Here is a 57,552-nt window from a genome sequence, read left to right on the forward strand (position 1 = left end):
CGGGGCGGGCGGCGGGCATTCCTGCTCCCGCCGCCTCGGCTCCGGCGGCGTTTCCACCGTGTCGTTTGCGCCGGCCAGTTCATACGACTGCGGGAGCGCCGCCCCAAAGCCGGCCTGTGCCAGGCTTTGCCGGGTCAGCGTGCGGCGCAGGTACAGGCCGCCGCCCTCCGGCTCGAGCACGCCGAGCAGCAAAGGGGGCGCCGCCCCGACTGCCACCCCATAGCAGCGCAGCACTTCAAGCGTATAATATTTGGGGCAGCGCACCTCAAACGTCACGGCGCGCGCATTTTCCGTAACTGCGACCGTACCGACCGCCTCCCCTTTCCGGCGCACCGTAAATTCCATGCCGCATGCCTCCAAACCACAAAAAATAAGCGTATCCTTACTTAAGGATACGCTTATACGGGTCTTATTATGACTTAAGGCGTTTCCGCCCCAGGCTGTTGCCCGGCGCCCGCGGCAACCGTTTCCGGCGTTTTGGGCATGAGCACCTTCATGCGGTATTCTTCTGTAATGCGCGGCGGCTCCTGCGCATGGTAAACCGCATCCGCCGCCGCATAACCGGTGGCCAGCATCACCAACATCAGGAATGCGCCCGTTGAGATGATAAACTTGCGTTTGTTCACCGCTCTTTTGCTCCTCAAATGCTCCCCTATTGCATCGGCTGTTCCAGTCCGAAGCTTACCGCAAGCGCCTCGTCGACCTGGTTCATATGGTTCTCATCCAGGCATCCCATGCGTTCACGCAGGCGTTTTTTGTCCAGTGTACGGATTTGCTCCATTAATATGACGGAGTCTTTGGTCAGGCCGAAGCTCCGCGCGCCCAGTTCGATATGCGTCGGCATTTTTGCCTTGTTGATCTGGGAGGTGATCGCCGCGGCGATCACGGTCGGACTGTGGCGGTTCCCGACATTATTCTGCACGATAAGTACGGGACGCACGCCGCCCTGCTCACTGCCGACAACCGGGCTTAAATCGGCATAGTAAATCTCTCCCCGTTTAACATTGTGATCCACAGTTTCTCACTCCGATGGAAAAGTTATTTGCGGCATATTTTGTACCGCAACCTTATTTTTCCCACAAAGCCGGCGATTATAATCCGGATCGGCAAATTTTTTTGCCAAACGGCGGGACGCTTTCCGCGTCCCCTGTTTATCCTATGTCAAAACGGGGGCATTTGTTTCAACCGATATAAATACGCGGCACGCGGCTCGACACCGCGCACAGCACCTCATAGGTAATCGTGTCGACCGATTCGGCCACGTCTTCCGCCGTGACGCCCTCCGGCCCGAAAATGATGGCTTCGTCGCCGCGGCGCACCGCAAGGCCGTCCGGCAATTCCGCCATACACATATCCATGCAGATACGGCCGACGACCGGCACCACCCGCCCGCCGAGCAGCACGCTGGCATGTCCCGGACGGCCGCGCAGGTACCCGTCCGCATAGCCGATGGACAGTACCGCCAGGCGCGTGTCCCGCGCGGCCTCGTACGTGCGGCCATAACTGACCGTACTGCCCGCATCCACCGTGTGCACCTGCACGATGCGCGCCTTGAGCGTCATCGCCGGGCGCAGGCCAAGCGTGCGCGGGATCGCCCTGTCCGGGTAATACCCATACAAAATAATCCCGGCGCGCACCATGTTCATATAGCTGCCGGGATGCTGCAGCACCGCGCCGCTGTTGGCGCAGTGGCGCACCGCAAGGTGCAGGCCTCGCGCCTCCAGCATCTCGCAGACCGCCTCAAACCGCGCCTGCTGCATAGCGGTAAACGCCGCGCCGTCCACCTCGTCGGAGACGGCGAAGTGCGTGAATATCCCATCCGGCCGCAAGCCCGGTAGCTTAGAGATGCGCAGGATTTCGCCCGCCGTCTCCTCCAGGTGGTGCGCCGGGAAACCAAGGCGGGACATGCCCGTGTCCAGCTTGAAATGGACACGGATTTCCTCGCCCTCCTCCATGGCGGCGGCGGACAGCATTTCCGCCGTCTCAAAGTCGTACACCGCCGCGGTGATGCGGTACCGCGCGACCAGGGCGGCGTCCGCTTCGTCCACGTAGCCGAGGATCAGGATCGGCAGCGTCACGCCCTGCTCGCGCAGCTCGACGGCTTCGGGTACTGTGGCCACGCCGAAATACGCCGCGCCCGCCTTTTGCAGCCGCTTAGCCACGGGCACGCTGCCGTGACCGTAGGCGTTCGCCTTAATGACGCACAGCACGCCGCAATCGCCGACCTGCCTCTGGATGTTTTGAAAATTCCGCTCTATTGTATTTAAATCAATCTCCGCCCACGCGCGGTGTGTGTTTTTCTTCATATTCTCCCCACCGATGGAATCCGTCATGATTGCCCCTGGAACCCGCTGAAAACGCAGCGCAAAACCCGCTGCCCGTCGATATACAGCTCGGCGCACACCGGCGCCCATGTCTTTTCCGCAAGCCAGACCTGCTTTTCCGTGCCCTCGCGCACATAGCGCAGCACCGTCGCGGGCTCGCCGTTTACCTGTTCGCCCCAAACCTCGTCCGGGCTGGAAGCCCGCAGGTCGTAAAGCAGGTACGGCACCGCATCCGCCGGGGAAAAGCCCGGGGTCTCAGGCGCGGGCGCATCCAGCGCCGTGCCGTCGTATTCCAGGGTCATTTGCAGCCGGTTGTCGCCCGATATCGTTTCGCTGACGCCGCTCAAATCCTCAGGGGCGGTCAGCGTCAGGCGGTCGCTGCTTGTTTTATTATACTCATAATCGGCCTCATATTCCAGTGTTGATTGTCCCAAATCAGAAAGAATTTTGACATGGAATTCCGCCGCCTGCAGCCCGTCGTAATACGCCCGCGCCGCTTCCTCGCCGGACGCGCCCCCGCCGCCTGCGCCGCAGCCTGCCAGCGCCGCAAACAGNGCGGTGGCTTTTCAGCAGGACGACCGCGCCGGTCTGCCCTGCGAACCGGCGGGCTTCCCGTTCCCCCGCGTCCGCCTGCCCGCACAGCCGGGAAAACTCGCCCGCGTGCGGCGTCAGGATGACCGGTGCGCTGGTGCTGCGCAATACATCTATATGTCCGGCAAGGGCGTTTATGCCGTCCGCATCGACGATTACCGGGCACTTCGCGCCCTGGATCAGCAGGGCGACCGCGTCCGCCGTCCCCGCCCCGCGCCCGAGGCCGCAGCCGACCAGGATCGCCTTGGCCTTGCCCGCATACGCCAGCGCTTGGCGCGCGCCTTCCGCGTTGATCCGCCCTTCGCCGCCGCACGCCACGGGATAGACGACCGGTTCGTTCAGCTTTGCCGCGAGGACCGGATAGACCGCCTCAGGCGTGCACAGCGTCACCACGCCGCTCCCCGTCCTTACCGCAGCCTGCGCGGCGAAAAAGGCCGCGCCGGTATAGCCCCGGCTGCCGCATACCGCGAGCACACGGCCATAATGGTCCTTATGCGTTTCCGACTTGCGCGGCGGGATCACGGCGTCCAGATACCGCTGGTCGATCAGGGTCTCATGCATGGCCGCCCTCCTGGATCAGCGCCGTCGCCGTGGCGTAATCCCTGCAATGCGAAATGGAAACCAGGATTTGCAGCCCTTCGCGCCCACGTACATGCGCCTGCGGCGCGCCGGCCGCCGTATGCAAAATCTCGATATCGGTAAACGCCACCCCCTGCGCCAATCCCGTGCCCAGCGCCTTGGCGACCGCTTCCTTCGCGCAGAACAGGCCTGCCGCGCTCTGCGCCGCCAGATCCCCCGCATCCCGCAGGTACGCCTGCTCGTCCTCCGTGTAAACGCGCTGCACAAAACGCGCCTTCCGGATCGCCTCTGCAATCCGGCTGATTTCGATGATATCCGTGCCCAACCCGCGCATATGCCCTCCTCCCAGCCAGACCAACCGGCTGTAATCGCTGTTATGTAAAATTAGGGTATCACGTTTTATGTTTCCCCGCAACCGGCCTGTTGCCCCTGGGTAAATTTTTTTCAGAAAAGGCTTGACGCTTCGGCGGCGGCATGGTATTATAAGCACAAGTTAGCAGTAGCTAACCAATCCAAAAGCCGCAAGGCTTTTCTTTCGCCCGTCCGGTTAGCATACGCTAACCAACTATGATTCCGAGGTGACACCTGTGCCTTCTTATTTTGAAAACGCACTTGTTAACTATTGCGCCCCAACGCTTGCGGGGCTCAAGCCTGCGAGCCTGATGGCTTGCGAAAAGGCGGAATACCCAAACCTTGGCGCGCTTGCCGCGCAGTATACCGCCGCGCTGCGCGCCCAAGGGCTGCGCTTTGAAGTGGTCTGCCGCTGCGCGCACAGCAGCCTGCTGCTGGTATACCGCGAGGATATGCTGCGCCGCCGCCTTGCGGAGCCGGCTGCCGCGGCACTGTTGCAGGCCGCCGGCTACCCGGCTGGCGGGGCGCTTGCCGAAATGCTGGCGCGACTCAAACGGCGGATCGCACAGAATGCGGATTTCCCGCACGAAATCGGCGTTTTCCTCGGCTACCCGCTCGAAGATGTGCGCGGTTTCCAGCGGCACAAGGGGCAAAACTTCAAGCTTTGCGGCTACTGGAAGGTTTATTCCGACGTGGAACGCGCCAAGCGCTGTTTTGCCCAATACGACCATTGCCGCGCATGCTTTGCCGGCAAGCTGGCGCAAGGCATGTCCATCACACAGCTGCTCCGTGCAGCGTGATATTGAACCAATTTAAATTCATTTGGAGGTACGAATATTATGAGTAAGATGGCTGTAATCTACTGGTCCCAGGGCGGCAACACCGAGGCGATGGCCGGCGCAATTGCCGGCGGCGCCCGGGACGCCGGCGCGGACGTTTCCCTTCTGCATGTTTCTGAAATCGACGCCGCCAAGGCCGCCATGTTTGACTCCCTCGCGCTGGGCTGCCCGGCTATGGGCGCGGAAGTGCTTGAAGAGGCCGAGTTTGAGCCGTTTTTCACCGAACTGGAGCGCAAGCTGACCGGCAAGCCCGTCGCGTTGTTCGGCTCCTACGGCTGGGGTGACGGACAGTGGATGCGCGACTGGCAGGAACGTACCGAAGCGGCCGGCGCGCGCCTTTATCACGGCGAAGGGCTTATCGTCCACGAAACCCCGGACGAAGCCGCGCTGGCACAGTGCCGCGCATTCGGCGCAGGCTTTGCCAACCCCTAATCCCCGAAGCTATCATGCTCCTGCCGATTAAAACCAGTCTTCCCTTGCGTATCACTTAACTTCTCTTTATCACAACCATATTCCCCGCGCCTTCTCATGGATCAAGAAGGCCGTATCACATTTTTCTCCCGATATACAAACCAATACAAGCAAAGGCAGGCCCCGGGCATGTAGTGAAACCGGCCGGACGAAGAAACGTCCGGCCGGTACTTTTTGCCTTATGCCCCGCTTTCGCGCCGGGGTTCCGTGGCCAGCACCGCGCCGGCCGCCATGACGGCAAGCGCCGCCAGGAAAAGGGGGCTTGGCCGCTGCCGGAACACCAGGAAGGAAACCGCCGCGCCGATGAACGGCGATACGGCGTAATATGCGCTCGTCCTGGCCGCGCCCAGCCCACGCTGCGCCGCGACATAAAAGAAGATACTCAGCCCGTAGGCGACAAACCCCAGCACAAGCGCGGCCAGGGTCAGCCGCAGCGCCGCCAGCCGCTCCCCGGCCGCTAACGCAATGGCGAGCGAACCGGCGCCCGAACCAAAGCCCTTGACCACGACGACCTGAAGCGGATCCTTTTCGGACAGCTTGCGCGTGCAGTTGTTTTCAAAGCCCCAGCAGACACAGGCAAGGAGCACGAACAGGGAGCCCGGCGAAAAGGCAAAGCTGGCCGCGTCTTCCACGGACAGCAGCATGCATGAAAAAGTAATGCAGGCGACGCCCGCCCACAGCCTCCCGCTGACCGGTTCGTGAAAAACCGCCAGCGCGACCGCGGTGGTCGCGACGATCTCAAAATTATTGAGCAGCGAAGCGTTAGCCGCCGTGGTCATGGACAGGCCGAGCATCAGGAAAATGGGCGCGGCAATATCAAGCGCGACCATGCCGACGGTATAGGGCAGCTCCCTGCGCGTCAAGCGGCCTTCTTTGCCGCCGCGTCCCGCCTTGCCGCGTATCACGCCGAAAAGCAGCATCCCGCCGCCCGCGCCGAGGTACAGGAGCGCCGCCATCATCATTGGCGGCACATCCGCCAGCAGCACCTTGGAAAAGGGCGTGCTGACCGCATAGAGCGCCGCCGCCAGGATCGCCCGTCCCACATCCTTTTTCACGCTATCGCCCGCTTTTCCTATTTTACAAATTGTTCGATCGCCGACGTCAGGTCGTCCAGCATCTTCTGGTCGCCGGACTCGACCGCATGTACGATGCAGTGGTTGATGTGGTCCTGCAGGATAATTTTCCCGACGCTGTTGACCGCGGCGCGCACCGCAGCGATCTGCACCAGCACCTCGCTGCAGTCCCGGTCGTCCTCGACCATCCGCTTGACCGCTTCCATATGTCCGATTACGCGCGCCATCCGGTTGAGTACGGCCTGTTTATTGGGGTGCGCGTGGTGATGCTCATGGTGTTCCATCTTGTCCCTCCTCATCCCCCCCAGGGGGATATTGTTGTCTTTAGCATACCCCTTATTTTATATCCCGTCAAGGGATATGGCAAGACCCGGCACAATTGTGCCGGGTCTTGCCCGTTAAAAAGGCGTTGCCACCCCGATCTTTACTTTCCGCAGTTCCGGCAGAGGACGCGCACCACTTCGTCGCCGACCTCATCCGTATGCGCGGTGCCGCCCATGTCCGGCGTGAGCGCCTTGGCTTCGACCATGACCTGCTCGATCACGCCGATCAGCTTTGCGCCCCAGGCCTCATGGCCGAAGAAATCGAGCATCTGGCTTGCCGACCAGACGGAGGCAAGCGGGTTGGAAATCTTCTTGCCGGCAATATCCGGCGCGGAACCGTGGATCGGCTCAAACATGGACGGGAACGTGCGCTCGGGGTTGAGGTTCGCGCCCGCCGCAAGGCCCATGCCGCCCGAAATCGCGGCGCCCAGGTCGGTGATGATGTCGCCGAAAAGGTTGGACGTGACAACGACCTGGAAACGCTGCGGGTCCTTGACGAAGAACATGCTTGCCGCGTCCACCAGCAGGGAATATGTCTCGACATCCGGGTATTCCTTGCCGACCTCCGCAAACACCTCGTCCCAGAAGACCATGGAGTAATTGAGGGCGTTGCCCTTGCTGATGCTGGTCAGCGTCTTGCGCTCCTTGCGCGCAAGCTCATAGGCATAACGGATAATGCGCTCCGTGCCCTTGCGGGAGAACACGCCGGTTTGCAGCACGACCTCGTTCGGCTGCCCCTTGAAGAGCCAGTCGCCCGCGCCTGCATATTCGCCCTCGCTGTTTTCGCGGATGACGATCATATCGATATCGCCCTTCTTGCAGCCGGCCAGCGGGCAGGGCGCGCCGTCCAGCAGCTTGACGGGGCGCACGTTGACATACTCGTCAAAGTCGTGGCGGATGCGCAGCAACAAGTCCCACAGGGAGATATGGTCGGGCACGCCGGGCGCGCCGACCGCGCCGAGATAGATCGCGTCGAACTGCTTCAGCTTTTCGATCCCGTCGTCATCCATCATTTTCCCGGTCTTGAGGTAATATTCGCAGCCCCACGGGAAATGTGTAAATTCAAAGCGGAAGGAGCCGTCCAGCTCGGCCACCTTGTCCAGCACCTTAATCCCTTCGGCCAGCACCTCTGGGCCTACGCCATCGCCTGCGATAACTGCAATTTTATACGTCTTCATACCCTTTTCATACCTTTCGTCGTTTCAGTCCAGCGGGAACGCCTGCGCCGCGTGGCGCAGCGCGCGCACGACCGGCAGCTCTTCCCCGGTCAGGAAGCGGATCAGCGCGCCGCCGCCCGTACAGATATAGCCCATCTTGTCCGCAAGGCCGTATTTGTTCGTCGCGGTGACGCTGTCGCCGCCGCCGACCACGGTATACCCGTCGGTATCTGCCAGCGCCTGCCAAATGGCCTTTGTGCCGAATTCGGTCTCCGGCTTTTCAAAAATACCCATCGGGCCGTTCACGAAAGCCGTTTTCGCCCCCATGATGATATCCGCATACTGCGCCGCCGTCCCGCGGCCAATATCGACCAGCATTTGGCCGCCCGGCAACGCCGTGCACGGCGCTTCGGCACGCTTCCCATCCACAGTATACGCCAAATCGACCGGCAGTACAATCTGGTTGCGGTATTTTTCCAGGATTGGCTTCGCGCTTTCCAGGAAGGACGCATAGCCTTGCTTTTCAATAAAGCCGCGCGACGCGGCGCCGATGTCGACGCCGCCGGCTGCGAGCAGGATGTTCGCCACCAGGCCGCCGGTCAGTACCTTGTCGGCAATGCCGCGGCCGAGCACGGTTTCCATCATCATGAACGCGTCGGCGATTTTGGCGCCGCCGAGCACAAAGACGCACGGGCGTGCCGGCGCTTCCATCAGCGACGAGATGACGCTGTACTCCTTTTCAAACAGGCGCCCCATAGCGGACGGCAACAGCTGTTCAAAGCCGCACAGCGTAGGCTGGTCGCGGTGCGCCGCGGCAAAAGCGTCGCAGACGAAGCAATCCGCGAGCGGCGCGAGCGTGCGGACGACCAGCGTCTGCGCCTGCTGCGCGTGCGTGAGTTTGAGCGAGCGCTCAAAAAGCGTCTGTTCCTCCGACATAAAACGCACATTGTCGAGCAGGAGCACTTCCCCGTTTTGCAGCCCCCGGATGGCGCTTTGCGCCGCGGGGCCGCAGACGTCCGAAATAAAACGCACCTCGCTCCCCAGCAGCGCCGAAAGCACCTTGACGTGCGGCCGCAGCGTGTAGAAGTTCTTATATTCGATATCGCTGCCCTGGTGCGCCAGGACGACGACCTTTGCGCCGCGGTCGCGCAGCTCCCGCAGGGTCGGCACGCAGCCGCGGATGCGGGTATCGTCGGTCACCGCGTCTTTTTCACGGTCGATCGGCTCGTTGATATCGACGCGCACCAGCACGGTCTTGCCTGTGACATCCAGCGCGTCCAGCGTGTAGATTCCAAACTTTTTCATTCGGCACCCCCGCCGCTTACTTGATGCCCAGGAAGCGGTTGGTCATCGCCGTGCCCTCTTCGCGGGTCATCTGCATCTCCATCGCCGCGCGGATACCGTCCATGTTCTCCGGGATGACGACGGATTCCTGCGGGATGTTGATGGCAAACATGATCTGGTTGCCGGACATTACGATCGATTCGTCCCACATCGCGATCTCGTAATTGTCGCCGCGGAACTTGCCCATGTCGCGCGCATAACGGAACAGGGACGCATTGCCGAGGAAGCCGTCCGCGATCTTGACCGTGCGGATACGCGGATGCTGCGCCGCAAGAGACAGTAGGCCGGGCTTATCAATGCTTTTTTTCGTCGTTGCCAGCACCGTAATGATATGGCCATGCGTCACCGGCGCATGCACCAGGATGCCGGTCGCGTCTACGTGCGGCATGATGCGCATCAGGTCGAGCGCCTGGTGGCTGGGCGCGTACTCCATCTGGAGCGCGTTTGTCAGGCCGCGGTGGTAATCGCCGGGGTCGGCAACGCGGCGGATAATGGTAACCGCCACCCGTTCCACGCCGACCGCGCGGTCCAGCATATCGACAGCGCGGATCAGGCCAGTCGTGTTGCAGCTCGTCAGCTTGAGGAACTGCTGCCCCAGCCCCCGCTCGTAGTTGGCATAGCCGTGGAAGAATACGTCCGCAACGTCGTTCTTTTCGCCGCCCTGGAAGATGGCCTTTTTGCCCATACGCTTGTAAAGCTCTTTATTTTTTGCGCCAATGCCCGCGGAGGTCGCGTCGAGCATGATGTCGCACTGCTCTACCAGGTCTTCCATCGTACCCGAGATCGGCACGCCGGCTTCCCTCAGCTTGTCCTCCCCCGACGGGAGGGCGTTATAAAAATGATAGGGCATGCCGGATTCCACCAGGCCGCGCACCGCAAGGGTGGGCGCAACGTCGGCAACGCCGACCAGCTCCATATCCTCCTGCAGCGCCACACCTGTGGCCAAACGGAGGCCGATAACCCCGTAACCTGCTACACCCACTTTAACTTTACTCATAATGGTGCTCCTCCTCTTCGTGCAAATCTTGGATACTTTTTGGTTAACTCTTGTGATTTATTTATTACTCTAGCACTTATCCCTAAAGAAATCAACAGGATATTTAAAACTTTTTGATTGTCTATTTTGTGTCAATATCGTTAAATACCTAACAATCGCAACTTTTTCAGCAAATATAGCAAAAACTGTTCTTTTGTGGTCATTTTCATCCGCACACGTGTCGCTGTCCGAAATTGGCGCTTCGCCCCAATTCGGAAAATTCCAGTGGTAGACTCCACAATTCAGCCCCAGCCCTTCCAGTTGTTTCCGTCAGTTTATCCGAAAACGCGGTGTTTTATTCGCACCCGTCGCCCTGACCGTTTTTGCGCATTTCAATGTTTATTTTTTCACAATCAAGCATAAAAAAGAAGCCCACGGGAAGCTTCCCATGGGCTTTGCCTTTATAGTTTATTTCACTTTTGCGGGAGCGCCTGTAAAATCTGTTCGATCAAATCGACCCGCTTGAACGGCGTCATGAAATACCAGCCGTCGGAATAGGGCGCCACCTGGCGCGCAATCTCTACCGAGGTGCGCACCGCCAACGCACCGCACGCCTCCCTGTCCTTGCCCTCGTAAAGCGCAGCCAGTTCGTCCGCAACCGTAATGCCGGGGATCTCGCTGTTCATAAAGCAGGCGTTGCGGTAGCTGACGACCGGGATCACGCCCGCCAGGATTTTTGCGTCCAGCGTCTCATGCGCCTTTTGGAGGTTTTCCAGCGCCGTCCCGCTCAACACGGGCTGCGTCAGGAACGCTTGCACCCCGTTTTGCACCTTTTCCTGCGCCAGGCGGAGCTGCACGTCAAAATTGACCGCATTGACATTGAGCGCGCCGCAGATCAGGAAGGGGGACGCAACCTCCTCCCCGAGCGACGCGATGAATTTGGCGAGCATGCGTGAATTAAAATTAAACACGCTCTTGACCTCGTCGCGCCGCGCGCTCGGGATCGGGTCGCCGGTCACGATCAGCACATTATGTACCTGCTCCATCGCAAGGCCGAGCAGCAGCGCCTTGATCGCATTGAGGTTGCGGTCGCGGCAGGTCATATGCGGCATGGTATCCAGCCCCAATTCGCGTTTTACCTTGCAGGCCAGCAGGCTGCTGTCCATGCGCGCGCGGGCGATCGGGCAGTCCGCGACGGTCAGCAGGTCGATCCCGGCGTCCTTCAGGCGGCGCGCGCCGTCCATAAAGAACCCAGCGTCGGTGTCGAGCGGCGGGTCAAGCTCGACCGCCGTCACCCGTTCCCCGGCGCGCAGCTTGTCCGCAAACCGGTTGACCTGCGCCCGGGCGGGCGCGCGGCCCTCCCCCGNTTCCGCAAGCTGCCGGGCAAAATAACCGGCGTTGTTGCCGAAAAACGTGCGGCTGCCGATGACCGTCGGGTAGCCCGCGTTGGGCATGACCGCAAGCGGCTTTGTAAACCCTCCGAGCGTCGCAAGGTACCGGTGCAGGTGATACGGGCCGGACATGCAGTTGAGCCCCACCGCATCGACCGCATCCTCCTGCTGCGCGCGTTCCAGCAGCGCCGCGCCGGGCACGCCTTCCGCGGTGAAACCGTCCGGCGAAACCGCAAACGACACGAGGATGAACGCTTCCGGGCGCCGCGCCTTGATATACCGCGTGATACCGGGCAGCTCCCGGTCGTCCGCAAACGTTTCAAACAGGAAATGCCGTGCGCCCAGCCCCAGGAACACATCCGCAATGCGCCGGTATTCCTCGGCGATGCCGGCTTCCCGCGTGCCCGATATCGGCCCGATATCGGCAAACACATATGCGCCGTGCGGCTTTGCGGCGCCTTCCGCCAGCCGCCAGCCGGCTTCCAGCACCTCCTGCACCCGCTCAAACGGCAGGCCGAGGGCAAAGGTGTTCGCGGCAAAGGTATTCGTTTTGACCGCGCGGCACCCGGCCTCGAGGTATTCCCCATGGATGCGGCGGATGAGCGCCGGGTTTTGCAGGTTCGCAAGCTCGCAGCGCACGAGCGGGTCGTCGTTTAAGGAGGCAAAATAGGTGCCCATGCCGCCGTCAAACAGCAGCGGCCCCTGTTTGACTTCTTCCAAGATTCCCATACGTATCCCCCTTAGCCCAGGACCTTCTTCGCGATGTCCACAGATTGTTTTGCGTCTTTTGCATAATAGTCCGCGCCAATTTCCGCGGCATACTCCGGCGTGAGCACCGCGCCGCCGACAAACACCGTGCACGGGTGCCCGCTTCCGCGCAGCGCGGCGATCGTTTCCGCCATGCTGGGCAGCGTCGTCGTCATAAGGGCGGACAGGCCGACCAGGTGTACATCCTGCTGCACCGCGGCGTCCACAACCGCCTGTACCGGCACGTCGCGCCCCAGGTCGATTACCTGGTAGCCGTAATTCTCCAGGATAACCTTGACGATATTTTTGCCGATATCGTGGATGTCGCCCTTGACGGTGGCCACAATGATCTTACCCTTGGAGACCGACGGCGCGCCCTTTTGGAGGATGCTGTCCTTAATGACGTCGAACGCCTCGCAGGAAGCGCCCGCGGCGTTGATCAGCTGCGGCAGGAAGATTTCGCCCTTCTCAAAGCGGTCGCCCACGCGGTCGAGCGCCGGGATCAGCATGGTGTTGATGATCGTCAGCTCATCGTGCTCCTTCAGCAGCTCGCGCGTCAGGCGGCGCGCGTCCTCCTTAAGCCCCTTGGCGACCGCATAGCCGATATCCATGCCGCCCGCGCCCGTGCCAGTTGGCTGCGGCGCGGCGGCGGGCGCCTCCGCAAAGCGCGCAATATAGGCCTCGCTGTCGCGGTCGACGTTATAGAGTACGTTGAAGGCCGAAACCGCGTCCATCATCGCGTCGAGGTTCGGGTTCAGGATGGGCAGATCCAGCCCGTGCGCCATGGCGAGCGTCAAAAAGCTGTGGTTAATCAGTTGGCGGTTCGGCAAGCCAAAAGAAATGTTGGACACGCCGAGCACGGTGTGCAGGCCGAGCCGGTCTCGCACCATGCGGAGCGCCTTGAGCGTCTCCAGCGCACCCGCCTGCTGGGCGGATACCGTCAGCGTCAGGCAGTCGATAAAGACGTTTTCCCGCGGGATGCCGTGTGCCAGCGCGGCTTGCAGGATGCGCTCCGCAATCGCAAAGCGCGCCTCCGCGGTTTCCGGGATGCCGCCCGCGTCGAGCGCCAGCCCGACGACGCACGCGCCGTATTTTTTGACGATCGGCAAGATCCTGTCCAAAACCTCAGGCTCGCCATTGACCGAGTTGACGATTGCGCGGCCGCTGTAGGCGCGCAGCCCGGCTTCGATCGCGTCCGGGTTGGAGGAATCGATCTGCAGCGGCAGGTCGACGACGCCCTGCAGGCTTTTGACCACGCGGCGCATCATCTCCGGCTCATCCACGCCGGGCAGGCCGACGTTAACGTCCAGGATATGCGCCCCGGCTTCGGCCTGCTGCACGCCCTGGGACAGGATATAATCCAGATCCCCCTCGCGCAGCGCCTGCTGGAACCGCTTTTTGCCGGTCGGGTTGATGCGCTCGCCGATGACGCGCACGCCGTCCACCGTGACTGCCTGCGTCGGGGAGCAGACGACCGTCTTGCGCACGATGGCGGGCGCGGCCGCCCCCTTGCCTTCAAGCGCCGCGCGGATCTCCCGGATGTAATCCGGCGTTGTGCCGCAGCACCCACCGACATACCGCAGCCCGAGCGCGGCGTACTGCACCATCTGCGATGCGAAATCCGCGGGGCTGATATCGTACAGCCCGGTTTCCGGGTCGGGCAGCCCCGCGTTCGCCTTGATGATGAGCGGCAGGTTCGTGCATTCCGAAAGCTGTTTCGCAATCGGGAAAATCTCGTCCGGCCCGAGCGAACAGTTGATGCCGAGCGCGTCCACGCCCAGCCCTTCCAGCACTGCCGCCATGGATGCAACGCAGCAGCCCGTAAACGTGCGGTGGTTCGGCTCAAAGGTCATGGTGACAAAGACCGGGAGGGTGGTGTGCTCCTTTGCGGCGAGCACGCCGGCTTTGACCTCGTAAAGGTCGGTCATGGTTTCAAAGACGACGAGATCCGCGCCCGCGCGCTCGCCCGCAACCAGCATCTCCCGGAACAGCGCATACGCCTCCTCAAAGGCAAGCGTGCCCGCCGGCTCCAGCAGTTCGCCGATCGGGCCGACGTCCAGCGCGACCCTTGCCGCGCGCCCCGCGCAGGCGCGCTTCGCGGTACGCACCGCGGCGGACACGACCTCTTCGGCCGAATGTCCGGTGCCGTCGAGCTTATGCGCGTTCGCCCCGAAGGTGTTGGCATAGATGATTTCGCTGCCCGCGTCCAGGTACATCCGGTGGATGTTTTCCACCGTCTCCGGATGGGTCAGGCACAGCAGTTCTGGGCGCTCGCCGAGCTTTAAGCCGCTTTTTTGCAGCATCGTGCCCATGGCGCCGTCCAGAAAAGTAATTTTATGATTTTCCACAGGTTGTTCCATCCTTTCTGAAAGCACAGGTTGCAAACAGGCTGCAATACTCGCAGCCGCGAAAGCGCTTGGGCTGCGGCCTGCCCGCCAGCCCAATGACCGCGGTCACGGACTTGCGCGGGATCAGGATACCGCTGGCCGAGACCGTCAGGCCGATTTTGCGGCTGGTATCCATCACTTCGCAAAAGGCGCGCTGCACCGTGATCGGCATGTCGCCGTAGCCCGGCGAAAAACGGTCGGTCAGGTGCATCCCGGGATGCTGCGCGAGGATTTCCGTTTCGATGTTGTCGCACACGTTTTCAATCGCCGAGCTGGCGCATGCGTCCAGGATCACCGCGCGCGCCATATCCGTAAGCTGCGCGCGCCGCAGCAGGCTTTCGATCTCCCCGCCCAGCGTTGCGGCGAGCAGGACGCAGTGCGTACATTCCCCGAGCAGCGACGCAACTTCTTCCCCGGGCAGCGTAAACGACGTGCCCGCGAGCCGCAGTCCGTCCGCACGCTCGATCCCGAACGCCTGGAAACGGTAGCGCGGCCGCGCGGTGCGCAGCACCGTATCCATTGCCTCCTGGAGCTGCGCCTCGGTCTCCGGCGGCACTTCGCCGCCCCGGTAATGCAAATATTTTAAAACCTCGTTCCGGTTGACGGCAGTCAGTACAGGTTCCATAGTTCCCTTCCTATCATACAAATTCCTATAAAAAAAGTATAAATTTATCCTGGGTGCAAAGTAAACGGCATTTTATACAAGATTCCCGCAGAAATTGCACGCAATTTGTAAACGCCCCTGTTTTGTATGATAAACAGGGGCGTTTTTTATTCGATTTCGTAGTTTTGCAGCAGGGACGCCGGCTTCACCGCGCCCTTGCCGAATTTTTCGTTCAGGCGGTCGCGCACCTGCTCCAGCTTTTCGCGTTTGGGGTCCGCAAACAGGCAAAGCTGCTCCTCCCCCGCTTCGGCCAGGTTGATCGCCGTGACCGTAATGAGCCGGATCGGCTTTTCCGTCCCCACCGCCCAGTTCCGTTCGATGATTTGCAGCGCCGCCCGGTATATCTCCTGCGTCACGTTGGTCGGGCGTTCGAGCTGCTGCTGGCGGTCGATCACGCGGAATTGGGGGTCCTTGATCGTGACCTGCACGCCGCGGCACTTTTCCCCGGTGCGGCGCAGGCGCGCCCCCACCGATTCGCAAAGCCGCATGACGCCCGCACGCACCTCCTCCAAAGTCGTCAGGTTGTGCGCAAACGTCATGCCGTTGCCGACGGATTTCGCCTTTTCCTGCTCGTCCGGCCGACGTACCGGGCCGTCGTCCAGCCCGCGCACCGCACGGAACAGCATCGCGCCGTGCTTGCCGAATTTCGCGCGCAGCACCGGCTCTTCCAGCCTCGCAAGGTCGCCGATCGTGCGCACGCCGATCTCTTGCAGCCGCCGCGCCGTGACGCGCCCGACGGAAATCAGGTCGCCCACGGGGAGCGGGTACAGCAGCGCGCGGAAGTTTTCGCGCGTGATGACGGTCGTCGCGTCCGGTTTCTTGTAATCGCTGCCCATTTTGGCAAACAGCTTGCAAAACGACACCCCGACTGATACCGTCAGCCCCAGTTCCCCTTTTACGGCGGCGCGGATTGCATCCGCCATCTCACGGCCGCTGCCGTAAAGCGCCATACTGCCCGTCACGTCGAGGAAGGATTCGTCGATGCTGACCGGCTCCACCCGGTCGGTGAAGCGGCTGTAAATCGCGTTGGCTTTGCGGGAAAAAGCCCTGTATACGTCATGGTGCGGCGGCAGGAGCAGCAGCCTCGGGCACTTTTTCTGCGCCTGCCACACGGCTTCGCCGGTTTTGACGCCGGCGGCCTTTGCCAGCTCGTTCTTGGCGAGGATGACGCCGCGCCGCTTTTCCGCGTCCCCGCACACCGCCATCGGCCGCCCCGCCGCCTCGGGGTGGCTCAGCGTTTCGACCGAGGCGTAAAACGCATTCATATCCACATGCAAAATCGTCCTCTCGCCCACGCGCGCCACCTCCTGTCCGGCCTTATTTTATCATATCCGCAGCGCCATTTCCACCCGGGACGGGAAACAGGGTCCCCGCCATCGCGGGAACCCTGTGAAACGGCTCCGGAAATGTGTATTTACTTTACCGCAATGACTTCTACTTCCAGCTTGGCGCCCATCGGCAGGCCAGCCACCGCAAAGCAGGAACGCGCCGGCGCATCGCCCGGGAAATACTTGCCGTACACCGCGTTAAACGCCGCAAAGTCGTTCAGGTCGGCCAGGAAGCAGGTCGTCTTGACGACGCGGTCAAAGCTTACGCCGGCCTCGGCCAGCACGGCCTGCAGGTTCTTCATCACCTGCTCCGCCTGCCCCTCGATGGTGTCGGCTACGATTTTGCCCTGCGAAGGGTCGATCGGGATCTGCCCCGACGTAAAAACAAAGCCGTTTGCCTCAATGCCCTGGGAATACGGCCCGATTGCCGCGGGCGCGAGCGGGGTGGAAATCTTCTTCATGATCGTACACACTCCTTGACAAATTCGATGGTTACTTGCCGCTTTTCAGCTTCTTCAGGCGCTCGGTATTGGAAAGGATCTTCTTGCGGATACGCACGTTTTTGGGCGTGATCTCAAGCAGCTCGTCGTCGCCGAGGAACTCCAGCGCGGCCTCAATCGACATCTGGCGCGGCGGGATCAGGCGCAGCGCGTCGTCCGAGCCGGAGGCGCGGGTATTGGTCAGCTGCTTCTTCTTGCAGATGTTGACCGCCATGTCCTCGCCGCGCGGGTTTTCGCCGATGACCATGCCCTCGTATACGGGCGTGCCCGCGCCGATAAACAGCGTGCCGCGCTCCTGCGCGTTATACAGGCCGTAGGTAATGGACTCGCCGGCTTCAAACGCGATCAGCGAACCGGTCTGGCGCTTGGAAATCTCGCCCTTGTACGGCTGGTAGCTGTGGAAGACCGAGGACAGCACGCCCTCGCCCTTGGTATCGGTCAGGAACTCGGTGCGGTAGCCGAACAGGCCGCGCGCCGGGACCAGGAACTCCATGCGCATACGGTCGGCGCCCTTCGGGTTCATGGAGACCAGTTCGCCCTTGCGGGAACCCATCTTCTCCATGACCGCGCCCACCGCGTCGACCGGCACGTCGGCGATCATACGCTCAACCGGCTCGCACTTCTGCCCGTCGATCTCGCGGAACAGCGCCTTGGGCGCGCCCACCTGGAACTCATAGCCCTCGCGGCGCAGGTTCTCAATCAGGATGGAAAGGTGCATTTCGCCGCGGCCGCAGACGCGGAAGGAATCCGTCGTATCGGTCTCGTTGACGCGCAGGGATACGTCCTTCAGCAGCTCGCGGAACAGGCGCTCGCGCAGGTGGCGCGAGGTGACGAACTTGCCTTCGCGTCCGGCAAACGGCGAGTCGTTAACCGAGAAGGTCATTTCGACCGTAGGCTCTGAAATCTTGACGAACGGCAGCGCCTCAACATGCTCGGGGTCGCACAGCGTTTCGCCAATGGTGACGTTCTCAATGCCGGAGAAGCAGACGATCTCGCCCGCCTTCGCCTCGTCGACCGGCTGGCGGCCCAGCTCCTCGATGGTGTACAGGGTGACCAGCTTGGCGTTGTACGGCTGGGTGTTGCCGTGGTAATCGCACACGGTAACCTGCTGCCCGACCTTCATCGAGCCGCGCTCGATGCGGCCGATGCCGATGCGGCCGACATACTCGTTATAGTCGATGGAGGAAACCAGCATCTGCGCGGGGCCTTCGGTATCGACCTGCGGCGCCGGGATATGCTCGAGGATCTGCTCGAACAGCGGCGTCAGGTCGGTGCCCTCGACGTTCGGAGACATGGAAGCGGTGCCTGCGCGGCCGGAGCAATAGACGATCGGGCTGTCAAGCTGCTCGTCGGTCGCGTCCAGGTTGAGCAGCAGCTCGAGCACTTCGTCGCCGATCTCGTTGAGGCGCGCGTCCGGGCGGTCGATCTTGTTGACCGCAATGATAATCTTGTGGCCGAACTCCAGCGCCTTCTGCAGCACAAAACGGGTCTGGGGCATGGGGCCTTCCGCCGCGTCTACCAGCAGGACCACGCCGTCGACCATCTTGAGGATACGCTCGACCTCGCCCGAAAAATCGGCGTGCCCCGGGGTATCGACAATGTTGATTTTTACATCCTTATAGTGTACCGAGGTGTTTTTCGCGAGGATGGTGATGCCGCGCTCGCGCTCGATATCGCCGGAGTCCATAACGCGCTCCTCGACCACCTGGTTTTCGCGGAATGCGCCCGCCTGCTTCAGCATCTGGTCGACCAGCGTGGTCTTGCCGTGGTCGACGTGGGCGATAATCGCAATATTTCTAAGATCGTTTCTAACCATAGTTCCTCCCAGCAGGATTGTTTCTCATAACTGCCTAAAAATTCACCTTATTATTATACTCTGTCAATTCCTACATTTCCAGACATGGAATTATCAAATTTTTTGCAATTTGCAAAACAAAAACTGTAAGAACGGACATGCAGTGCGCCTGCCGTTCCTACAGTTCCCTGCGCCGCCGGGCGGGACCGGTTCAAAAACGGACCGCTTCCAGCGTCCGGCTGCGGATATCCTCTGTAAAGCACGCCCTGATTTCGGCATACTCCTGATGCATCCGGTGGTACATTTCCAGCACCGGTACGCACTTCCGGCTGACCGCCTCCATAATGCCGTCGAAACGGTCGGATAGCAAAGTCACTACCTGCGGGTCGAGCAGCCCCTGCGCGGCCTGCGCTTTCAGGATGGATAGGGCTTTTGCCTTTGGATACGCCTCTTTATAGCTGCGCGTCCCGCACAGCGCGCTGACGATGTCGGCAACCGCGACAATGCGCTCCGCCATTGACAGGTCGTCCGCGCAAAGCCCGGCGGGATATCCCGAGCCATCCAGCTTTTCATGGTGGCGCACCGCAATGCGCTTGACTGCAGGGTCGATGCAGTCCCCGAGTATCTCATCTGTGATCATGACGTGCGTGCGCATGACTGCCATCGCCTGCGGGCTGAGTTTTCCCGCGAACTCCAGGATTTCGACCGGGATGCCGATTTTACCGATGTCGTGCAGCAGCGCCCCCAGGAAGACCTTTTCCTGCCCCTGCCCGTCAAAGCCCATGATGCGGGAGAGCTGCAGGCTGATCTGCGTAGTTGTAATCGTGTGCGTGACCGTGTGCTGGCTACGGAAATCGATCGCGTAAATGAGCATTTCCAGGTATCCCACCACTTCGTCCGGCGCAAGCACCGTATCGCCGGCGAACGCCGGGAAATCGTCCGGCGCGTATTGGCCCTCCAAAATCCCGCTGGACGCCTCCGCCCGCCAGAGCAGGTCGATGGCCTCGGGGGAAAACTGCGTGCCGCGCTTCTGCCCCAGGTATTCTGCCAGCCGTTTTTTATCCAAGCCTACGTTTTCCAAGAATACGTCGACCCGATCCGCCAGGCTCAGGATTTCGGTCAAAAATACATGCGCCGTATCCATCGTCCGCAGCCAGTCGTACCGCAAATGATGGAACAGGATGGCCTGTGCGTATTCAGACAGCGGGGAAAGGTCGCGGATAAACAGGTATCCATAAATCGAGTGGTCCCAGACGTCCTCGGTCTCAAAACGGAGCATGCTGCTGATTTCCTCGGTTTTGTAGGCGCCCACATCGTGCAGCAGCGCCACCATGCCGAAATCCTGGATTTGGCGCTGCGTGTACCCGCCGTGCGCCCGCGCAAGGCCGGTGACAAGAAGCGCCACGCGCTTGCCGTGCTCCACCAGCCGCGGGTCGACGTGATCCAGCGTCCTCTGGATCAGCTTTGCCATATCACGTAAATCTTCAAGGCGCATGCCACACACTTCCGTTCCTCCCGCCCGGCGCGCAAACCAGCCTGCCGGCGGCGTTTTTTTAAGATATCCCTATTCTAACGGATATCCGCCGGTTTTAAAAGTGTTTTCTTTATTTAAAATTTATATATTTTTGTAACGCCCTTCACCGGTTGGCCAGGCGGTACATTCTCACGCCGGCCGTGCCCCCCTGGTGCTGAAACTGCTCAAGCACCGCGCAAAAGCGTTCTATTGTTGCATTGATCAGCTTATTCTTATGATATACCAGGTTAAACGTACGGTCCCAGTCCGCCCCCTCGTTGCGGAAAAGGCGTACGCCGCCGTCCCGCGCCGCATCCTCAAACAGCCGCGCGGAAACCACGGCCAGGCAGTTGTTGACGCTGACCGCCTGCCGGATCGCGTCAAAATTGTTATACTCAAACACGGTGCGGAACGCAATGCGCTGCTCCGCGGCATACTGTTCAAACAGCTCCCGCGTGCCGCTGCCCTGTTCCCGCATGGCAAATTCCATCCCGTTGAGCTCGTGGCTATAGACGGTTTCCTGGCTGAAAAACGGGTGCCCGCGCCCGCAGGCAAGCACCAGGTAATCCGGGAGCATCGGGATGCTGATCAGTTCCGGATCCTTCACGCGCCCTTCGACCAGCGCGATGTCCAGCTCGTTTTTCATCAGCTTGCTGCAAATTTCCGCCGTGTTGTTGGTCGTACCGTAAACCTCCACTTGTGGGTACTGCGAGCGGAACGCCTGCATGACCCGCGGGAAAATGCTGCTGCCGATCGTGAGCGTTGCGCCGACCCGTAGCCGCGTGCGGTGATGTTCCCCCTCCATAAACTCCTCGAGGAACTCAAACCGGGCGACGAGGTCGCGCGCCATATCCAGCAGCTTTTCGCCGGATTCCGTAATATGCAGGCGGTTGCCTAGGCGCTCGAACAGCAGCACGCCGTAATGCTTTTCCAGCTCCGCGACCTTTTGGCTGACCGATGGCTGCCGCACCCTGTTCTTTGCCGCCGCCGCGCTGATGCTGCCCAGCTCCGCCACATCCACAAACAGTTTTAAATGCCAAACCGTCATCTTGACCCCTCCATAGTTTTTCCCTATACCTATTATAATTATTATAGGGCTATACGAATGCTTTTACAAGTGTTATGGTATTAACAAAGAGAAGCCTATGCTTTATGAAAGGGTTGTTTATCATGAAAGTGCTGATTATCGGCGGCGTGGCTGCCGGCACCAAGACCGCAGCCAAGCTCAAAAGGGAGCACCGCGACTGGGACGTCCAGATCCTCACCAAGGACAGGGAGATTTCCTATGCCGGCTGTGGGCTGCCGTACTATGTAGGCCATGTGATTGAAGACCGCGCCGAATTGATTGTCAATTCCCCCGAAAGCTTCGCTGCGCAAACCGGCGCCTCCGTGCGCACCCGCACCGAAGTCACCGCGGTCAACCGCGTGGAGAAAACGGTTTCCGCCATCGACCTGGAATCAGGCGACTGCAGCACTTATACATACGATAAACTGGTCATTGCCACCGGCGCGCGCCCCTTCGTCCCGCCGGTACCGGGCACCGGCCTGAAAAACGTCTTTCTCATGCGCACCCCGGAAGACGCCTACGCGCTGCGCGACGCAGTGGACGGCGGCGGCATCCGCCGCGCGGTCATTGTCGGCGGCGGCTTCATCGGCCTGGAGGTTGCGGAAAACCTGCTCGCGCGCGGCGTGAAAGTCAGCGTGATCGATATGGCCGACCATATCCTGCCCGGCTTTGACCCCGAAGTGCAGAACCATGTCGAAAACCGCCTTACCGACCAGGGCGTCATGACCTTTACCGGTACCCGGTTCGAAGGGATCGAGGGCGACGGCAAGGTGGAGAAGGTGCTGACCAGCCGCCGCGCGTTTAAGGCGGATGCGGCGATCCTCTCCATCGGTATCCGCGCGAATACGGAATTCCTCGCGGACACCGGCATTGCGCTTATGCCCAACCGCACCGTGCAGGTCAATGCGCAGATGCAGACCAGCGATCCGGACATCTTCGCGGTCGGCGACTGCGCCTGCGTTGTAAACGCGCTGACGCACGAGCCGCAGTGGGCGCCGATGGGTTCGGCCGCCAACCTGGAGGGCCGCCTGCTGGCGCGCCACCTCGCCGGGCATGAAGTCGCTTTCCGCGGCGTGCTTGGCACCGGCATCTGCCAGCTCCCGGGCTTTGCCGCCGGCCACACCGGCCTGACGGAGGCCCAGGCTGCCGCCGCAGGCTTTGACGCGGTTTCGGTCGTGTGCGCAGTGGACGACAAGGCGCATTACTTCCCCGGCGCGGGCGCGATGCTGATCAAGCTGGTTGCAGACCGCGCGACGCGCCGTGTGCTCGGCGTGCAGGCGCTCGGCGGCTACGCGGTCGACAAGGTGGTCGATATTGTAGTAACCGCGCTCTACCTCGGCGCGACAATCGACCAGCTTGCGGATATGGATCTTGCATACGCGCCCCCGTTCTCCACGGCAATCCACCCGCTTGACCATGCGGTCAACATCCTGATGAATAAGCTGGACGGCACGCTTGAGACCTTCACCCCTGCGGAATACCTCGCAGGCGCGGCGGAAGGCTACCAGGTCCTGGACGCCTCCATGCAGCCGACCATCGAGGGCGCGGTCTATGTCGACCTTGCCACGGTGAACGGCCCGCTCCCCGAATTCCCGCTGGACGCCAAGCTGATGCTGGTGTGCGCCAAGGGCAAGCGCGCCTACATGCTGCAGAACCGCCTGAAGTTCTACGGCTACACCAACACCCGCGTCCTGGAAGGCGGCTCGCTGTTTAACGGCACTTCGTATTAATCCCATAAAGTGAAATGCAGGAGGAATAAGATTTTATGGCAACTTTGACGGTAAGCCCGCTCGAAGAGAAACGCGTGAAGGCGCTTGGTTTCCTGAGCAACAAAGGCACCGATAATTTTTCCGCCCGTATTATTACGGTAAACGGTAAAATCACCGCAGCACAGCAAAAGTGCATCGCCGAAGCCGCTGAGAAATTCGGCAACGGCATCGTTACTTTTACGACCCGGCTCACCATCGAGGTGCAGGGCGTCCCCTTTGAAAAAGTTGAGGATTTCCGCGCCTATATCGCCAAGGAAGGCCTTGTCACCGGCGGCACCGGCTCCAAGGTGCGCCCCGTGGTATCCTGCAAGGGTACGACCTGCCAGTACGGCCTGATCGACACGTTCGCCCTGTCCGAGGAAATCCACCACCTCTTTTTTGAAGGCTACCATGATGTCAAGCTGCCGCACAAATTCAAAATTGCGGTCGGTGGCTGCCCGAACAACTGCGTAAAGCCCGACCTGAACGACCTCGGCATTATCGGCCAGATGATCCCGCAGTACGACGAAGAGGAATGCATGGGCTGCAAAAAGTGCAGTGTGGAGGAATCGTGCCCGGTGGGCGCGGCGCAGCTCAAGGACGGCCTGCTCGCCATTGACCCGGCCGCTTGCAACAACTGTGGCCGCTGCATCGACAAGTGCCGCTTCGACGCATTGCCGGGCGGCGTCAACGGCTATAAGATTTACATCGGCGGCCGCTGGGGCAAGCGCATCGCGCAAGGGCGCGCGCTCAACCGTGTTTTCACCGACAAGGCGGAAGCGCTATCCATCATCGAGAAAGCCCTCCTCCTCTTCCGGGAACAGGGCAAGACCGGCGAGCGTTTCTCCCAGACCATCGAGCGCCTGGGCTTTGAAAATGTCGAGCAGCAGCTCCTCGCGGACGACCTGCTCGCGCGCAAGGACGAGATCATTTCGGCGAAGCTCCACGAAACTGGTGGCGCGACCTGTTAAACCGGCCTCATCATCTTTCTATATTATTTCCTTTTTTCCAAAAGCAGCAGCCCGGCATTTTTGCCGGGCTGCTGCTTTTCCACAAATAAACGGCCTCCCCGGTTTGGGGAGGCCGTCACTGGTTTAAACTTTTGGTTTTACGGGATTTACCACCGGAACCGGCGGCGTGGACGCGCGCATCCTTTCGTACAGGTCTGCGATCAGGTTGGTCGCCAGATAAAGCAGGATCGCTTCAAACGGCAATAGCAGGACATTCTTTGCCAGGCGCGCGGGGAGCAGCAGCGCCATGGCCTTGCCGCCGGTCATGGACAGCCAAAGGGTGTTCAGGCCGACGTTACACACCAGGTTGATGCACGCCTTTGCGCCGAACGCACGCAAGCGGTTCGGGCGGCGGCCATAGAACCACAGGCCATAAATCAGGCCGCCCATGATCGCCGTGATGGTGTAGCCCGGGAAATACGCGCCGCCCACCGGGTTGACCAGATAGCCGAGCACATCGGTGCAGAAACCGGCCATCATGCCGACCGTGGGGCCGAACAGCATCGCGATGCTGGCGTTCAGCAGAAAGCCGATGCCGACGCGCAGGTCGGGCGACAGCCAGATACGGATGTTCAGCAGGTCCATCGCCACATTCAGCGCGATGAGCAGGGCGGTAAGCGCGATGCACCGCACGCTTTTCAGCTCATGCAGCGACGCAACAAAGGGGTTGCGGTTTTTTTGCATAGAAAAAACACCTCCAAAATTTGTTGCTACAAATTAAGAGGTGTCTCGCCTCAAAATATGCAGCAGCGGGATGCGACACCCGTACCGCAAGGAGGGACACTCCCTTTCGTCCGCCGGACAACTCCCCGTTCCGTCGGCACTTTACGCACGGATATCTACTCTGCCAATGTTTCGTCTTATTTTATCGCTTCCTGCCGGGTTTGTCAACCGGGCAGGCCGAATTCGCGCAGCAGCACCTGCGTGACCCCGTCCTCGTCGTTGGAGGGCGCTTCATAGCGGCACAGGCGGCGCAGGCCGGGGTGCGCGTTTGCCATGGCGTAGGAATGCGTGACCGCCTGCATCAGCTCGCAGTCGTTCAGGTAATCGCCGAAAGCCATGCACTCGTCCGGCGTGATATGCAGCCGCTGCTGGATCTGCCGCATCGCGCCACCCTTATTGGTGCCCGGCTCCATCAGGTCGACCCAGCTGTCGCCCGACAGCACGACCTGGAACCGCGCCGCACAGGGCGCCAGCGCCGGGTATGCCGTCCGCTCCGCGCTGTGATGCTGGAAGACCGCCACCTTGCAGATGACGTCCTGTTCCGCCGCCGCAAGCACATCCGGCACGCGCTGCAAACGCGCATAATACATCCCGGCGTTTTCGTTAAAAACCGGGTCGCCGTCCTCGAGGTAGGCCGACTTCGCGCCGCACAGGATGACATGCGCACCCAGCAGCGCGCGCACCAGCTTCACCGGCGCAGCCAAGTCGGCCGCCGGGATTTCGCAGGTATAGAGCGGCTTCCGGCCGTCGAACACCATTGCGCCATTTTCGCTGATAAATAGCATTTCATCCTCAAAACCCGCAAAATTCTGGAGCAGGTTATAATATTGCCGCCCGCTCGCCGCGGCAAACCGCACGCCGCGCGCACGCAGCGCATGGATCACTGGGAACAGGCGCGGGGAAAGGCGTTTCCGGCTGTCCAGCAGCGTGCCGTCCATATCCGCGGCCACTAATTTAATCACAAGCAATCACCCCTGTCCCCCTTATTGTATCCGGCTTCCGCCCTATAAATCAAGCGGCAACCGCCGGGCTTTCGGAATTTCAGCAAAAAAGAGACCCGCAGCGTGTAAACGCTGCGGGCTTTGGTTATTTTTCCGCCTTTTCCTTTTGGTACAGCCAGCGTGACACGTGCGCGAGCAGCTCCCGGCTGACCACATGCTCGATACGGCAGGCGTCCCGCTCCGCAATTTCCTGCGCAACGCCCAGGCCGTCGCGCAAAAAACGGAGCAGCAGGTCGTGGCGGGCGCGCACCTCTTTGGCGCGCTTGACCCCTTCCCCGGTCAGCACCACCTCGCCGTAAAACGAAGGCTCCACCAGCCCCGCCTCCCGCAGCACGCCGAGCGCCTTGCTCACGCTGGCGCGGGATACGCCTACCCGGCGCGCCACCTCCACCGAGCGCACATGCCCTTGCTCGCGCTGGATGTCCCAGATGACCTCGAGGTAATTCTCGCCCGATTCATGCAATTCTTTCACGCGGCACCTCCTAGAAAAACAGGCTGCCGGCCTGGAAAATCAGCAGCGCCACAAGGTACGCGAGCACGGTTTGGAACGCGGCCGCGCCAAGCGCCCATTTCATGCCGCCCATCTCCCTGCGGATCGTCGCAAACGCGGACATGCAGGGCATATACAGCAGCGTGAATACCAGGAAGGAATATCCCGCCAGCGGGCTGAACACCTGCCCCAGGACGCCGCTGAGCGCGGCCGTGCTACCCGCGCCGTAAAGCACGCTCATGGTGGATACGACCGCTTCCTTGGCCACGAGGCCGGTCAGCAGGGAGACCGAAGCCTGCCACTGCCCAAACCCGAGCGGCGCAAAAACCGGCGCGATTACCGTGCCCAGCACGCCGAGGATGCTGTCTGCGGAGGAGGCCGCCACCTGGAAGGTGGGCGTAAAGTTCTGCAGCAGCCAGATGATGATGCTCATCAGGAAGATGATCGTACCGGCCTTGGTGATAAAGTCCTTTGCCTTTTCCCACATGTTGAGGACCGTGCCCTTGAAGGTGGGCATGCGGTACGGCGGCAGCTCGAGCACGAACCCGGCCGAAACGCCCCGGAACACGGTCTTTTTCAGCAGGAAGCCCGCCAGGATCGCCACTACGATGCCGAGTATGTACAGGCTGAACGTCACAGCGCCCGCATGGTCCGGGAACAGCGCCGCGGAAAACAGCGCGTAGACCGGGAGCTTCGCCCCGCAGGACATAAAGGGCGTGAGCATGATGGTCATGCGGCGGTCCTTTTCATTTTCCATGGTACGCGCCGCCATGACCGCGGGCGTCGTGCAGCCAAAGCCCATCAGCATCGGGACGAACGATTTGCCGGACAGGCCGATCTTGCGTAGCAGGGTGTCCATAATAAAAGCGATACGCGCCAAATAGCCCGTGTCCTCCAGGATGGACAGGAAGAAAAACAGGATGACGATCTGCGGCAGGAAGCTGACCACACCGCCCACGCCGGCAATCACGCCGTCGCAGATCAGGCCGACCAGCCACGGCGCGGCGCCCACATGCGTCAGCGCGCCCTCTACCGACGGGGACAGCCATCCGTTGATCGCCCCCTCCAGCAGGTCTTTCAGGAAGCCGCCGACCGGCCCAAAGGTCGTCGCAAACATCAAAAACATCAGGAACGCAAAAATGGGCAACGCGAGCCACTTGTTGATAATGATACGGTCGAGCTTTTCCGTCGTCGTGAGCGGCGGGTCCTCCGGCCGCGTTACCGACTGCCGGACCGCGTCCTCCACAAAATCATACAGCGCGTCGGCGAAGATCATTTCGCGATCCTCGCTGTTCATATGGCTCGACAGCCCCGAAGCGATCCGTTCCACCTCCGCGGCGGCTGCGGGCGGCAGCTCCACCTGCGCCTTCATCGCCGCATCCCCTTCCAGCAGCTTCGCGCTGTAAAACGGCAGGCTTGCGCGCCGCACCGGCAGGCACTCCAGCACCTTTGCCGCGCGCGTGATCGCAGAACCGACGCCGTGCAGGTAAGCGGGCTGCCTGCGCGGCGCTTCCATCTCCCCGACAAGCATCCCCATCAGCTCGTCCATATTTTCGCCGCGTTTCGCGGAAATCGGCACGACCTTTACGCCAAGCAGTTCCGAAAGGCGGTTACAGTCGATTTCAATGCCCTGCGCGCGGCAGTCGTCAATAAAGTTCAGCGCAACCACCATCGGCATGCCGAGCGCAATGAGCTGCAGGGTCAAATACAGGTTGCGTTCCAGGTTCGCGGCGTCCACGATATTGAGGATGCCGTCCAGCTCGTCCGAAAGCACGAAGGAGCGCGCGATGATCTCTTCCTGCGTATAGGGCGACAGCGAATAGATGCCCGGCAGGTCGACCATGTCGGCGGCCTTGCCCCCGTACTTGACCTGGCCGGTTTTGCGGTCGACCGTCACCCCCGGCCAGTTGCCGACATGCTGGTTGGAGCCGGTCAGCCGGTTGAACAGCGTGGTTTTGCCGCTGTTCGGGTTGCCGATAATGGCAAGCGTCTTATTTTTTCCCATTTTCCTCTTACCTCAAACAGATTTTGCGCGCTTCCTCGCGCCGCAGGGACAGGCTGTACCCACGCAGCCGAACGGCAACCGGGTCGCCGAACGGCGCGATGCGTTCCATTGTGATCGGCACGCCCTTGGTGATGCCCATATCGAGGAAATGCCGTTTCATCGCGCCCTCCGCCGTGATACTGTCCACAATGCCGGACTCCCCGGGCTTTAATGTATTCAGGGTCTTCATCTCTATCCCCGCTCCCCCTTATATGCCAAAAATCCGGCCAGCGCGCATTCCCCATACCGAATGCCCGGCGCTCCCGGCGCAATTTGTTAACTATGGTTAACATTATTGTATGCCATCGCTAACATATTGTCAACCCTACCCACCGTTTTGTATGTACAAAATAGGGCAGCCCGAGGGGGCTGTTTTATAACATATGTGCAGGGCACGGAAAAAAGACCGCCCCTCCCCGTTTGGGGAGGAGCGGTCTCATGTCCTGATACCTGCGCCGCAGGCGGTAGCATACGGTGCAGGCCTGTTCCCTACGTGCTTTCCACACGGATAGGTGCGACGGGCAGCCGCAGCGCGCCCCTTCCGGGCAGCCGGTGCAGATGCGGGCGGCCGGGCGGGAAGGAAGGCGCCGCCCGATGCGCCGGACGTCCTGCCGCCCGGCTGCGATTTCCAGCGTCTGGTTCTCGTGCTGCCGCAGGCCGGCATACAGCCTGCACACCCCGCAGATCGCCGCCGCTAGCAGCAGCACCGCCGCGAGCTGGCGCAAGGTTTCCGCCCTTCTCATCCCGTCTCCACCTCCGTCCATTGTTTACTGCTGGGGAAAGTATTTTGCAAACACCTGCTCCGGCGCCTTGCCTTCCGGGTAGTACAGGTGCGTTCCCTGGCCATTTTTGAACTGCGCTATAATTTCAAAGCCCTTTTCGCCCAAAACATAGGCATCCGCATCGAACATGACGTCCGCCGAGGAAAGTTCCGCGTCGGTGACCGCATCCTGCAGCAGCGCTTCCAGATCCGCGCGGTCGGTTACATTGGCCGTCTCTTCCCCGGCGTTTTTACCCTGATACCGCATCTGCCCACTGTAAGTGGTATCGTCCTCATGGTTATAGAGGTGCAGCTCCGCGGAGATGACGTTGTCAGGCGTCAGGCGCACCGGGGTAACGCCGGTATAGCGTTCGATGCAGGCCAACGTCTCCTTATAGCTCGGATACACCGCGATATCCTGGGACGTGGACCGGATCGTGTAGCCGTCGCCATATCCCGTCATCGCCTCCATCCCGTTGCGGATCGCCAGTTCCTCTTCCCGCGTCGTCAGGTTGAGGAACACCAAACGCAACACCGGCGCTTCCGTGCGCGCCTGTCCGGGCGTAAACTGCAGCATATCCTTCCGCAGCGCCTCCAGGATCGCTTCGACCTCGTCCTGGTTGCTGTTAGAAGCTGCGGCGTTGGCATTATTATAGGACGTATACGGCTGCAGGCTGGTATAGACATCGACTTCGTCGCGGCCTGTCAGCGCATAGGTGAAGGCCGGCGCGCGCTTTGTGATATATTCCTCGGAAAAACGGATCTGGTCAAACAGCCGGTCGTCCGCCTCGTCGTGCGGGATCACATACGTACGGCTGGCCTCCCCGCCGCCCTTCTTGAGATAGTTTACGGTCAGGCGGACCGTACGGTCGGGCTCAGTCCCCAGGGAATCCACGCCCTTGCGCGCGAGCGAGAGCACCGCATCGATATTTTCCGGGTCGGTCAGGTCGGCATATTCGCTGGTGGCTGGCTGCCACGCGCCGCCGCCGCCGTCGCCTTCATAGCCGCGGTACTCCACGCCGACCGCTTGCAGATCGCCGGCTGCCGGCAAGTAGCGGTCGTAGCCCGTGATATCAAAGGCCATACAGGCGATACATACGGCAAATACGGCGCCGTAAACCAGCAGGGATTTCCAGTGCCGGAAAATGGCCTTGAAATCAAAGCTGTAGATGATTTCCATCAGGAAATGCGTCAGCACACCGCCGGCGAGGAAGCCGAAGAAAAGCCAAAGCTTGCTGTTGTCGACGATGTTATAGAAAATCCAGCCCACGCCGACCGCCATAACGGTGCAGCACCAGAACTTAAGCGGCGCGCGCAGCCCATTAAACGCAATGGCCATCCCCGCACATTCGCTCTTACGGCGCTTGAACAGGAAGAACGCCAGCGCGGTCAGCAGCACCGCGACTGCCAGATACGCCAGCAACAGCAGCCAAACGCTAGTATCGCCCGTTGTGGCATACATGGCCTTGCCCTGATACTGGTACGGGATCAAAAACAGGTACTGTATGACCGGCGATAGGCGCATCATGAGGTTGCTGCTGAAACCTGCCAAGTCCGTGTAGGTCTGATAGAACGTCATGCAAAGCGTTTCCCATAGCATCACCGCCGCCGACAAGGAAAAGGCCGACCAGCCGAACAGCAGCAGGGTGACGATCGTATTGCCGCACAGCACGGTGCAGGCCACCGCGAGCGCATACACGGCAAAGAAAAAGATCAGGTTCGCGCCGATGGTGACCAGCGGCTGTGATGCGGCGACCGCATCCCCGCACCCGCTCGCCAGCGCGATCAGGTAGGCGACAAGCTGCATCACGATATAACACGGCAGGACAATGACCGCGCCCGCCGCGTAATTGCAGGCGAACAGCTTGCCCCGGCTGACGGGCAGGCTATGGTAAAAGTCCGTGCGCTGGCGCGAATGCAGGTAGGAGAAGATCGCGACCGCGCATACTACAGCCAGCACAATCATGACGGCCTTTGCAAGCGGGCTTTGCAGGCCGATGAACCCTTGGATCTTCTCCTTCATCTCCAGATGCTTGATCATCGGGACGGCATAGTCCCGGTTGTTGATTGTCTGTACCGACATTGCCACCGGCAGGGGCAGTGTAAAGGCAAAGCCCAGAACGGCCAGCGTGACCGCCCAGATATTGCGGCGCAGCGTTTCCCGCAGCAGCCCCGCATTAAAGGATGAGTTTTTTAATGTCATAACCGACCACCTCCGTTTCGCTGATAAAGATCTCCTCGAGGGAGAGCGGGAGCAGTTCGAAAAATATCGGCTGCAACGCCGCCACACGGTTTTGCAGCAGCTCGCGCGAGCCGCGTGCCGTAATCGTATAGAGCGAGCCCCGCTGGTCGATCTGCAGGATTTCCACGCCGTCCAGCATCGTGCGCTCAAACGGGCGGTCAAAGATGCACTGCAGCTTGTGGATGCCAAGCTTCATATCGTCCAGGTCGCGGGAAAACAGGATGCCGCCCTTGTGCAGCAGGCCCACATGGTCGCATATGTCCTCTAATTCGCGCAGGTTGTGCGACGCGATGATGGGCGTCATGCCGCGCTCGGCCACGTCGGCCGCAAACAGACCCTTGACCGCCTGCCGCACGACCGGGTCAAGCCCGTCGAAGGTCTCGTCGCAGAACAGGTAGTCCACGCCCGCGCACACGCCGCAGATAACGGAGACCTGCTTTTTCATGCCCTTGGAAAAGGTGCGGATTTTGCGGTTGCCGTCCAGGCCGAAGCCTTCCATCAGTTGGCGGTACCGCGCGCCGTCAAACTTCGGGTACAGTTTTTTATAGAAATCGCGCATTTCATCCGGCGTGCAGTTGGAGAAAAAGTACTGCTCGTCGGAGATATAGAAGCAGCGCCCCTTGAGCGGTACGTTTTCATAAATATCCTGCCCGTCGATGGTTACACGGCCGGCGTCCGGCCGCAGGATGCCGGCAAGCATCCGTAAAAATGTCGACTTGCCCGCGCCGTTCGAGCCGATCAGCCCAAAGACCGAGCCGTCGCGTATCTCCGCGCTCACCTCATGGATCGCGTTGATATCGCCAAAGCGCTTGGTCGCGCCTGCCGCTTGTATCATGGTTTCCCCTCCTTTATGCCTGTCGGGATGACCCAGCTGATCAGCATCTGGTCATCCGCCCCCAATTCGCGCGCTTCCTTCGCCCGCACGGTGATTTCCGTTTCCAGCTCCTGCAGCCGCCGTTCCCGCAAGGTTACGCAATCCGCCGAGATAAAGTTGCCCTTACCCTTGACGGAATAGACGACGCCGCGTTTTTCCAGTTCGCCGTACGCCCTTTGAATGGTATTGGGGTTGATGGAAAGCTCCATGGCAAGCTGGCGCACGGACGGCAGCTGGCTGTCCGGCGCGAGCGCGCCGCAGATTGCCATCCGCTCAAAGCTGTCCGCCACCTGCTCATAGATCGGCCGGCCGTCCCGGTAGTCGATATGCAGCATGCGTGCCCGCCTCCTTTCTGTACGGTGTATTATCCGTACTATGTGTCTTAGTACACTTAGATTATAGCACATGCCCGCCGCTTGTCAACAGATTTTTCCTGCCTATCTATAACACGATGGAGCCCGCCTTTTTGTTTCAGCGCCTGCAAAAACATTTTCATCCTGGCCGGATGCGCCCCAATATGGTATAATAGCCGCAAAGCATCATTTTTCACACATTTTCCGCCGGGATACCGGCAAAAGGAGCACATAATCATTATGGTACAGCTTGGGAACGAATGGGACGCGCTTTTAAAAGAGGAATTTGAAAGCGGCTACTATCAGAAAATCCGCGCCTTCCTCAAGGAAGAATACGCGCAGCATCATGTATATCCCCCGATGAAGGACATTTTTAACGCCCTGCGTTATACGTCCTACTCCGACGTCAAGGTCGTCCTGCTTGGGCAGGACCCCTATCACGGCCCCGGCCAGGCGCACGGGCTGTGTTTTTCCGTCCGCGCGGGGGTCGAGCCGCCGCCGAGCCTGCGGAATATTTTTAAAGAGCTGCAGAGCGACCTTTACACCGACACGCCCCCTTCCGGCGAACTGACGGCATGGGCAAAACGCGGCGTGCTGCTGCTCAACACGGTGTTGACCGTTCGGGAAGGCCAGGCAAACAGCCACAAAACGATCGGCTGGACGCAATTTACGGACGCGGTCATCCGCAAGCTCAACGGGCGCGAGCAGCCGATGGTGTTCCTGCTCTGGGGCGGCAATGCGCGCAGCAAGAAGGCGTTGATTACCAACCCCAACCATCTGGTGCTGGAGACCGTGCACCCTTCCCCGCTGTCGGCATATAACGGTTTTTTCGGCTGCCACCATTTTTCACAGGCCAACCAGTTCCTGTACGACCATGGCGTCCAGCCGGTCAATTGGGATCTTTGCGACACCTCCGACGTGCTGTAAGCACGTGTAAAAGCACAAAAAAGCCGTCCGGCACACAGCAATGCGCCGGACGGCTTTTTTATCCGCTTCTTACTTCATGGAACCCTTGGTGCCCCAATTTTCAAACTGGCTGAAAGTCAGGTACATCTGGTCTGCCGGGATGCCGGTCGCATCCGCGACGACCTGGAACGCGGCTTCCGTAAATGCCTTTTTGTAGGCAAACTCGGTCTCTCCATAGATTTTGACGTCGAGATAGGCGAGTTCCTCACGGCGCGTACCTGCAAGGTACATGGTATGCCCATCGGTTACATCGATCATAAGCGCCGCTTCGTTCTTGCCGGGGATCACGGTAATCTTTTCCCCCAGGCCCTTCATAATAGCGTCCTTCTGTGCGTCGGAAAGCGTTTTTGTTACATTTACACTGATATATGGCATGTTTTTCACCTCATCTAATTTTTACCGCCGTATGCCCTTATTATAGCTTGCCAACCTATGAAAAACAAGGGATTGCCGCGCAAATTTTTAAACCATCTGTAAACTTTGACAAAATCTCTCGCCGCATGCATACATTTGTGGTATGATAGTTACAGATTTAACCGCCTGTCCCTATGGCAATCATTCCAACGTTAAGGATTGATTTTATGAATATCAAATGCACCCAAAACATGTTTAAAAGCGCCAACGGTACGGCCGGGATCACCTATTACATCCTCCAGCCCGAAGGGGTGGAGCTGCGCGGCATTATCCAGTTGTCCCACGGGATGTGCGAGTATTTTTCCCGCTACACCACGTTCGCAAAATACCTTTGCGGACTGGGGTTTATTGTGTGCGGCAACGACCACCTCGGGCACGGCAGTTCGGTTTCCAAAACCGCCGACCTCGGCTTTTTCGCCCCGCGTAACGGCTGGCAGTACCTCGTGCAGGACATGCAGCACCTGACCGACATCATGCAGCAGCGCTACCCCGACCTGCCCTACTTCGTGCTGGGGCATTCCATGGGTTCGCTCATCACCCGGCTTTATATTACCGAATACGGCGACCGCCTGCGCGGCTGCATCCTATGCGGCACCGTCGGCCCCCACCCCTTTGCCCGCACGGCAATGCGGATGGCAAATTCCGTTGCACATTCCCGCGGTACCACCTACCGCAGCGCGTTCCTTTCCAAAGTCGTATTTAAAAACTTCAACCGTAAAATCAAAAACAGCCAGTCGCCTTTCGACTGGATTTCCCGCGACAAGCAGGTCGTGGCGCTGTACCAGTCGGATGAAAAGTGCAACTTTATCTTTACCGCAACCGGCTTCCGCGACCTGTTCAACCTGATGCTGTGCGCCAATAACGCCAAATGCTTCCGCAGTACCCCCAAGGGGCTGCCGATCCTGATGCTTGCGGGCGATATGGATCCTGTGGGCAACTACGGGGAAGGCGTGCGCCAGGTCGCCAATTTTTACCGTGCCGCCGGGATCAGCGACCTCGACGTGATTTTTTACAAGGACGGGCGGCATGAACTGCTGAACGAAACCAACCGCCGCGAAGTTTTCGGCGACATCTCACGCTGGCTCGAACGCCAGCTGGGTGTGGCGCAGGACTTCCCCGACGGTACGTGCAGTCCAAAGGAGGACGAAAATGCTACTGACAACCACTGAAAACATCCCCGGCAAGGCCTACACCGCGCTCGGCCTTGTGCGCGGCAGCACGATCCAGTCCAAGAATATCGGCCGCGACATCACGCAAAGCTTTAAGACCATTGTTGGCGGCGAGCTGGGCGCCTACACCAAAATGATGAACGAGGCGCGCGACCTCGCGGTAGAGCGTATGACGGCCGAAGCGCAGCAGCTCGGCGCGGATGCGGTGGTCATGGTCCGTTTTGCTTCCGCCTCCGTCATGCAGGGCGCGGCCGAGGTCATGGCCTACGGCACGGCGGTCAAGTTTGACTGATCCGCAGGGCGCGCCTGGAACTTAAATATGCGGCACGGCCATCATTCACCGTATATGGCCTTGTGCACAAGCGGCTGTTTGCCTTCAAAAAAGCCCCTCCGTTCCTCATATGAACGGAGGGGCTTTTTCTTACTTTGTCCAGTCCGCCTTGGCGGCGCCTTCCTCAAATTTCTCGTGGAACGCCTTGACATTGCCCGCAATGTCCCCGCCGAATACGGCCGACCCCGCGACGATCACGTCCGCGCCCGCCGCGACGATGTCCACGACGTTCGTCAGCTTGGCGCCGCCGTCGATCTCCAGCTCGCACTGATAACCGTTCTCCTGAATCGCCTTGCGGACGAGCCGGATCTTGTCCATGCATTCCGGGATGAAGCCCTGTCCGCCGAAGCCCGGCTCTACCGTCATAATGAGCACCATGTCGCAATAGGGCAGCAGCGGCAGCAGCACGTCCGCCGGGGTGCCGGGCTTAATGGTGCAGCTCGCCTTGATCCCCGCAGCCTTGATCTTCTTGAGCTGCCCAAGCGTGTCGCCGTTCGACTCATAGTGCACCGTAATGATGTCGGAACCCGCCGCGATGAAATCGTCCAGGTACTTGTCCGGGTCGGAAATCATCAGATGCACGTCGAGTACAGAATCGGTGGCCTTGCGCAGCGCCTTGACCACCGGCGCACCAATTGTAATATTCGGCACAAAGTGGCCGTCCATTACGTCGACATGCACATATTCCGCGCCCGCGTCGACAGCGGTCTTCACGTCGCGCGCAAGGTTTGCAAAATCCGCGGACAGAATGGATGGGGACAGCTTAATCATATGTTCTTTTCCTCCTAAGTTCGCCCGTATGAACCCGCGCGCCCCGCGCGGCATAGGCTGGTAATACAGCGGCGGTAAGCCGCAGGGGCGTGATGCAAACCGGATACCCGGTTGCCGCCAGCCTGCCCCGCCGCTTTTTGAATATGGGGGCTGCGCCAGCCGGTGCGGCCCCCCTTTGCATTTCTTAAGCATAGTATACACCAACGCGCCCCAATTTTAAAGTGGTTTCGTCATACGCTTCCTTGATTTTTACATAAAAAGACGGTATCATATATGTATATGCGAAATAAAAGAATTTTCCGCTGAAAAAGGAGTCTCAATATGGCAGTTTTAAGATGCTTTGCAGAAAAACGCCCCGGTTTTGACGTAGAGGCCCGCAGCCTGTTCGCCAGCCTGCACGACCTTCTGGAAATCAAGTCCCTGACCGGCGTGCGGTACCTGTGCCGTTACGATGTGGAGGGGATCGACGGCGATACATACGAAAAGGCCAAGAACATCGTCTTTTCCGAGCCGATGGCCGACGTGTGCTACGACGAGGACTTCCCCCGCCCGCAGGGCGCGCATACCGTGCTTGCCGTCGAGCCGCTGCCCGGCCAGTACGACCAGCGCGCCGATTCCTGCGCCCAGTGCATCCAGCTCATGACGCAGGGCGAGCGCCCGGCCGTCGCCGCCGCAAAGGTCTATATCCTCGAGGGCGGCCTTTCTGCCGCGGAGCTTGAAAAGGTCAAAAACTACCTGATCAACCCGGTCGATACCCGCGAAGCCCCCCTTGCGAAGCCTGCGACCCTGAAAGCGGTTTATGAAATCCCGACGGCGGTCGACACCGTCGCCGGCTTTACCACGATGGACGAGGGCGCGCTGTCCGCGCTGCTCAAGTCGCTCGGCCTCGCCATGGACCTGGACGACCTCAAGTTCCTGCAGCGCTACTTTGCCGAGGACGAAAAGCGCGACCCGACCATCACCGAAGTCCGCATGGTCGATACCTATTGGTCCGACCATTGCCGCCATACGACCTTCCTGACCGAAGTCGACAACGTCACGCTGGACGACCCGCAGGTACAGGAGGCGTTCGACCGTTACCTCGCCGCCCGCGTCGAGGTCTACGGCGAGGAGAAAGCCGCAAAGCGCCCGGTCACGCTGATGGATATCGCGACCGCGGCGGCCAAGGTGCTGAAAAAGCGCGGCTACCTCAAAAACCTAGACGAATCCGAGGAAATCAACGCTTGCTCCATCCGCGTCGACGCCACGGTCGACGGCAAGAAGGAACCCTGGCTCCTGATGTTTAAAAACGAGACCCACAACCACCCGACTGAAATCGAGCCCTTCGGCGGCGCGGCGACCTGCCTGGGCGGCGCGATCCGCGACCCGCTCTCCGGCCGCAGCTATGTTTACCAGGCGATGCGTGTCACCGGCGCGGGCGACCCGACCGTCCCCCTGTCCGAAACGCTCGAGCACAAGCTGCCGCAGCGTAAGCTTGTGACGACCGCGGCCGCGGGCTATTCGTCCTACGGCAACCAGATTGGCCTGGCCACCGGCCTTGTGCACGAGATTTACCATCCCGGCTATGTCGCCAAGCGGCTCGAGATCGGCGCGGTCGTCGGCGCGGCGCCGGCGGGGAATGTGATCCGTGAAGTGCCTGACCCGGGCGATATCGTCATCCTGCTCGGCGGCCGTACCGGCCGCGACGGCTGCGGCGGCGCGACCGGCTCCTCCAAGAGCCACACGGCGGAATCCCTTGAGACCTGCGGCGCCGAGGTACAGAAGGGCAACCCGCCCGAGGAGCGCAAGATCCAGCGCCTGTTCCGCAACCCGGAGGTCACCCGTATGATCCGCCGCTGCAACGATTTCGGCGCGGGCGGCGTGTCGGTCGCGATCGGCGAGCTGGCGGACGGCCTGGACATCAACCTCGACGCCGTCCCCAAGAAGTACGACGGCCTGGACGGCACCGAGCTGGCGATCTCCGAATCCCAGGAGCGCATGGCGGTTGTCGTGGCACCGGAAAACGCGGACAAATTCATCGAGGCTGCGCGCCAGGAAAACCTGGAGGCGGTCGTCGTCGCGACGGTCACCGACCGGAACCGCCTGCGCATGACCTGGAACGGCAACCGGATCGTGGACGTTTCGCGCGATTTCCTGAACACTAACGGCTGCGCCAAGCATGCGGACGCCGTCGTCCCCAAGATGGACGTGCCGTCCTTCTTCTGCTACCCCGCGGGCGACAGCCTGAACGAGCAGCTTCTGAACCATGCGGCCTCGCTGGGCATCTGCCTGGAGCGCGGCCTGGTCGAGCGCTTCGACGGCTCGATCGGCGCCTCCTCGGTCTTCATGCCCTTCGGCGGCAAAAACCAGCTCACCCCCGCACAGGCCATGGCGGCGACCATGCCCGCCCTGCACGGCCAGTGCTCGACCGCTTCGGTCATGGCTTACGGCTTTGACCCCTACTTCACCGAGGAAAACCCCTTCCTCGGCGCGTCGTGCGCAGTCCTCGAGTCCGTCGCGAAGCTCGTCGCCGCAGGCTGCGATTACAAGGACGCATACCTGACCTTCCAGGAATATTTCGAGCGCCTGAACCGCGACCCCAAGCGCTTCGGCAAGCCGCTCGCCGCGCTGCTCGGCGCATACAAGGCGCAAGAAGAGCTGCACCTCGGCGCGATCGGCGGCAAGGATTCGATGTCCGGCTCCTATAACGAGATGGACGTCCCGCCCACGCTGGTGTCCTTTGCCATTGCGCCGCAGGAAGCGGACAAGCTCATCTCCCCCGAATTCAAGGCCGCCGGCCACCCGGTCTACTGCTTCGACGCGCAGTTTGACACCGACGGCGTGCCGGATTACGCCTCCATTATGGAAATGTGGGAGCTGGTGCAAAACCTGATCGCAGAAGGCAAGGCGGTGTCCGCCTGGGCGCTGTCGGTCGGCGGCATCGCGGAAGGCGTCATGAAAATGGCCGTCGGCAACGACGTCGGCTTTACCTTTGACGATATGTTCCCCATCGAAGCGCTGTTCGGCAAAAACTTCGGCGGCATCCTGATCGAGGCGGCGGAGGACCTGCCGGGCTACTGGCTGGTCGGCCGCACGTCCGAAGCCCCAGCCATCACGGTCGAGGGCGCGTCTGTCGCCCTTTCTGAGGTCAAGGCCGCGCTGGAAGGCACGCTGGAGGGCGTGTTCCCGACCCGCGCCGCCGCTTCTGACAGCAACCTGCGCACGGTTTCCTATACGGCGCGCGGCACGGCCGCCCCGGCGGTCAAGTCCGTGAAGCCGCTTGCGGTCATCCCGGTGTTCCCGGGCACGAACTGCGAGTACGACACCGCCAAGGCGGTGGAACACGCCGGCGGCGCGGCCGAGATCATCGTCGTGCGCAACTTCTCCCACGAGGCGCTGGCACAGTCCGCCGAGGCGCTGGAGGCAGCGATCCGCCGCAGCCAGATGGTCATCCTGCCGGGCGGCTTCTCCGGCGGCGACGAACCGGACGGCTCGGGCAAATTCATCGCCTCCTTCCTGCGCAACCCGGCCATCCGCGACGCGGTGCACGAGCTGCTGCGCCAGCGCGACGGCCTGATGCTCGGCATCTGCAACGGCTTCCAGGCGCTCGTCAAGCTCGGCCTGGTGCCTTACGGCGAAATCCGCGACGAGATGACGGCGGACGACCCGACCCTGACCTTCAACCTGATCGGCCGCCACCAGTCCCGCTATGTGACGACGCGCGTTTCCTCCGTCAAAAGCCCGTGGCTGTCCTCCTGCGAGGTCGGCGACCTGCATTCGATCGCGGTCTCCCACGGCGAGGGCCGCTTTGTCGCCCCGCAGCACGTGATCGACAGCCTGGTGGAAAACGGCCAGGTGGCGTTCCAGTATACCGACCTTTCGGGCGCGCCGTCCATGGACATCGCCTATAACCCCAACGGCTCGATGTGCGCCATTGAGGGCATCACCTCCCCCGACGGCCGCGTCCTCGGCAAGATGGGACATACGGAGCGCTTCAGCCCCTATGTCGCCCGCAATATCTACGGCGAAAAGTACCAGCCGATATTCGAAAACGGCGTCCGCTATTTCAAATAATGATAAAAATCCCCCGCTGCCCGTCCCGTACGGCGCCGCGGGGGATTCCTTTATGTCCACAAAACGATGCGGCGCGCCCAAATGTTGGGCGCGCCGCCATATTCCCTCTCTCTTCTCTCTTCCCGCCGGGATTACTTGCGTACAGCGTCGATGTAATGCATAATCACGTCCACGGATTTATCTACACCGATGCGGCCAGCATTCACGCACAGGTCATAGTGGTCGCACTTGCCCCATACCTTGCCGGTATAATAGTTATAGTATGTAGAGCGCTGTTTATCCATTTTCTCCAGCGCCGCTTGCGGGGTCTTGCCGGAAATCTCATAGTCGCCGCACGTCTGGATACGGTGGATGCGCGCTTCCAGGTCGCCGTGGATAAAGAAATCATAGCGGTTGGGGTATTCCCGCAGCACATGGTCGGCACAGCGCCCCACAATGACGCACGGGCCGTCGTCCGCGACCTCCCGGATAATCTTGCACTGTGCAAGGAAAAGCTGGTCGGTCAGCGTCATACCGTTGCTGCCGGTGGAACCAAACATAGTCAGCGAGTACAGGAAGCTGTTGGTCGCGCGCTTATCGAGCTGATCAAACAGTTCTTCGGAGAATCCGGTTTTCTTTGCTGCGCGGGCAATGATTTCACGGTCATAGTATGCGATGCCGAGCCGTTCCGCCAACTTTTTGCCGACTTCACGGCCACCGGTGCCATATTCACGGCTGATAGTGATAATCATGTTATCTGTCATAGTACTCACTCCATTTCCGACTGATCATGTACAAAGTGCATAAATCTTTGTATCTTTATGATAAGTCCGATTATGGAAAATGTCAAGCCCTTCCCCAGAAATTTATCAAATTTTCCCTTCTTCCACCAAAAGCCGCCCCACGCGGTCAATATCGCCCGCCCCCATGGTTAAAATGAGGTCGCCTTCCCGTGCAATGGAGCGTAAATACGCCGCAATCTCCTCAAATGTCCCGAGGCTGACCGCGCCTTCGATCTTGGCCGCAAGGTCGGCGGAGGAAATGCCGACGGTATTTTTTTCGCGCGCGGCATAGATCGGCGCAAGGACGGCCTGGTCGCACATGCCAAGCGCCTCGACAAATTCGTTGAACAGCGCCTTGGTGCGCGTATAGGTGTGCGGCTGGAACGCGCAGATGATCCGCGAAAAATCCATCTGCCGTGCCGCCGACAGGGTCGCGCGCATCTCGCTCGGGTGATGCGCATAATCGTCCACCACAACTGCGCCTGACGCCATGCGGCCGGTCAGCTGGAAGCGGCGCGACGAGCCCGTAAACGCGGCAAGCCCCAGGCGCACCTGTTCCGGGTCGATCTTCAAAAACAGCGAAATCGCGCAGCACGCCAGCGCGTTCATCATATTATGGTATCCCGGCACCGAAAGCGTGACCGATGTGAACATTTCGCCGCCCGCCATCACATCAAAGCTGTAATAGCCGTTGCGGATGCTGATATGCTCCGGGCGCACATGCGCGCCCGCGCCCGTGCCGAAGGTGATCGTCTCGCGCCCGACGCCCTGTACTGCGCGCATGGCGTTTTCGTCGTCCGCGTTGACGACGACCGCGCCGTTTTCCGGCGTCAGCAGGCAGAATTCGTGGAAGGAATGGATGATATCGTCAATATCCTTGAAGAAATCCAGATGGTCGGCCTCCACATTCAGGATTGCGGCGACCGTCGGGCAAAAGTTCAGGAAAGAATTGCAGTATTCGCAGGATTCCGCGACAAAGTACCCTTTTTCCCCGATCCGGAGGGTGCCGCCGATCGCAGGGAGCTGGCTGCCCACCATTACCGTCGGGTCCAGCCCCGCTTGCATCGTGATCATGGCCATCATGGAAGTGGTCGTCGTTTTGCCATGCGTGCCGGACAGGCAGATGACGTTGTCGTAGTCCGCCATCAGGCAGCCCCAGGCGGCCGCGCGCTCGACTACGGGGATGGAAAGCTGGTTTGCCCGGACAATTTCCGGGTTTTCATCGTGGATGGCCGAGGTACGGATAATAAGCGCCGCGCCTTCCACGTTTTCAGGCTGGTGCGCATAGGTGATCCGCGCGCCCAGGCGCTCCAGCCGCTCGGTCACGGCGGTCTCCTGCCGGTCCGACCCGGTGACCCTTGCCCCAAGGGACAGCAGCAGTTCCGCCAGCGAGTTCATGGATACGCCGCCGATCCCGATCAGGTGGATGACGTTGTGGTTCTCTATATATGGTTTAATGGACAGTATATGATTCATGAAGAAACCCCCAGATTTTGAAAAAACTCTGCGCTGTGTATTATTATATGATATTTTCATTAAAATATAAATAGCTACTTTCCACACTATTTGAAAATAAGGGACGGCTTTTTTAGCCGCCGCGCGTCCGGCGCGCCGCTGTCCCGTATATAGGGTACCCGCCTAGTATAACACAAAACACCGCCGCGGTACACATTTAGCGCCCTTATCCGCCCCGCGGCTAGCGCTGCACCATCCACCAGGCGTGCTCCTTCCCGACCTGCTTGCCCTTCAAGTACTGGAGCGCCGCCACACGGCTCCGGAACGCCTTGGCGTAATCCGGCAGATAAACAGCCAGGCGCTCGTTATATAAATATTTGCACTTCCCGTCGACTACCAGCCTGATATAATACATGCGACCGCCTCCGATGTCCTGTGTGTCCTGTTTTCCCCTTTATGATAAGCTTGGACAAATTTCCCGGTAATTACACATGGTACGCCTATTTTATCCTTATGTGCCGCCTATCGGGATTATGCCGCCGTCCGGGAAACGCCCCAAATTTTCTCCGTTTGTGCAAATGATGTTTAGCGCTGCAAGATCTGGGCAAGATAAGGCTATCGGCCGAACAGCATCCCCTGCAGCGCGTGCAAAGGCCGTGCCGCCGTAACTACCAACGAAGCAGGAACAAAAACGACATTTTTCAAAGGAGTCATGAAGTATGCAGATCACAGACGTAAAATTCCGCCATTTACAGGACGAAGGAAAGCTGAAAGCGCTCGTTTCCGTCACCTTTGACGGCGTATTCGCCGTCCACGATATCAAGCTGATCGACGGCCACGACCGCCTTTTCCTCGCCATGCCCTCCCGGCGTATGCCGGACGGCAAATACCGCGATATCGTGCACCCGATCGGCAGTGAGCTGCGCGACCTGTTGGAAGACCGCGTGATTACCGAATATAACAATACGCTGAAGCAATGACCCCTTTCCAAGCGCCTGCTCCGCCGGGCGCTTGCTTTTTTTCACCATATACGTTACAATATCCTTCTATAGGGGGATTTTTTGTATGAAAGTTCTGATTCTATCCGTTACAGCCGGGTTTGGGCACCACGCCACCGCACGCGCCGTGAGCGATATGCTGCTTGCCAAGGGCGCGGAACCGCTCACGATGGATATCTACAAATATATCAACCGCGCCGTGCAGCACACGATTGATAAGGGCTACCTGTTTTCCTCCAAGCACACGCCGGAACTCTACCGGCTTTGCTACGCGTTGGCGGAAAACCATGGGCAGAGCTATTTCAGCATCCCGAAGCTCAATATTATCAATATCGTCAATGCGCTGGGAACGACCAAGTTTGAACGCGTTATTTCGGATTTTGCGCCGGACGCGATTATCTGCACCCATGTTTTTGCCGCCCAGCTCATCAACGAGATGAAAAAACACCAGATGGTGACAGCCCCCGCCGTCGGTATCGTGACCGATTACACGATGCACCCTTACTGGGAGGACGTCCCGTATATCGAGTATATCGTCACGGCAAGCGAGCTGCTCAACCACCGCGCCGTAAAACGCGGCATCGCCGCACACCGCCTGCTGCCCTTCGGCATCCCGATCCATCCCAAATTCAACACCGTGATCAGCCGGGAGGACGCCTGCGCCAAGCTCGGCATCGATCCAAATCGCCCCACCGTCCTGATGATGGGCGGCAGCATGGGGTATTCCAACAATAAGCGCCTGATTTCCCAGCTCCAGTCGGTCGGCCTGCCGTTCCAGCTGCTCGCGGTCTGCGGCAACAACAAAAAGCAGTACCAGCAGCTGTTGGCCATGGAAGCCTCGATTAACGGCCCCTGCACGCTGCACCCTTATGGGTTCGTCAACAATGTCGAGGTGATGATGAGCGCGGCGGACTGCATCATTACCAAGCCCGGCGGCCTGACCGTGTCCGAGGCGCTCGCCAAGAACCTGCCCATGATCCTGGTCGACCCCATCCCGGGGCACGAGGAGCGCAACGTCGAATTCCTCGTCAACAACGGCATTGCCTCCCTTGTGACCAAGACCTTCCCGATCGACGAGGCGGTCTACCACCTGTTTACCAACCCTGTCCGGCTGCAGACCGTGCGCGAAACCATGCGCGCGATCAGCCACCCCAACGCGACCGAACAGCTCGCCGACTTTGTCCTTGCAATCGACCAGATATAAAAAAAGCCGCTGCATACCGGGGTATGCAGCGGCTTTCTTATGTGTTTGCCTAGATAAAATTGAATACAAACATGCAGACGATGGATACGAGGAACAGAATCATCCCCACGTTGCCAAAAACGGTGCCGAACCGGCGGCCGCGCGGCAGCGGGCATTCCCCTGCCTCCACCCGGAATTTTTTGATGTTGACAATGACGAGCACGACGCCCGCGACCGCGCTGCCCAGAATCGCAAACCCATAGAGCGAAACCCACAGCATCTGCGGCAGCACCTGCAAAACGGCGGCCGGATCCTCGAGGTCGAGCCGTTCGGTCACCCGCAGCACCAGCGGGGCGATGACCGCGCCCATAAAATTGATGATCATATGCAGAGCGACCGGGTAGCGCAGGCGGCCTGTCCGCACATAGAGGTACGCCAGCAGGATGCCCAGCCCGCAGGCATAAAAGAACTGATAGAAGTTGCCGTGGAACAGGCCGAACAGCACGCCCGACAGCACCACCGCAAGCCCTTCGCCAAACTGGCGGGTACGGTCGATCAGCAGCTTGCGGAACAGCAGCTCCTCGATGGCCGGCGCAAGCAGCACCGTCACCAGGAAATTCATGAATAGGCTGGAGTTCTCCAGCATGAGGTCAAGGCTGCTGTCCACCGGCGCGCCGCGCAGCGCCCCGACCAGGTTCATCAGGCATACGCCGATCAGGTTGCCCGTATACATGATACCGATACACATCAGCAGGCAAACCCAAAAACGGCCGAAACCCAGGCGGTGCGTTTCCGGCGCACGGCTTGGCACCCGCCGCATCATGGCGATGCAGACCGGCACCGCGACGCAGTACATCGGGATAAACGAAGCCGCCCAAAATTGCCAGCTTCCCACGCCCGCTTCCGGCGCGGCCAAAACCAGCACAACCCCGCCGACAAGCTGCAAGCCGATGGTGATGGCCGTCATTACAAAGTAGGCCATACCGATCCGCGAAAAACACTGTTTTTCCGTAATTATTTTAATGCCCGGCTCCGGAGCAGCCGTAACCCCTATTTCGTCCATATCGTTCCCTCCACATCGGCCAAACCCTGCCTATTCCCCAGTATAGCACATCCCGATACAAAAATACAGGGGATAGGAGATGGAAAGCCCGGGCGCATTTCCATGCGTCCGGGCTTTGGCGGCTTTTTATTGCAGCGGGACGGTCACGCCGTCCAAATTGATGGATACCAGATCCGCCGGATCAATCGGCTCGTCAAACACCCACTGGTCGTACGAGTGCCCGACCGTGTCGCCGTTGAGCTCGCCCGAGGAATAGGAAGCGTTCACGACGTTTTTCGTCAGGATGAGCTTTGTCCCGTCGCGCAGCATTGCGTAAGCCGGGCGGTTGCCGAACAGGATCGACGCGTCGTTGTCCGACATCACAAACACCGATATCGGCGACACCCGGACTTGCGACACGACCGCGCCGCCGACCTGCGTATGGGTGGCATAGGTGATCTGTTCCGGAATCTGGATGGTCACATCGAGATCCCATTCCCCCTTGACCTCCGGCTTTGTAAAGAGCGTGCCGTACAGCGGGTCGAGCACAAGGTCGCCTACATCCTGCACCCCGGCGCTAAAGGCGATGTCATAGTAGTGCGTCCCATCCTGCACAAAGGACGCGTCCGTCAAATCCTGATTGTACGTTTCAAAATCCTTTCCCGAACGGCTGCGCACGGTGGTGATCATGTAGCTCTGGTCATTGCCCGCGCTGCCTGCGAAGGCGACCTGCACGTGCAGCCTGCCGTCCTCGGCAAACCCGATGGAGGACAGCCGCACGAGGCCGGTGCCTACAAACGCATGCGGCGTCTGCTCCGGGGCGAGCACTTTGCCGCCGTCCGCCAGGGTGATGGTCTTGCGCGTTTCCGCCGTCAGCACGCCGTCCGGCAGCGGCAAGCCGTCGATATCCTGTATGGCCTGGAAGCTGGAAAAGCTGACCGTCGCCGGGGTGTCGCCCGTCAAATGGTTGCCGTCGGCGGTTAACTCCACCAGCGCGGTGCGCGTGTCGCCGTCGTAACTGATGACCTTCGCCCCTCCGCTACTGATGCCGCTGTCATTCGGCAGGCCTTCAACCCAGCCCCATATCCGCATCTCGCCGCCCAGGCGGTCGCCCGCCTTGTCCTGCACCTCACAGTAGACCCGGGTTAGGCTGCTATCCGCCAGCGCGGAAACCACGCGGACCTCGATCCCTTCCGCCTGTGTGGAAACGCCGCTGATCGCCTGGCTTTGCGGCGCAAGCCCGCCGAGCGCCTGCATCAGCGCCGCGCGCAGGCCCGTGCTCGCCATGACGAGCATCGACGCTGTGAGCATTACGCACACCGCAGCCGCGGCAATGCGGGCGCCCCGTGTAAATCGCGGCCGCTTTTTAGCCGCCCCATGCAGGATTGCCTGCCGGCGCGCCTCCGTCAGTACAATATCTTGCATCGCCCGATCCAGTTCACTCCTCATCTTCATCGTAATACCATCCTTTCAGCGCATCCTTGAGCTGCGCCCGCGCGCGTGCCAGGCGCACCGTCACCCCCGAGACCGACAGCCCGAGCAGCGCCGCGATTTCGCGCGCCTTTAACTCCTGGTAATAGTGCAGGAGGACGACCTCCCGGTACTTGCGCGGCAACGCCATGATCGCACGCGGCAGGGTATCGTCCGGAAGGCGCAGTTCGCCGCCAGCAGGCAACCCGTCCATCGCCTCCGCGGCCACGCGGCGGCGCTTCCACGGGCTGCGCAGGTAACTCCTGCATACGTTGATGGCGATACCGGTCAGCCAGGTCAGTTCGGTGCTGTCCCCTCGGAAGGACGGCCATGCACGGTACGCGCGCAGCAGCGCGTCCTGTACCGCGTCTTCCGCCAGATAGGGATCCTTCAAATATAACGTGCACATGCGCAGGAGCCGGTCGCCATATTGCTCCAGCCAGGACGCCAGGTCCGCTTCCGTCCTGCCCTCTTCCCATGCCGCCGTTTGACCGCTCATAATAAACCACTCCCCTTTCGCCGTCATCCCTTTGACGCGCGGCTGTGCAAAATTGCTACAACTGCTGCATCCCTTTTCCATCCTGTCATATCTTTTAAATCGCACGTGGTTTTTTGTTAATCCCTCACAATTACACCAGCAGCAGAAACACCCCAATTGTTAATTTTTTTAATTCCCTTGCCTACCTCATACAATGTGCTATACTAAAGTTAAGGATCGACGGAGGTGATCTGGAACATGCATAACCAAAAGGAAAACGTGCTCGCAAAAGTTGCCGCACTGCTCAGCGAACAGCAAATCATCTGGGCTTTGGGCGGCTCGATGCTCTTACACTGCAACGGTGTTACGGACAATGTGGAATCTATCGAGCTGGTAGTCGTTCCGGAGGACTTTGAAAAGCTGGATCAGGTGCTCTCCCCCCTGGGTGAAAAACGCCCGCGTGTCCCTTCCCCGTTTTACGCAACCCGTTTTTTCAGCGAATATATCATTGACGGCGTCGAGTTCGACGTCATGAGCGGCCTTATGCTCCATTTTAAGGGGTTCCTATACCGCTATCAGTTCGACCGGTCCGCGATCGTCTCGATGCTGCCGGTAGGCGGGGTATTCGTCCCCTGCACCGCGCTGGAGGACTGGTACGTCCTTTACCAGATGATGCCCTGGCGGCACGACCGCGTCGAGGCACTCGAGCGGTATTTCGCTTCCCATGGGCCGCAACATCCCGAACGTTTTTCCGTCCTGCGGCAACAGCCGCTCCCCCCTGCGGTACTCACCAGCATCCTGCGTTTCCTGGGGCTGGCGCGTGCCTAGGCGCCACTTATAAAATAGCAAAACCCGCCTGCGGCTGCAAGTGCCGTAGGCGGGTTGTTTTTTCCATCCAGGGTTATTTGCCTTCGCGGATCGCGCGCAGGCAGGTTTCGAGCGGCGTTTCGCCTTCGGGCGAGACGATGTCCGGCGTCGTGCCGTACTCCTCGCTGCCCAACCCCTCCTGCGTCACCCCGTAAATCGGGCTGAAGCGGACGATCAGCCCGCTGTTCGGCAGCACGACGGGGATCGGGTCGGTGCCGATGCCGTCGCCGCCGGTCTGCGTACCGACCAACGTGGCGAACCCGGTCGCCTTGGACACCATGGCCGCCCATTCCGACGAGGAATAGACCCTGCCGCTGACGAGCAGCCAAATCCTGCCCTTAAACATCTTTTCCTGCCCCGCAGACGGGCTTTCGGTCATCTCCTGCTTGATGAAATAATCGACGTCCCCAAGATCCTTGCGGTTAAACGTCTCAAACTGCGGGAAGTTGTCCGCCTTTTCGCACCAGCCCTCGCGCACCATCTTGTCCGTCCCCACAAACTTCTGGATCATCGGGCCGTTTTTAAACAAATCGTAGAAGTAGAACGTCTTAGGCTCGTCGATATTCGGCTCCATGATCAGGTTGTCAAAATAGGACATGCCGCCCCCGCCGTTCTCCGAAATGTCGATAATCAGGTGGTCATAATCGGCAACCTGTTTATAAAACCCCTTGAGCGTTTTCTCGTCGTCGTCATAGCACATCATATCGAACGAGCGGATATTGACATATGCGATCTTGCCCGGCTCGAGGATCTTGGTTTCCACATTGGGCACCTGCCCGGCTTCTTCCGTGGTATCTTGCCCATAATACGCCATTACCCGGTCCCATACCGGGTTGAACAGCTTGCCGAAGCCCCCATAGCTTTTTTTGACCTTATCGCTGTTATAGGCTTCATCATACGGGGAACCGGGCGAAAGCTCGTGGTACACCTCGCCAAACGCCTCCGGCGTGCCCGGCATCAGCACGCCGAGGTGCCCGGCCGACGCGCCGTCCGTCCGCAGCCAGTCGTCCAGCAGCAGGAAAAAATCCATATCCGAGCCGCAGTCCTTCAATTCCTCCCGCTTTGCGGCGTAGGTATCCCGCAGCCCGGCGCCGCCGCTCATGCGTTTGCCGACCTCAAAATAGGGATAGTTTTCGTCCAGCGCCTGATACAGGTAATCAAAATCCTCGAGCATCTGCGCGCCCGTCAGCCCGTTCCAGTTTTTCTCCGGCAGCTTGGCCAGTTCCCCGGTGACGGTAATGCGTTCCGGCTCCGGCAGGCCGCCGCCCACCGTGCCGATTGGGGTCGCGGCCAGCAGCGCTGCAAGCAGCCCCGCAATCAATTGGTGCATGCAAAAACCTTCTTTCCTAATAATACTATCCTAATGATACCACCTGCCCGGCTGGAAATCCATGGGTTGCATACAATCGAAAGGAATCCGTAAGAACTGGGAAAGGGCGCCCAACCGGGCGCCCTTGGATCAGCCGTTTTCTTCGAGGTCGTTCGACCAGTGCAGTTTGTCAAATACATAGAACAGCAGGCTGAGCACCATGCCGACGATGCAGGCCAGCACCATGCCCTTGAGTTCCACGTTCCCAAAATTCAGCGCAATCCCGGACAGGCCGACGACGAACACCACCGAGGTCAGCGTCAGGTTGCGGTTGCGCCCGTAATCGACGTGGTTGTCCACCAGGATGCGGATACCGGAAGTGCCGATCATGCCGTACAGCAGGAAGGAGATGCCGCCAATGACCGGCCCCGGGATGGTCTGGATGAGCGCCGCCAGCGGGCCTACGAACGAGCAGATGATCGACAGCACCGCCGCGCCCGCGATCACGCGGACGGAATACACCTTGGTCATCGCCATGACGCCGATGTTTTCGCCGTACGTCGTGGTCGGCACGGAGCCGATGCAGCCGGACAGCATGGTCGAGAAGTTGTCCGCAAACAGGGAACGGTGCAGGCCGGGGTCCTTCAACAGGTCGCGGCCGATGATCTTGCCTGTGACGAGCTGGTGCCCGATGTGCTCGGACGCGATTACCAGGATGACCGGCAGGATGATGAGCACCGCTTCCAGGTTGAATTTCGGCGCGGAGAAGTTCGGCATGGAGAACAGCGGCGCATGGACGGCCGCCCAAAGCTGCTCGCCCGTGACGACGCCCGTCAGCCACGCGGTAAAATAGCCGCAGATGATCGCAATCAGGATCGGGATGACCGACAGGAACTTGCGGAACAGCACGTTCCCGAATACCGCAACGCCCAGCGTGACGCAGAATACGATGACATTCGCAACCTGTACCTCCGGCACGTCCGCCGTCGGCACGACAAGGCCGGTGGAAGCCGCGCTGCCCGCAAGCTCCAAGCCGATCAGCGCGACGACCGGCCCCATGGCCGCAGGCGGCAGCACCACGTTGATCCACTTCGTGCCGAACTTCCAAATGACGACCGACAGGATACAGCCGACCGCGCCGACCGCCACGAACCCGCCGAGCGCGTAGCTATAGCCCCATTTGGCGATGACGATGCTGGCAGGCGCCAGGAACGCAAAGCTCGAGCCGAGGTACGCCGGCGCCTTCCCCTTGGTGATCGCGATGAAAAGCAGCGTGCCCACGCCGTTCATGAACAGGACGATCGCCGGGTTGATGCCGAAAAGGAACGGCACCAGGACGGACGCGCCAAACATCGCAAACATATGCTGGATTGACAGCGGCACCAGCAGCTTTGCGGGTACCTTGTCCTCTACCTGGATAATTTTCCGGTTATCCAATCTTTTTACCCCCCAAATAACTTAATGCTCCTAGTATAACACAATGCATGCCCCATTTCCACCGCTTACGCGCATTTCCGCGCAAAAAAGAACAGCCGCACCCATCACGGCGCGGCGGCATAGCATGTTGCAGAGGGGAGGAGTTTTGTCTATGAAAAAAGCGGCAGCCCTCGCAGTCGTCGGCGGCGACCTGCGGCAGGCTTACCTGGCGCGCCTCCTGCGCGCCGACGGGCACGAAGTCTCGGTCTATGCGCTGGAACGGCAGGCGATGGATCCGAAAATCCATGTCATCCACGATCCCAAAACGGATTTTGCAGAGGCCGAGGCAGTCATCCTGCCGATGCCGGTGCTGCAGGATGAAAAGCACCTGAACGCGCCGTTATCCAACGCGCCGCACCGGATCGAAACCATTTTCGACTGCATCCCATCCGGCAAACTGGCGCTTGGCGGTTCCGTACAGCCGTCCGTCCGCGAACGCGCGGCAGTCTGCCATGTGGAGCTTCGGGATTACTTAACGCGTGAGGAACTCGCGATCAAAAATGCCGTCCCTGCGGCATTAGCGAAAATACCACGTTACGGTATCGTCCGCAAACTCCCGGTCGAGCACCACCTCAAAAAACGCGTGCACGTTTTCCGCAAGCTGTTCCAGCGGCCCGTCGTTGTCAAAATAGTAATCGTAGCGGTAGTCGAGGACGGAATCGTCCGACCGGTTGCCGAGCGCGCCCTCGGCTTCGACGATGCGGCGGCGCACCAACAGCGTGTGGCAGCACCCGCCCACCGCCTTGCGGAAGCGCTCGATTTCCTCGGGCTCGCGGATGTGCACGAACAGCACCTGCTCGTCCCCTTCGAGGAACTCGATATACTGCCGCATGCAGTAGGAAAAAGACAGGTCGTTATATTCGGTAAATACCTCTTTCAGGCGGGAAAGCAGGCGGCGCGCCGCCGGGGTCTTTTCCCCGTCCCAGCCCGCGAACCGGGCGATCTCCACGATCGGCGTAATGGAAGAGATATTCCGCACCTTATAAAATTGCCCCGCCAGCGCGCACACGGTGTCCTTCCCGACCCCGCCGCGCCCATTGACGACGATCACTCGCTTGTCCACTTCCCACGTCCCCCTATTTGCTGATACTGTTTTATTATACCACACAGGCCCGGAGAAGGCTATGTCATTTTTACGTTGTGCCCCGCGCGTGCAAATGGTATCCTGAAAAAAGATCAAGCCGCATGAAAAATTCCGGCCATCTGGTTTGTATATTTTATAAGAGAGGGGGTGTGTGCCTTGGATACGGCGCAAATGGAGATGGCCGTCGCCCGTTACGGCGAAAACCTGCTGCGGCTGGCCTTTACCTATACCCGCAATATGGCGGACGCGCAGGACGCCGTGCAGGATGTTTTTGTCAGCCTGCTGACGCGCGCCCCCGCCTTTGCAGACGAGGGGCACCGCCGCGCCTGGCTCATCCGCGCGACCATCAACCGCTGCAAAAACCTGCTGCGGTCGGCCTGGTTCCGCAAGACGGTACCGCTCCCGGACGACCTTGGGTATCTGCCCCCGGAACAGGACGCCGTACTGTCCGCCGTGCTCGCCCTGCCCGAAAAATACCGTGCGGCCATCCACCTGTATTATTACGAAGATTGCTCCATCCGGGAAATCGCCGCGCTGCTGGGCAAAAAACCGGCCACCGTTGGCACGCTGCTCGCGCGCGGGCGGACGCTTTTAAAGGGGGTGCTGTCCGAATGAAAGGGAACTATAAAGCCGCCATGGACAGCCTGCATATCCCCGCGGATTTTCAGGCAAGCACGGTGCGCGCGATGCAAAACGCCAGGCCGCGCCGCCGGCGGCGCGCGGTGCGCCTCGCCCCCNAGGCGCCGGCGCCATGTTCTGTGTGCGGCGCGATACGCTGTACTATACGGCGGGCACGACGCTTTACGCCGCCGACCCGGCCACCGGCGGGGGACGCGCGCTTTACACCGTAACGCTCCCCTACCCGGTGCGCGCAATCCAGCTTTGCGGCGTCCATGACGATACCGCAACGCTTGAAGCCTACCCCAAACGGGACGGCGACGGCATCCGCCTTGTCGACGTGCGGCTGACGGACGGCATGGCGCTGGGCGACCGGCCGTACGAATATGAAACGGCGGGGGAAGCGCCCGCCTTCCCGGGCACGTCCGCCGTATCCTTTGTCCCCGTTCCTACGGCGGGCGGCGCGGCCGGCTGGGACGCCCAGGTAGACGGCGTCTCCATCCTGCCGGCGGGAACTGTGATCGTGGCATGGGCGCAGTCCGGCAATTGCATGCTCGCGCTTGTATCCCCCGCAAGCGGCCTTGGAAGCGCCGCGGGCGCGCCGCTATATGTTTTATCGCCGGACGGCGCCGCCCGCGCGCTGGACGTGCGCGCCGACCGCTTCTATGCCACGGGCGCGCGGGAAATCTTCCTGTCCCTGGCTGACGAGGGGGACGGCAAGCAACTTGCCGTATTCGACGTCCCCACGGACACGCTGCGCACGCTGTCGGACACGTTCCCCGCCACGGAATGCGTAGCCACGCAGGACGCGCTTTACGCCTACGCGCCCAATGCGGGCGGCATCCTGTACTATCCGCTATGCCGGGACGGGGACGGCGCGGTCCGCGCGCTCGGCGACGCGGCAGAGCTGCCCTATATGCACACGCAGCACCTGTTTTCACCGGTTGTCCGCCTTTTTATGCTACTGGCTGCCTTTGTCCTTTCCATCCCCTTATGCATCTATTTTGCGATGCGCAAATAAACTGGATACCGAAAGAAGCCCCGGCCTTCCGCCGGGGCTTCTTTCGCGTGATCCGTCCATATGGCCGAGGCAGCGATCTTCTGCCCCGCCGTTAACCGCTGCAAAAACCCGCGCGTATGGCGCGGGTTTTTACATGTGTTACGTCGCGGCGGGAAGGGTCTTGCCGAGCAGCTCGTCCATCATGTCGATCAGCGTTTCCTTGGGCAGGCGGTCTTCCTGCAGCAGCCACTTGCTGAGCACGCCGATCACGCCCGCGGCAATGAACTGCGCNAAGGGTCTTGCCGAGCAGCTCGTCCATCATGTCGATCAGCGTTTCCTTGGGCAGGCGGTCTTCCTGCAGCAGCCACTTGCTGAGCACGCCGATCACGCCCGCGGCAATGAACTGCGCCACATAGATTTCCTTCTCGCGCGGCGCGTGGGATACCGACAGGCGGCATTCCTCGATGATGCGCAGCATTTTATCTTTAAAGCCGTCCGAACCGGCGGCGCGCAGCAGGGAGCATACCATTTCACGGTTTTCTTCCACATAGTCGACCGCCTGCCCAAGCACAGGCCGCAGGGACTGGTGCTCCGGGCTGGGCAGGTACCCCGCGAGCATGGAGCGGAAATCCTCAATCATTTCGTTTTCAATTTTTTCGCGCAGGTCATAGACGTCCCGGTAATGGACGTAAAACGTGCCGCGGTTGATATCCGCCCTGTCCACCACGTCGGTAACTGTAATATCCTTAAATTCTTTTTCCTGCATCAGTTCGGCCAGCGCTTGCCGCAAGAGCCGTTTTGTACGCCGGATACGACGATCTTCCGTCTGTGCCATACCGCACCTCCTCATTCATAATTCAAATTAACGTACATTTTTTAAACGATCTGTCGTTTAGCCGTCAAAGTTCGGTTATTTGACTATTGTGTGTTTTGCTATCCTGATTTATACTATACCACGGATTGATAATAAACGCAATGTACGTTTCCAGAAAGGTTGGTGTTTTTGTGAAAGGACAGGGGCATAGCCCGGTCGACCTCATTATCCATAAACGCAAGCTGATCGAAAAGGCCTTTATCCTGCTGATCGTCTTGTGCCTGCTCAGCGTCCCCTTTGTCGGCGTCAACTACGACCTGACCAAGTACCTGCCCGAGAGTACGGATTCCTCCAAGGCGCTCAATATCATGGAGCAGGAATTTACGTATCCCGGCATGGCGCGCATCATGATGCAAGATGTGAGCCTGTACGAGGCCAAGGCGCTCAAGGACCGGGTCGCCGATGTGGACGGCGTGGATATGGTCATGTGGTGCGACACCACGACCAACATTTACGGCGCGGATTCCTTCATCGACTATTCCAAAATAGACGATTATTACAAGGACGGGTGCGCCTATATGGACGTCACGTTCCTGGAAAGCGACTCCTCCTCCCGGACGCACCGCGCCGTAAACGAGATTAAGGAGATCCTTGGCGGCAAAGGCATGATTGCCGGCTCCGCCGCTTCGGACACAATGCTCGGCCCCACGATCAACGGGGAGGTCGCGCGCGTCATGGTGCTGGCGGTCATCTTTATCTTCCTGATCCTGACGCTGACCACGACCTCCTGGTTCGAACCTGTGCTGTTCCTGACGGTCATGTTCATCGCGATCATCCTGGGCATGGGCACAAACCTGCTGTTCGGCGAGATTTCCTTCATGTCGAACGCGGTCGGCGCGGTTTTGCAGCTTGCCTGCTCGATGGACTATTCTATTTTCCTGCTGCACGCCTTCACGCGGGAAAAGGCCAACGGCGTGCCGCCGGAGCAGGCCATGGCGAACGCCCTGCGTTCCGCGATCCCTTCCATCGGCGCATCCGGCGCGACGACCATCGTCGGCTTCCTCGCCCTTGCGCTGATGCGCTTCGGCATCGGCCGCGACATGGGGCTGGTGCTCGCAAAGGGCATCGCCTTCAGCCTGGTCACCGTGCTGCTCCTAATGCCCGCCCTTATCCTGCGGTTCCAGAAAATCATCGACAAAACCGCGCACCGCAGCTTTATGCCGAGCTTCCGCAAGTTCGGTGAATACGGCTATAAGGTACGCGTCCCCGTGCTGGTACTCGTGCTGCTGCTCGTCGTGCCGTGTTACGTCGCGCAAGGGATGTGCGATTTTTCCTATGGCAACGAAGCCATCGCCAACACCCCCGGCACGGAGGTTTACGACAATGAGCAGGTGATGAACGCCAAATTCGGCCAGAGCAACATGATGCTGGCGCTCGTCCCCGTCGGCGACGACGTGACCGAAAAGGCGCTGACCGACGAGCTGGACGCCCTGCCCTATGCAAAATACGCGCAGGGGCTTGCCTCGACGCTGCCGGAGGGCATCCCGGAGGAAATCCTGCCCCACAGCCTGACCGGGCAATTCCACTCCGAGCACTGGGCGCGCATCATCATCAATGTGCGCAGCCCGGGCGAGAGCGCCGATTCCTTTGCCTATGCGGACGAAATCCGCGCGGTCATCGGCCGGTATTACCCCAACCAGCAGACCTACCTTGTCGGCGTCACGCCTTCGACGCAGGATATCAAGCAGGTCATCACCACGGACTATCGCTTCGTCAACATCCTTTCGCTGCTCGGCGTGGCTATTGTCGTTGCGATTACATACAAGTCGCTGATCCTGCCGCTTGTCGTGCTCATCCCGATCGAGGCGGCTGTGTTTATCAACACCGCCATCCCTTATATCATGGGTACGCGGTCGATGTTCCTCGGCTTCATCATCGTGAGCTGCGTCCAGCTGGGCGCGACGATCGACTATTCGATCCTTCTGACCGGCAACTACCTGGACGCGCGCGCACAGGGCGATAAAAAAGAGGCCGCCATCCGCGCCGTGACCCAAAGCGCGCTGTCGATCATGACCTCCGGGCTGATCCTGACAACGGTCGGCTACGGCCTGTACTTCCTGACCTCGATCGATGCGGTCGCCGGCCTGGGCGAGCTGATCGGGCGCGGCGCCTTCCTGTCGACGCTGCTCGTACTCTTCATGTTGCCGGCCTGCCTGATGATTTTTGACCGCTTTATTGTCAAGAAGGATTACGCCCAGAAGAAGCACGAGCGCATGAACCGCATCCACAGCAAAAAACTGATCCTGCCCCGCCTGAGCGCGCTGCAGCAGCAGCGCATGGCGCTCAAGCGCCAGATGCGGCAAAACCGCAACGCGCGCCTGCGCGAACTGTACGGCCGCCTACGCGGCCGGGGCAAGGCCGACACGGAAAACCATCGCGAGGAGGAACATGATGATGAACAAGACCGTTAAAAGGAGATTGCTTGCGGGCGCGCTGACGGCTGTCACCGTCCTGCCGCTCGCGGGCGGCGCGCTGGCCGCGCCCCCGACCGTATCCACGGACGAAGCGGTTTACGTCAACCTGGACTACTACGGCGCGCTGAACGATATGCGCATCGTAAAGGGCGTAA

Annotated in this window: 56 protein-coding genes, 1 pseudogene and 1 riboswitch (1 of these 58 cut by a window edge); of the genes and pseudogenes, 16 read left to right on the plus strand and 41 right to left on the minus strand. The window is 60.2% G+C overall.

Going from position 1 to position 57,552, the window contains the following annotated elements:
- The 7 genes from CZ203_RS14425 to acpS form a co-directional block, all read right to left on the minus strand.
- Positions 1–345, minus strand: a 345-nt coding sequence (locus tag CZ203_RS14425) for a hypothetical protein (protein WP_159456308.1), incomplete at its 3' end; no start/stop codon positions are given.
- A gap of 74 nt (positions 346–419) precedes the next feature.
- Positions 420–626 (minus strand): hypothetical protein, encoded by a 207-nt coding sequence (locus CZ203_RS01575; protein ID WP_087064333.1) that lies wholly within the window; start codon positions 624–626, stop codon positions 420–422.
- A 26-nt stretch (positions 627–652) separates the two neighbouring features.
- A complete protein-coding gene (locus CZ203_RS01580; RefSeq protein WP_087064334.1) occupies positions 653–1,015 on the minus strand; it encodes a type II toxin-antitoxin system PemK/MazF family toxin in 363 nt (120 codons plus the stop codon).
- Positions 1,016–1,181: 166 nt separating this feature from the next.
- Positions 1,182–2,306 carry an alanine racemase gene (alr, locus tag CZ203_RS01585; protein WP_159456309.1) on the minus strand — a complete coding sequence of 375 codons (1,125 nt, stop codon included), beginning with the start codon at positions 2,304–2,306 and terminating at the stop codon, positions 1,182–1,184.
- 23 nt (positions 2,307–2,329) lie between these two features.
- Complete coding sequence (locus CZ203_RS01590; RefSeq protein ID WP_087064336.1) at positions 2,330–2,758, minus strand: hypothetical protein; 429 nt, start codon at positions 2,756–2,758, stop codon at positions 2,330–2,332.
- 1 nt (position 2,759) lies between these two features.
- Positions 2,760–3,476, minus strand: a complete 717-nt coding sequence (locus CZ203_RS01595; RefSeq protein ID WP_087064337.1) for an NAD(P)H-hydrate dehydratase — start codon at positions 3,474–3,476, stop codon at positions 2,760–2,762.
- Positions 3,469–3,828 carry a holo-ACP synthase gene (acpS, locus tag CZ203_RS01600; protein ID WP_087064338.1) on the minus strand — a complete coding sequence of 120 codons (360 nt, stop codon included), beginning with the start codon at positions 3,826–3,828 and terminating at the stop codon, positions 3,469–3,471. The genes CZ203_RS01595 and acpS overlap by 8 nt, the downstream gene beginning before the upstream one ends.
- 253 nt (positions 3,829–4,081) lie before the next feature.
- Between acpS and CZ203_RS01605 the strand changes: the two genes are divergently transcribed.
- Both CZ203_RS01605 and CZ203_RS01610 read left to right on the plus strand, forming a co-directional pair.
- Positions 4,082–4,645 (plus strand): DUF3793 family protein, encoded by a 564-nt coding sequence (locus CZ203_RS01605; protein WP_087064339.1) that lies wholly within the window; start codon positions 4,082–4,084, stop codon positions 4,643–4,645.
- Between the two features lie 39 nt (positions 4,646–4,684).
- Entirely contained in the window at positions 4,685–5,116 is a 432-nt protein-coding gene (locus CZ203_RS01610; protein ID WP_087064340.1) for a flavodoxin, read from the plus strand.
- 218 nt (positions 5,117–5,334) lie between these two features.
- On the opposite strand, the gene CZ203_RS01615 is transcribed toward CZ203_RS01610, so the two are convergent.
- The 13 genes from CZ203_RS01615 to CZ203_RS01675 form a co-directional block, all read right to left on the minus strand.
- A complete protein-coding gene (locus CZ203_RS01615) occupies positions 5,335–6,210 on the minus strand; it encodes a DMT family transporter (RefSeq protein ID WP_235847434.1) in 876 nt (291 codons plus the stop codon).
- Between the two features lie 17 nt (positions 6,211–6,227).
- Positions 6,228–6,512, minus strand: a complete 285-nt coding sequence (locus CZ203_RS01620) for a metal-sensing transcriptional repressor (protein ID WP_235847435.1) — start codon at positions 6,510–6,512, stop codon at positions 6,228–6,230.
- Between the two features lie 140 nt (positions 6,513–6,652).
- Complete coding sequence (locus tag CZ203_RS01625) at positions 6,653–7,729, minus strand: tartrate dehydrogenase (protein ID WP_087064343.1); 1,077 nt, start codon at positions 7,727–7,729, stop codon at positions 6,653–6,655.
- A 24-nt stretch (positions 7,730–7,753) separates the two neighbouring features.
- Positions 7,754–9,013 carry a phosphoglycerate kinase gene (locus CZ203_RS01630; protein WP_087064344.1) on the minus strand — a complete coding sequence of 420 codons (1,260 nt, stop codon included), beginning with the start codon at positions 9,011–9,013 and terminating at the stop codon, positions 7,754–7,756.
- Positions 9,014–9,029: 16 nt separating this feature from the next.
- Entirely contained in the window at positions 9,030–10,049 is a 1,020-nt protein-coding gene (locus CZ203_RS01635; RefSeq protein ID WP_087064345.1) for a type II glyceraldehyde-3-phosphate dehydrogenase, read from the minus strand.
- A gap of 452 nt (positions 10,050–10,501) precedes the next feature.
- Positions 10,502–12,148: a homocysteine S-methyltransferase family protein gene (locus CZ203_RS01640; protein ID WP_087064346.1), complete on the minus strand. Its 1,647-nt coding sequence runs from the start codon at positions 12,146–12,148 to the stop codon at positions 10,502–10,504.
- Between the two features lie 11 nt (positions 12,149–12,159).
- Entirely contained in the window at positions 12,160–14,526 is a 2,367-nt protein-coding gene (locus CZ203_RS01645) for a homocysteine S-methyltransferase family protein (RefSeq protein ID WP_087064347.1), read from the minus strand.
- Complete coding sequence (locus CZ203_RS01650; RefSeq protein WP_087064348.1) at positions 14,501–15,178, minus strand: hypothetical protein; 678 nt, start codon at positions 15,176–15,178, stop codon at positions 14,501–14,503. Before CZ203_RS01650 ends, CZ203_RS01645 begins: the two co-directional genes overlap by 26 nt.
- Before the next feature lie 146 nt (positions 15,179–15,324).
- Positions 15,325–16,512 carry a DNA polymerase IV gene (gene dinB / locus CZ203_RS01655; RefSeq protein ID WP_268875360.1) on the minus strand — a complete coding sequence of 396 codons (1,188 nt, stop codon included), beginning with the start codon at positions 16,510–16,512 and terminating at the stop codon, positions 15,325–15,327.
- A 119-nt stretch (positions 16,513–16,631) separates the two neighbouring features.
- Positions 16,632–17,006 (minus strand): RidA family protein, encoded by a 375-nt coding sequence (locus CZ203_RS01660; RefSeq protein ID WP_087064349.1) that lies wholly within the window; start codon positions 17,004–17,006, stop codon positions 16,632–16,634.
- A gap of 31 nt (positions 17,007–17,037) precedes the next feature.
- Entirely contained in the window at positions 17,038–18,861 is a 1,824-nt protein-coding gene (gene typA, locus CZ203_RS01665; RefSeq protein WP_087064350.1) for a translational GTPase TypA, read from the minus strand.
- Positions 18,862–19,051: 190 nt separating this feature from the next.
- Positions 19,052–20,311, minus strand: coding sequence for an HD-GYP domain-containing protein (locus CZ203_RS01670; protein WP_159456310.1), 1,260 nt, complete (start codon positions 20,309–20,311; stop codon positions 19,052–19,054).
- 166 nt (positions 20,312–20,477) lie between these two features.
- A complete protein-coding gene (locus CZ203_RS01675; RefSeq protein WP_087064352.1) occupies positions 20,478–21,401 on the minus strand; it encodes a LysR family transcriptional regulator in 924 nt (307 codons plus the stop codon).
- Positions 21,402–21,523: 122 nt separating this feature from the next.
- On the opposite strand from CZ203_RS01675, the gene CZ203_RS01680 reads away from it, so the two are divergent.
- Both CZ203_RS01680 and CZ203_RS01685 read left to right on the plus strand, forming a co-directional pair.
- Positions 21,524–23,149 carry an FAD-dependent oxidoreductase gene (locus CZ203_RS01680; RefSeq protein ID WP_087064471.1) on the plus strand — a complete coding sequence of 542 codons (1,626 nt, stop codon included), beginning with the start codon at positions 21,524–21,526 and terminating at the stop codon, positions 23,147–23,149.
- A gap of 35 nt (positions 23,150–23,184) precedes the next feature.
- Positions 23,185–24,138, plus strand: a complete 954-nt coding sequence (locus CZ203_RS01685) for a 4Fe-4S binding protein (RefSeq protein WP_087064353.1) — start codon at positions 23,185–23,187, stop codon at positions 24,136–24,138.
- A gap of 123 nt (positions 24,139–24,261) precedes the next feature.
- Here the strand turns inward: CZ203_RS01685 and CZ203_RS01690 are convergent, their stop codons facing one another.
- The 9 genes from CZ203_RS01690 to CZ203_RS01725 form a co-directional block, all read right to left on the minus strand.
- Positions 24,262–24,861, minus strand: a complete 600-nt coding sequence (locus CZ203_RS01690) for a folate family ECF transporter S component (protein ID WP_087064354.1) — start codon at positions 24,859–24,861, stop codon at positions 24,262–24,264.
- Positions 24,862–24,922: 61 nt separating this feature from the next.
- Positions 24,923–25,026, minus strand: a riboswitch (THF riboswitch).
- A 38-nt stretch (positions 25,027–25,064) separates the two neighbouring features.
- The gene (locus CZ203_RS01695) at positions 25,065–25,862 is read right to left on the minus strand and encodes a Cof-type HAD-IIB family hydrolase (protein ID WP_235847436.1); all 798 of its coding nucleotides are present in this window, start codon (positions 25,860–25,862) and stop codon (positions 25,065–25,067) included.
- Positions 25,863–25,986: 124 nt separating this feature from the next.
- Positions 25,987–26,373 (minus strand): metal-dependent transcriptional regulator, encoded by a 387-nt coding sequence (locus CZ203_RS01700; protein WP_227104553.1) that lies wholly within the window; start codon positions 26,371–26,373, stop codon positions 25,987–25,989.
- A gap of 10 nt (positions 26,374–26,383) precedes the next feature.
- Positions 26,384–28,396 carry a ferrous iron transport protein B gene (feoB, locus tag CZ203_RS01705; protein WP_200809408.1) on the minus strand — a complete coding sequence of 671 codons (2,013 nt, stop codon included), beginning with the start codon at positions 28,394–28,396 and terminating at the stop codon, positions 26,384–26,386.
- Between the two features lie 7 nt (positions 28,397–28,403).
- Positions 28,404–28,625, minus strand: a complete 222-nt coding sequence (locus CZ203_RS14855; protein ID WP_200809409.1) for a FeoA family protein — start codon at positions 28,623–28,625, stop codon at positions 28,404–28,406.
- A gap of 184 nt (positions 28,626–28,809) precedes the next feature.
- Positions 28,810–29,178, minus strand: a complete 369-nt coding sequence (locus CZ203_RS01710) for a hypothetical protein (protein WP_087064355.1) — start codon at positions 29,176–29,178, stop codon at positions 28,810–28,812.
- A gap of 24 nt (positions 29,179–29,202) precedes the next feature.
- Entirely contained in the window at positions 29,203–31,398 is a 2,196-nt protein-coding gene (locus CZ203_RS01715) for a DUF6449 domain-containing protein (RefSeq protein ID WP_087064356.1), read from the minus strand.
- Entirely contained in the window at positions 31,373–32,272 is a 900-nt protein-coding gene (locus tag CZ203_RS01720) for an ABC transporter ATP-binding protein (RefSeq protein ID WP_087064357.1), read from the minus strand. Before CZ203_RS01720 ends, CZ203_RS01715 begins: the two co-directional genes overlap by 26 nt.
- Positions 32,269–32,646: a GntR family transcriptional regulator gene (locus tag CZ203_RS01725; RefSeq protein WP_087064358.1), complete on the minus strand. Its 378-nt coding sequence runs from the start codon at positions 32,644–32,646 to the stop codon at positions 32,269–32,271. The genes CZ203_RS01720 and CZ203_RS01725 overlap by 4 nt, the downstream gene beginning before the upstream one ends.
- A 258-nt stretch (positions 32,647–32,904) precedes the next feature.
- On the opposite strand from CZ203_RS01725, the gene ung reads away from it, so the two are divergent.
- Positions 32,905–33,591, plus strand: a complete 687-nt coding sequence (gene ung, locus CZ203_RS01730) for a uracil-DNA glycosylase (RefSeq protein ID WP_087064359.1) — start codon at positions 32,905–32,907, stop codon at positions 33,589–33,591.
- A 69-nt stretch (positions 33,592–33,660) separates the two neighbouring features.
- Here the strand turns inward: ung and CZ203_RS01735 are convergent, their stop codons facing one another.
- Positions 33,661–34,005 (minus strand): phenylpyruvate tautomerase MIF-related protein, encoded by a 345-nt coding sequence (locus CZ203_RS01735; protein WP_087064360.1) that lies wholly within the window; start codon positions 34,003–34,005, stop codon positions 33,661–33,663.
- A 206-nt stretch (positions 34,006–34,211) separates the two neighbouring features.
- Here CZ203_RS01735 and CZ203_RS01740 point away from each other — a divergent pair, with 206 nt between their 5' ends.
- The gene (locus CZ203_RS01740; protein ID WP_159456312.1) at positions 34,212–35,213 is read left to right on the plus strand and encodes an alpha/beta fold hydrolase; all 1,002 of its coding nucleotides are present in this window, start codon (positions 34,212–34,214) and stop codon (positions 35,211–35,213) included.
- Positions 35,194–35,505 (plus strand): heavy metal-binding domain-containing protein, encoded by a 312-nt coding sequence (locus CZ203_RS01745; protein WP_087064362.1) that lies wholly within the window; start codon positions 35,194–35,196, stop codon positions 35,503–35,505. Before CZ203_RS01740 ends, CZ203_RS01745 begins: the two co-directional genes overlap by 20 nt.
- Positions 35,506–35,634: 129 nt before the next feature.
- Here CZ203_RS01745 and rpe read toward each other — a convergent pair whose 3' ends face one another.
- Positions 35,635–36,315: a ribulose-phosphate 3-epimerase gene (rpe, locus tag CZ203_RS01750; RefSeq protein ID WP_087064363.1), complete on the minus strand. Its 681-nt coding sequence runs from the start codon at positions 36,313–36,315 to the stop codon at positions 35,635–35,637.
- A gap of 321 nt (positions 36,316–36,636) precedes the next feature.
- Between rpe and CZ203_RS01755 the strand changes: the two genes are divergently transcribed.
- A complete protein-coding gene (locus CZ203_RS01755) occupies positions 36,637–40,368 on the plus strand; it encodes a phosphoribosylformylglycinamidine synthase (RefSeq protein ID WP_087064364.1) in 3,732 nt (1,243 codons plus the stop codon).
- A 131-nt stretch (positions 40,369–40,499) separates the two neighbouring features.
- Here the strand turns inward: CZ203_RS01755 and CZ203_RS01760 are convergent, their stop codons facing one another.
- The 3 genes from CZ203_RS01760 to CZ203_RS14430 form a co-directional block, all read right to left on the minus strand.
- Positions 40,500–41,111 (minus strand): cytidylate kinase-like family protein, encoded by a 612-nt coding sequence (locus CZ203_RS01760; protein WP_087064365.1) that lies wholly within the window; start codon positions 41,109–41,111, stop codon positions 40,500–40,502.
- Positions 41,112–41,216: 105 nt separating this feature from the next.
- Positions 41,217–42,605: a UDP-N-acetylmuramate--L-alanine ligase gene (gene murC / locus CZ203_RS01765; protein ID WP_087064366.1), complete on the minus strand. Its 1,389-nt coding sequence runs from the start codon at positions 42,603–42,605 to the stop codon at positions 41,217–41,219.
- 220 nt (positions 42,606–42,825) lie between these two features.
- Entirely contained in the window at positions 42,826–42,999 is a 174-nt protein-coding gene (locus CZ203_RS14430; protein ID WP_159456313.1) for a hypothetical protein, read from the minus strand.
- A gap of 304 nt (positions 43,000–43,303) precedes the next feature.
- Between CZ203_RS14430 and spoVG the strand changes: the two genes are divergently transcribed.
- Positions 43,304–43,564 (plus strand): septation regulator SpoVG, encoded by a 261-nt coding sequence (spoVG, locus tag CZ203_RS01770; protein ID WP_087064367.1) that lies wholly within the window; start codon positions 43,304–43,306, stop codon positions 43,562–43,564.
- A gap of 85 nt (positions 43,565–43,649) precedes the next feature.
- The gene (locus CZ203_RS01775) at positions 43,650–44,786 is read left to right on the plus strand and encodes an MGDG synthase family glycosyltransferase (protein ID WP_087064368.1); all 1,137 of its coding nucleotides are present in this window, start codon (positions 43,650–43,652) and stop codon (positions 44,784–44,786) included.
- A 49-nt stretch (positions 44,787–44,835) separates the two neighbouring features.
- Here CZ203_RS01775 and CZ203_RS01780 read toward each other — a convergent pair whose 3' ends face one another.
- The 3 genes from CZ203_RS01780 to CZ203_RS01790 all read right to left on the minus strand — a co-directional run bounded on the left by CZ203_RS01780 (position 44,836) and on the right by CZ203_RS01790 (position 47,776).
- Entirely contained in the window at positions 44,836–45,828 is a 993-nt protein-coding gene (locus CZ203_RS01780) for a CPBP family intramembrane glutamic endopeptidase (protein WP_087064369.1), read from the minus strand.
- Positions 45,829–45,954: 126 nt separating this feature from the next.
- Positions 45,955–47,262: a hypothetical protein gene (locus CZ203_RS01785; RefSeq protein WP_143436073.1), complete on the minus strand. Its 1,308-nt coding sequence runs from the start codon at positions 47,260–47,262 to the stop codon at positions 45,955–45,957.
- The gene (locus CZ203_RS01790) at positions 47,246–47,776 is read right to left on the minus strand and encodes an RNA polymerase sigma factor (RefSeq protein WP_087064371.1); all 531 of its coding nucleotides are present in this window, start codon (positions 47,774–47,776) and stop codon (positions 47,246–47,248) included. The genes CZ203_RS01785 and CZ203_RS01790 overlap by 17 nt, the downstream gene beginning before the upstream one ends.
- Positions 47,777–48,013: 237 nt before the next feature.
- On the opposite strand from CZ203_RS01790, the gene CZ203_RS01795 reads away from it, so the two are divergent.
- The gene (locus CZ203_RS01795; protein WP_087064372.1) at positions 48,014–48,583 is read left to right on the plus strand and encodes a nucleotidyltransferase family protein; all 570 of its coding nucleotides are present in this window, start codon (positions 48,014–48,016) and stop codon (positions 48,581–48,583) included.
- Positions 48,584–48,656: 73 nt separating this feature from the next.
- On the opposite strand, the gene CZ203_RS01800 is transcribed toward CZ203_RS01795, so the two are convergent.
- Together CZ203_RS01800 and uraA are read right to left on the minus strand one after the other, a co-directional pair.
- A complete protein-coding gene (locus tag CZ203_RS01800) occupies positions 48,657–49,952 on the minus strand; it encodes a S41 family peptidase (protein ID WP_087064373.1) in 1,296 nt (431 codons plus the stop codon).
- Positions 49,953–50,081: 129 nt separating this feature from the next.
- Complete coding sequence (gene uraA / locus CZ203_RS01805) at positions 50,082–51,368, minus strand: uracil permease (protein WP_087064374.1); 1,287 nt, start codon at positions 51,366–51,368, stop codon at positions 50,082–50,084.
- Positions 51,369–51,519: 151 nt separating this feature from the next.
- Between uraA and CZ203_RS15425 the strand changes: the two are divergent.
- Positions 51,520–51,870 (plus strand): annotated as a pseudogene (locus CZ203_RS15425) (dipicolinate synthase subunit A N-terminal domain-containing protein); the annotation flags it as partial.
- A gap of 54 nt (positions 51,871–51,924) precedes the next feature.
- On the opposite strand, the gene CZ203_RS01815 reads toward CZ203_RS15425, so the two are convergent.
- Complete coding sequence (locus CZ203_RS01815) at positions 51,925–52,470, minus strand: hypothetical protein (protein WP_087064375.1); 546 nt, start codon at positions 52,468–52,470, stop codon at positions 51,925–51,927.
- Between the two features lie 177 nt (positions 52,471–52,647).
- Here CZ203_RS01815 and CZ203_RS01820 point away from each other — a divergent pair, with 177 nt between their 5' ends.
- Positions 52,648–53,106 (plus strand): sigma-70 family RNA polymerase sigma factor, encoded by a 459-nt coding sequence (locus CZ203_RS01820; protein WP_235847437.1) that lies wholly within the window; start codon positions 52,648–52,650, stop codon positions 53,104–53,106.
- Positions 53,107–53,242: 136 nt separating this feature from the next.
- Positions 53,243–54,130: a hypothetical protein gene (locus CZ203_RS01825; RefSeq protein WP_087064376.1), complete on the plus strand. Its 888-nt coding sequence runs from the start codon at positions 53,243–53,245 to the stop codon at positions 54,128–54,130.
- Positions 54,131–54,221: 91 nt separating this feature from the next.
- Here CZ203_RS01825 and CZ203_RS01830 read toward each other — a convergent pair whose 3' ends face one another.
- Positions 54,222–54,959 (minus strand): TetR/AcrR family transcriptional regulator, encoded by a 738-nt coding sequence (locus CZ203_RS01830; RefSeq protein WP_087064377.1) that lies wholly within the window; start codon positions 54,957–54,959, stop codon positions 54,222–54,224.
- Between the two features lie 155 nt (positions 54,960–55,114).
- Between CZ203_RS01830 and CZ203_RS01835 the strand changes: the two genes are divergently transcribed.
- Both CZ203_RS01835 and CZ203_RS01840 read left to right on the plus strand, forming a co-directional pair.
- Positions 55,115–57,394 (plus strand): efflux RND transporter permease subunit, encoded by a 2,280-nt coding sequence (locus tag CZ203_RS01835; RefSeq protein ID WP_235847438.1) that lies wholly within the window; start codon positions 55,115–55,117, stop codon positions 57,392–57,394.
- Positions 57,375–57,552 carry the beginning of a hypothetical protein gene (locus CZ203_RS01840; protein ID WP_143436075.1) on the plus strand. 1,889 nt of this gene lie beyond the right edge of the window, so the window shows 178 of its 2,067 coding nt (coding positions 1–178); the start codon lies at positions 57,375–57,377; its stop codon lies off the right edge, out of view. Before CZ203_RS01835 ends, CZ203_RS01840 begins: the two co-directional genes overlap by 20 nt.

It is taken from the genome of Intestinibacillus massiliensis (assembly GCF_900155735.1).
GTDB classification, from domain to species: domain Bacteria; phylum Bacillota; class Clostridia; order Oscillospirales; family Butyricicoccaceae; genus Intestinibacillus; species Intestinibacillus massiliensis.

Excerpts from the sequence above, each read along its gene's own strand:
- alr (WP_159456309.1), bottom strand. The coding sequence starts at position 2,306 with ATGAAGAAAAACACACACCGCGCGTGGGCGGAGATTGATTTAAATACA.
- acpS (WP_087064338.1), bottom strand. The coding sequence starts at position 3,828 with ATGCGCGGGTTGGGCACGGATATCATCGAAATCAGCCGGATTGCAGAG.
- CZ203_RS01610 (WP_087064340.1), top strand. The coding sequence starts at position 4,685 with ATGAGTAAGATGGCTGTAATCTACTGGTCCCAGGGCGGCAACACCGAG.
- CZ203_RS01620 (WP_235847435.1), bottom strand. The coding sequence starts at position 6,512 with ATGGAACACCATGAGCATCACCACGCGCACCCCAATAAACAGGCCGTA.
- CZ203_RS01625 (WP_087064343.1), bottom strand. The coding sequence starts at position 7,729 with ATGAAGACGTATAAAATTGCAGTTATCGCAGGCGATGGCGTAGGCCCA.
- CZ203_RS01630 (WP_087064344.1), bottom strand. The coding sequence starts at position 9,013 with ATGAAAAAGTTTGGAATCTACACGCTGGACGCGCTGGATGTCACAGGC.
- CZ203_RS01635 (WP_087064345.1), bottom strand. The coding sequence starts at position 10,049 with ATGAGTAAAGTTAAAGTGGGTGTAGCAGGTTACGGGGTTATCGGCCTC.
- CZ203_RS01645 (WP_087064347.1), bottom strand. The coding sequence starts at position 14,526 with ATGGAACAACCTGTGGAAAATCATAAAATTACTTTTCTGGACGGCGCC.
- CZ203_RS01650 (WP_087064348.1), bottom strand. The coding sequence starts at position 15,178 with ATGGAACCTGTACTGACTGCCGTCAACCGGAACGAGGTTTTAAAATAT.
- CZ203_RS01660 (WP_087064349.1), bottom strand. The coding sequence starts at position 17,006 with ATGAAGAAGATTTCCACCCCGCTCGCGCCCGCGGCAATCGGGCCGTAT.
- typA (WP_087064350.1), bottom strand. The coding sequence starts at position 18,861 with ATGGTTAGAAACGATCTTAGAAATATTGCGATTATCGCCCACGTCGAC.
- CZ203_RS01670 (WP_159456310.1), bottom strand. The coding sequence starts at position 20,311 with ATGGCAAAGCTGATCCAGAGGACGCTGGATCACGTCGACCCGCGGCTG.
- CZ203_RS01675 (WP_087064352.1), bottom strand. The coding sequence starts at position 21,401 with ATGACGGTTTGGCATTTAAAACTGTTTGTGGATGTGGCGGAGCTGGGC.
- CZ203_RS01680 (WP_087064471.1), top strand. The coding sequence starts at position 21,524 with ATGAAAGTGCTGATTATCGGCGGCGTGGCTGCCGGCACCAAGACCGCA.
- CZ203_RS01685 (WP_087064353.1), top strand. The coding sequence starts at position 23,185 with ATGGCAACTTTGACGGTAAGCCCGCTCGAAGAGAAACGCGTGAAGGCG.
- CZ203_RS01690 (WP_087064354.1), bottom strand. The coding sequence starts at position 24,861 with ATGCAAAAAAACCGCAACCCCTTTGTTGCGTCGCTGCATGAGCTGAAA.
- feoB (WP_200809408.1), bottom strand. The coding sequence starts at position 28,396 with ATGGGAAAAAATAAGACGCTTGCCATTATCGGCAACCCGAACAGCGGC.
- CZ203_RS14855 (WP_200809409.1), bottom strand. The coding sequence starts at position 28,625 with ATGAAGACCCTGAATACATTAAAGCCCGGGGAGTCCGGCATTGTGGAC.
- CZ203_RS01710 (WP_087064355.1), bottom strand. The coding sequence starts at position 29,178 with ATGAGAAGGGCGGAAACCTTGCGCCAGCTCGCGGCGGTGCTGCTGCTA.
- CZ203_RS01715 (WP_087064356.1), bottom strand. The coding sequence starts at position 31,398 with ATGACATTAAAAAACTCATCCTTTAATGCGGGGCTGCTGCGGGAAACG.
- CZ203_RS01720 (WP_087064357.1), bottom strand. The coding sequence starts at position 32,272 with ATGATACAAGCGGCAGGCGCGACCAAGCGCTTTGGCGATATCAACGCG.
- CZ203_RS01725 (WP_087064358.1), bottom strand. The coding sequence starts at position 32,646 with ATGCTGCATATCGACTACCGGGACGGCCGGCCGATCTATGAGCAGGTG.
- ung (WP_087064359.1), top strand. The coding sequence starts at position 32,905 with ATGGTACAGCTTGGGAACGAATGGGACGCGCTTTTAAAAGAGGAATTT.
- CZ203_RS01735 (WP_087064360.1), bottom strand. The coding sequence starts at position 34,005 with ATGCCATATATCAGTGTAAATGTAACAAAAACGCTTTCCGACGCACAG.
- CZ203_RS01740 (WP_159456312.1), top strand. The coding sequence starts at position 34,212 with ATGAATATCAAATGCACCCAAAACATGTTTAAAAGCGCCAACGGTACG.
- CZ203_RS01745 (WP_087064362.1), top strand. The coding sequence starts at position 35,194 with ATGCTACTGACAACCACTGAAAACATCCCCGGCAAGGCCTACACCGCG.
- rpe (WP_087064363.1), bottom strand. The coding sequence starts at position 36,315 with ATGATTAAGCTGTCCCCATCCATTCTGTCCGCGGATTTTGCAAACCTT.
- CZ203_RS01755 (WP_087064364.1), top strand. The coding sequence starts at position 36,637 with ATGGCAGTTTTAAGATGCTTTGCAGAAAAACGCCCCGGTTTTGACGTA.
- CZ203_RS01760 (WP_087064365.1), bottom strand. The coding sequence starts at position 41,111 with ATGACAGATAACATGATTATCACTATCAGCCGTGAATATGGCACCGGT.
- murC (WP_087064366.1), bottom strand. The coding sequence starts at position 42,605 with ATGAATCATATACTGTCCATTAAACCATATATAGAGAACCACAACGTC.
- CZ203_RS14430 (WP_159456313.1), bottom strand. The coding sequence starts at position 42,999 with ATGTATTATATCAGGCTGGTAGTCGACGGGAAGTGCAAATATTTATAT.
- spoVG (WP_087064367.1), top strand. The coding sequence starts at position 43,304 with ATGCAGATCACAGACGTAAAATTCCGCCATTTACAGGACGAAGGAAAG.
- CZ203_RS01775 (WP_087064368.1), top strand. The coding sequence starts at position 43,650 with ATGAAAGTTCTGATTCTATCCGTTACAGCCGGGTTTGGGCACCACGCC.
- CZ203_RS01780 (WP_087064369.1), bottom strand. The coding sequence starts at position 45,828 with ATGGACGAAATAGGGGTTACGGCTGCTCCGGAGCCGGGCATTAAAATA.
- CZ203_RS01785 (WP_143436073.1), bottom strand. The coding sequence starts at position 47,262 with ATGAAGATGAGGAGTGAACTGGATCGGGCGATGCAAGATATTGTACTG.
- CZ203_RS01790 (WP_087064371.1), bottom strand. The coding sequence starts at position 47,776 with ATGAGCGGTCAAACGGCGGCATGGGAAGAGGGCAGGACGGAAGCGGAC.
- CZ203_RS01795 (WP_087064372.1), top strand. The coding sequence starts at position 48,014 with ATGCATAACCAAAAGGAAAACGTGCTCGCAAAAGTTGCCGCACTGCTC.
- CZ203_RS01800 (WP_087064373.1), bottom strand. The coding sequence starts at position 49,952 with ATGCACCAATTGATTGCGGGGCTGCTTGCAGCGCTGCTGGCCGCGACC.
- CZ203_RS01825 (WP_087064376.1), top strand. The coding sequence starts at position 53,243 with ATGTTCTGTGTGCGGCGCGATACGCTGTACTATACGGCGGGCACGACG.